This window comes from Deinococcus humi (assembly GCF_014201875.1).
GTDB lineage: Bacteria > Deinococcota > Deinococci > Deinococcales > Deinococcaceae > Deinococcus > Deinococcus humi.
The window spans coordinates 1-54,255 of sequence record NZ_JACHFL010000018.1; the positions used below are offsets into that span (position 1 = coordinate 1).

The following is a 54,255-nucleotide window of genomic DNA, read 5'->3' on the forward strand; positions in this document are numbered from 1 at the left end:
GCCCCGGGCGCCACCACCCGCGGGGGGGGGGGGTGGTGGGGGGGGGTGTTTTTTGGGGGGGGGGGGGGGGGGGGGGGGCGGGGCGGGGGGGGGGGGGGGGGGGGGGGGGGGCCCCCCCCCCCCCCCCCACTCCCCCGCCTGACAGCGCTGTCGTGTAGGTGCCGTCAATACCCCTTTCATTCCGGTGTGCTCTGATAGGACTCGCATGCCTGTTCTCCTTTCTCCTTGCCCGCCTCAAACGTGACGCTGGCCGTTCTCTTTCCCCTGCTGATGGCCGCGGTGTGCGGCCTGCTGGCCCGCCCTCTGGGCCGCCGCAGCGGCTACCTAGCGGCCCTGGGTTTCGTGCCCGCGCTGCTGCTGGCCGTGCCGCTGGCCGGAAACAGCGTGGAAGCTGGCGGCACTCCACTGGCCCAGGTCACGAACTGGGTGCCGGAACTGGGGCTGAATTTTGCGTTCCGGGGGGACGGCTTCTCGCTGCTGTTTGCCGTTCTGATCGGTGTGATCGGGGCGCTGGCCTCGCTGTATTCGGTGGCGTATCTGTCGCCGCACGAACGCTTCGGACGGTTTTACCCTTACCTGCTGCTGTTTGGCGGCTCCATGCTGGGCCTCGTCCTCAGCGATAACCTGATCGCGCTGTTCGGCTTCTGGGAGATGACCAGCGTGACCAGTTTTCTGCTGATCGGGCTGTGGCACACCCGCAGTGAGGCGCGTGACGGGGCCATCAAGGCGTTTCTGGTGAGTGCGCTGGGCGGACTGGGCCTGCTGGCGGCGGTGGCGCTGCTGTCGGTGGCGGGTGGCAGCACCCTGCTCTCGGAACTGGATCTGGAGGCGGTGCGGGCCTCGCCGCTGTTCGTCCCGGCGCTGCTGCTGACGCTGCTGGCGGCGCTGACCAAGAGCGCGCAACTGCCCTTTCACCTGTGGCTGCCCACCGCAATGGAAGCGCCCACCCCGGTTTCGGCCTTCCTGCACTCGGCCACGATGGTCAAGGCCGGAGTGGTGCTGGTGGCGAAGTTCGGCCTGATCTTCGGCAGCAGCCCCCTGTGGTCCGGGATCATCGTGCCCCTGGGAGTGGCAACGATGTTCTGGGGCTCATGGCGGGCGCTCAAGCAGACGGACCTCAAGGCGCTGCTGGCCTTTTCTACCGTGTCGCAACTGGGTCTGCTGATGGCGCTGTACGGGCTGGCCGACGCGGAGGGGCGCTTCGCCGCCACCACCCACCTGCTGAACCACGCGGCCTTCAAGGCGGCGCTGTTCTTCGTGGTGGGCATCATCGACCATGAAACGGGCACGCGGGAGACCTTCCGGTTGTCGGGGCTGCGACGCAAGTTGCCCCTGACGTTCGTGGTGGCCGGGCTGGCAACGCTGAGCATGGCCGGGCTGCCGCCGCTGGGCGGCTTCATCTCCAAGGAGCTGTTCTACGAGGCGATGCTGCACGCCGGCCCCGGCTTTATCGCGGTGGCCGTGATTGGCAGCGCCCTCACGCTGGCCTACTGCGCACGGCTGATCCGCATCTTCTTCGGCGACTTCCGCGCTCCCGAGGATGACGGCGGCCGCCTGCTGAAGTCCGAGATTCACGAGGCTGGTCCTGGCCTGCTGCTGCCGCCCGCACTGCTGGCCGGTGCGGCGCTGCTGTTTGGGGTGCTGCCCGCCAGCGCCGAGTGGCTGGCCCGCCGGGCCGGAACCGCGCTGGGGTTTGCGGGTTACGAGGGCCACCTGGAACTGTGGCACGGCGTCACCCCCGCGCTGCTGCTCACCCTGCTGACCTGGGGACTGGCCGCGCTGCTGGTCTGGCAGACGGCGCGGGTGTACTTCCTGCAGGTGCACCTGGAATTCCCAGTTAGCTCCAACCGGATTTACCGGGGACTGCTGATCGGGCTGGAAACCCTGGCCTCGCGCCTGATCGCCGGAACGCAGGGCCTGGCGTTGCCGGACCAGCTGCGGATCACGTTGGCCGCCGCTGGACTGATGGGCGGCTACGCGGTGTGGCGTGCGCCGCAGGTCTTCCAGCCGCTGGAGGGGGTACCCCTGAGCACGCTGCCGATCGCCGTGCTGCTGGTGGCCGGGGCGCTGGGCGTGCTGCTGTCGCGCAACCGCCTGACCGCCGTGGTGCTGACCGGCCTGACCGGCTTCGGCAGCGCCGTTGCCTTTCTGGCGATGCGCGCCCCGGACCTGGCGCTGACCCAGCTGCTGATTGAGGCCGTCACGGTGATCCTGTTCCTGCTCGTCTTCCGTTCCTTGCCGGGCTTCCGCAGCCTGCCGCGCGGGCGCACGCGACAGATCATCGACGTGGGGCTGGCCGGGGCAGCGGGCATCGGGACCACGCTGCTGATCCTGGCGAGCCTGCGCTTTCTGTCGCCGCCGATCTCGCCGTACTATCTGGAAAACGCCTATAAGGGTGGCGGGGGCAAGAACGTGGTGAACGTCCTGCTGGTGGATTTCCGTGGCTGGGACACGCTGGGCGAGGTGATGGTGGTGGCCATGGTGGCGCTGGCGGTGGGCAGTCTGGTCCGCCTGGGCCGCCGGGGAGAGGCGCGCAGCGAGAACGACACCGCGCCCACTTTGCCAGACCTGCTTGACCTTCAGGAGCGGCGGCCATGAGCCCGAAACGTTCCTCGACCAAAAGGGCGAAGCAGGCGGTCAGGACCGTGCCGGATCGGCCCCGACCGGGCGATCTGCTGATCAACGATCCGATCCTGAAGACCATCAGCCGGGCGGCCTTCGCGCTGGTGCTGCTGTTCGCGCTGCTGCTGCTGTGGCGCGGCCACAATGCTCCGGGCGGCGGCTTCATCGCGGGCCTGATGACCGTGTGCGCCCTGATCCTGCACCGGATCGCCAACGGTGACAGCGCCCTGCGGGTGGACCCTGTGAAATTCATTCCCTGGGGTCTAGCCCTGTCCTTTATCACCGGCCTCGTTCCGTACCTGCTGGGCCGTCCCTTTCTGAAATCCGATTACGGCTACCTCACCACCGCCCTGACGGGCGAATTCGAGTGGGCCACCGCCCTGCTGTTTGATCTGGGCGTGTATCTGGTGGTGGTGGGGGCAGGTCTGGCCCTGGCCTACGCCCTGATTGAGGTCAAGCCGACGGAACTGGTGGAGGGAGACGGATGAGGACTGCTCGGGGTCTGCCGGTCAAGAGGGCCAGCCGTCTGGCTGATCATGCACGTTGCTTCTCAACGCTCTTTCTATGGCCTGATGGGACTGCCGGAACAGTTCAGCAGGCCGCTCCCACCCATTGCCCAGCACTGCCGGAGGCCAGCTCATGGAAACCCTTTTCGCCATTCTGATCGGCCTGCTGGTGGCCGCGGGCGTCTTCCTGATGCTGTCGCGCACGATTGTCCGGGTGGTGCTGGGGCTGACCTTCATCGCGTACGGGGTCAATCTGGCGATCCTGACCGTGGCGGGTCTGCGTCAGGACTCGCCGCCGCTGCTGACGCTGGAGGGGCCGTACGTGGACCCGCTGCCCCAGGCACTAGTGCTGACGGCCATCGTGATCGGCTTCGGCACCACCGCGCTGCTACTGACCGTGGCCCTGCGGGCCTACCAGGTGGCCGGACACGACGACGTGGCGGCGTTCGGCGACAACCTGGCCCGTGACCCCGACGCCCCTGACGGTCAACATGCCGATCCCGAACACCTCAGCCCTGATTTGCCGGAAATGGATCACGCCGCGGAGACCGCCGCCCATCTGGCCGAGCTTGAGCGCCTGCGAAGGATCACGCGATGAATCCTGAATCCACCGCTGTGGTGACCTCTGCCCTTCCTCTTGCCCCGATTCTGACGCCGCTGGGCCTGGGGCTGCTGTTGCTGCTGCCCATGCGGCGCAGGTGGCGGGTGTCGCTGGCCCTGGCCTCGGCCCTTCTGACCCTGATCTTCTCGCTGCTGCTGATGAACAGCACCATGGGAGGCATGCTGGTCAGCGAGCTGGGCGGCTGGAAAGCGCCGTTCGGCATCGTGATGGCCGCTGACCGACTGGGCTCCTTTATGAGCGTCCTGGCGGCCCTCTGCGGCGTCTTCACGGTCTGGCTGATGGCCGCGCAGCCGGACCCGGTGCGGGAGCGCCACCATTCGTTCGCCCTGACCTCCTTCCTGTTCGTGGGGGTGCAGCTGTCGTTCTTGACCGGCGATCTGTTCAACCTGTTCGTGGCCTTCGAGGTGATGCTGGTGGCCAGTTACGCCCTGACGGTGCTGGGATCCACCCGCGAACAACTGCGCGAGGGTTTCCGTTACATCGTGATGAACCTGTCGGCCTCGGCGCTGCTGGTGGTGGCCTGCGGGCTGGCCTACGGCACGCTGGGCACGCTGAATTTCGCTCACCTGGCGCAGCGCAGCGCAGCGCTGGGGCCGAACACCACCGTGACCGCCGTGGGCGTCCTGCTGCTGATCGTGTTCGCGGCCAAGGGGGCGCTGTTTCCGCTGGGCTTCTGGCTGCCCGGCACCTACCCGGCTGTCCCCCACGCCACGGGTGCGTTCTTCGGGGCGGTGCTGACCAAGGTGGGCCTGTACGCCCTGATCCGGGTGTTCACCACGGTCTTCAATCAGGACCCGCAGTTGCCCGACACGCTGCTGCTGCTGCTGGGCGCGGTGACCATGCTGTACGGCGCTCTGGGCGCGGTCAGCCAGCGCGAGTGGCGGCGCATCCTGTCCTTCACGGTGGTGGGCTCGGTGGGTTACCTGGCTTACGGGCTGGGGCTGGGTTCGCCAGACGCACTGCGGGCCAGTCTGGCCTACCTGGCCGTCAGCGTGGTGGTCACCCTGGCGATGTTCCTGATTGCCGCTGTCGCGGAGCGGGCCAGCGGAACACGGCTGGTGCGGGCGCGCGGCTTTATCGAGTTCCTGCCGCTGCTGGCCGCCTGCTTCCTGCTGTGCGCCCTGACGGTGGCCGGCCTGCCCCCCAGCGCGGGCTTCGTCGTCAAGTTTGACCTGATCCGCGCCGGTCTGGAGGGGGGCACCGCACTCGCCTATGTGGCCACTGCCAGCGCCCTGCTGAGCAGTCTGATCACGCTGTACGCCCTGCTGCGGGTCTGGAGCGGCTTCTTCTGGGGCCGCCATCCTCAGGATGAACCGGTGCGCCGCGTCCGCTGGCCCGAGCGGCTGCCCGCCTACCTGGCTTCGGCGCTGGTGGCCGCGCTGACCCTGTTCGCCGGACCATTGCTGGGCCACGCACGCGGCACCGCCGATGAGCTGGGCAGCAACGCGTCCTACATCCTGGGTGTGCTGGGCGAGGGTCCGCTGGACCTTCCCCCTCCGCCCAGGGGGGACGAGGTGCAGGAACCCGAGGACGCGCCGTGAGGGGCATCTCGCTGAATATCCTGCTGGCCATCGTCTGGACGCTGTTCGTCGGCGAGTTCAGCCTGCGTGAGCTGGTCATCGGCATGCTGCTGGGCTTTGCCATTCTGAGTGTCTTCCCGCTGTCGCTGGGCACGGGCGGCTACGTCCGGCGGACCCTGGCCGCCGTGCGCTTCGCGCTGTTCTTTGCCCGCGAGTTAACGGCGGCCAACGTGCAGGTGGCGCTGTGGGCCCTGCGTCCGCACCCGCCGCTGCACCCCATGATCATCGCCTATCCGTTGCGGCTGAGCGGGGACAATGCCCAGACGGTCCTTGCCGCCACCATCACGCTGATGCCGGGCTCGGTGGCGATGGGCTTTAATCCCGAGCGCAACGTGCTGTACGCGCATGTGATCGGTGCCCGCAGTCCACGGGCCGCCCGTGAGAGCCTCGAGAAGGTGGAAAATGCTCTGCTGCCGCTTTACGGCCAGAGCGCCAGCCAGACGGACCCTGTGGAGACAAGCGCATGATCATCAATCTGGCTCTGGGCATCGTCACGCTGTCGGTTCTGCTGGTCACGGTGCGCGTGCTGCGCGGCCCCAGCTGGGGGGACCGGATCATGGCCTTCGACTTCCTGAGCGTCAATCTGGTGGTGCTGATTGCGTTGATCGCCGTCAAGACCCGCCTGATCGTCATGCTGGACGCCGCGCTGGTGCTGAGCCTGCTGGGTTTTCTCAGCACAGTGGCCCTGACGCGCTACCTGCTGCTGGGGCGGGTGATGAAATGAGCACCGAGCCAGGAGGGCAGCCATGAACGACTTCAATGCCGCCCGCGACATCCCCATTCTGCTGGGGGCCTTCTTCGTGCTGACGGCGGCCATCGGGCTGGTGCGCTTCCCCGATCTGTACTCGCGGCTGCACGCCAGCAGCAAGCTGATCACGCTGGGCTCGGCGGGCATCTTTATCGGCGTTGGGCTGGAATTTGCCCAGACCGAAGCGCTCTCCAGACTGGCGGCGGTGCTGCTCTTTCAGTTCCTGACCACGCCCCTGAGCGCTTATCTGATCGCCCAGGCTGCCTACCTCCGCGGGCTGGAGCCGCTGCTGGAGGGGCCGGACGAGTGGAATGCGCTCGGCAAGGCAGCGTTGCTGGACCGGCGGCCAGAGGAACTGAAGGAAGAGGAAGGAGAAGGGCAAATGGAACAGCCCTCTCCGCAGGGAAAGGGCTGAATGACCGGTGGGCACTGGGGCCCGTCTCGTGCCGCTATTCCGTCCCCACCCCGTGTCCGTCCTCGCGCTCTTCGAGCCGGAAGCCGTGCGGCAGGAAGTCGCGGACCAGACCGCTCAGGATGTCACCGTGGGCATTGACGCAGACCACACGGGCGTCGGGGGCAAATTCGTACAGCACCTGACGGCACGCGCCGCAGGGACTGGCGGGCGGGCTGGACTCGGCGTAGACCACGAGGTCCGTGAAGGTCCGTGCCCCGGCCGTTGCCATCGCCTGCACCGCCGACTGCTCGGCGCAGCGGCCCAGGCCGTAGCTGGCATTCTCCACGTTCGCGCCGCTGAAGATCTGCCCGTCCGGGGTTCTCAGGGCCGCGCCGACATGAAATTTGCTGTAGGGCGCGTAGGCCTGGACAAAGGCGGCCTTCGCGGCGGCCAGAAGTGCCGGATCAGGCGTGAGGTTCAGCGGATTCAAGGTGGAGTCAGTCTCGGCCATCATTGTGCTCCTCTATAGAGGTGATCACCAGTGGATTGGGATCGGAGGCCCGCTCGACACGCACGCGGCTGACCCGGCGCTCGTCGGCCTCCTCGACGGTGAAAGCCCAGCCCTCGTGAACGAAGGTGTACCCGACTTCGGGGATGTCACCAAATTGGTTGGTCATGAAGCCGCCCAGGGTGTCGAACTCGCCCTCGCCGTCTTCCAGATTGCTGCCCAGAATCGTCTCGACCTCGTGAACGATCATGCCGCCGTCGATCAGGTACACGCCCTCACCGATCAGCTGGTACAACGGCAACTCCTCTTCATCGGTCTCGTCGTAGATCTCGCCCACGATCTCTTCCAGGGCGTCTTCCAGCGTGACCAGGCCTGCGGTGCCGCCGAATTCGTCCACCACCACGCTCAGGTGCGACTTCTTCTCGCGCATCTTGGTCAGCAGGTCCTTGATCTTCATGCTCTCGGGAACGAAGAAAACCTTGCGCATGATGTCGGCCACGGTCAGGGTGTCCAGATCGTCCAGATGGCGCAGCACGTCACCGCCGTGGACGATGCCCACGATGTTGTCGGGCGTGTCCTGGTACACCGGAACGCGCGAGTAGCTGTGCTCGGCGTTCAGCTCCAGCATGCGGCGCAGGGGCGAGGCCCCGTCAACCACAATCATGTCGACACGTGGCGTCATGATCTCGCGCACGGTGGTGTCCGACAGATCGAAGACGTTGTAGACCAGTTCGCGTTCGCTGTCCTCCAGCACGCCTTCCTGGCTGGAGGCTCCCACGATCATGCGGATCTCCTCTTCCGAGTAGGCGGCGTGGTGTCCCGCCACCCCACGCAGGCCGAAGAGCCGCACCACGCCGTTGCCCATGGCGTTCAGCAGGATGATGGCCCACTTGAAGATCAACGTGAAGACCAGCAGCGGGCGCGTGACCATTAGCGCCACCTGTTCGGTGCGCTGCAAAGCCCAGCTCTTGGGCGCGAGTTCACCGAAGACGATGTGCAAAATGGTGCTGATGGCGAAAGCGAGGCCAAAGGAAATTCCCCTGATCTGCCCCTCGCTTAGCGTCCCGCCAGCCAGCAGTGGCGAGACCAGATGCTCGATGGCCGGTTCAGCCACGAAACCAATCGCCAGACTCGCCATCGTGATGCCGAGTTGCGTGGCGGCGATGTACAGGTCCAGATTCTTGAGCGCGCCCTGGGTGGCCCTGGCCGTCGCAACGCCCTCGTCGGCCAGCTGGTCGATGCGGGTGCGGCGCACGCTCACCAGCGAGAATTCCGCCGCGACAAAGAAACCGTTCATCAGAACCAGAACGAACAGCGCGAGTATTCCGAAAAGGTCATTCATGAATGGGCGCGCTCCGTAACCGCGCCCCGGTCATCCGCGTGGCACATGCTGCCCGTCCGCTCCGCCTGGAGGGATCGTCGTTGACCGGTGATGTGTAAACCTATGCCAGTGCGGCCACAGCAAAAACGCCGCCCTCAGGCGGAGTTCACCGGGCACTAGGAAAGAGCCGAAACTGGGAGGCTCCATAGCAGCGCAAAGTGTAACACACCCGGGCTCCCCGCGCAGGTCTAAACGATTCATGAGCGCCGCCGCGCCCTGACTCAGGCGTTAGCCTGAACGGTAAGCCAGCCACTGCCACCCCCTCGATTCTTTGGAGGTTTCACGCATGACCACAGCCAGCACTCCCGCCACCTACCGCGCCCTGCGGGTAATTCAGGACGGCCAGACCGGGGAACGCCAGGGCAGCCGCGCCGAATTGCAGACCCTGCCCCTCTCCGAGCTGCCCGAAGGCGAGGTGCTGATCGCGGTGTCGCACTCCAGCCTGAACTACAAAGACGGCCTGGCGGTGACCGGAAAGGGCATCCTGCGCCAGTTGCCCATGACCCCCGGGATCGATCTGGCCGGGACGGTGCTGGAAGACGCCAGCGGCACCTACGCCCCGGGCACCCCGGTGATCCTGACCGGGTGGGGCATCGGCGAGCGGCAGGACGGCGGTTACGCCACGCATGCCCGCGCGCGGACCGACTGGCTGGTCCGCCAGCCCGCAGGCACCGACGCCGCGTGGGCCATGAGCGTGGGCACGGCGGGCTTCACGGCCATGCTGGCGGTGATGGCGCTGGAGGACGCGGGCGTGCGTCCCGAACACGGCGACGTGCTGGTCACGGGGGCGGCAGGCGGCGTGGGCAGCACGGCCATCGCCCTGCTGAGCGCCGCCGGGTTCACGGTCACGGCCAGCACCGGTCGCACTGAGGAGGAGGCTTACCTGCGGGAACTGGGGGCTTCCAGCCTGATTCCCCGCGCCGAGTTGCCGGCCTTAAAACGCCCGCTGGAAAAGGAGCGCTGGGCGGGCGTGGTGGATACCGTGGGCGGCGAGACGTTGGCAGGGGCCTACGCGTCCACGCGCACCCATGGCGCGCTGGCCGTCTGCGGCATCGCTGGGGGCAACGGCCTGAACACCACGGTGTTCCCACTGATCCTGCGCGGCGTGTCCCTGCTGGGCATCGACAGCGTGACCTGCCCACAGCCCCGCCGCGAGGCGGCCTGGGCCCGCCTGGCCCGCGATCTGCCCGCCTCCAGGCTGGTGGCCGTGACCCAGACGCGCGGCTTGTCCGAGGTCATGGAACTGGCCCCGCAGATTCTGGCCGGGCAGGTGCGGGGGCGCACGGTCATTGATGTGAACGGCTGATTTAGGGTCTGAGCCTCTGCACGGACAGGCTATTTCGGCAGCAGGTCACCCACGTCTACCTGCGGGGTGGCCGGCCCCAGGGTGACCGAGGTCTGGGCACGCGGTTCGCTCGTCTCGCCGTAGATGCCGTTGCCGTCGCGGTCCCGGCCCCCGATGACGCTGAAGGTGCCGTTGCCCAGGTAGGCGGTGAAACGACCCAGGGCGTCCACGAGGGGCTGGAAAACCAGTCCGCGTGAATCCTGAATCCGCAGCCCCAGCGTGTCGCTGATGGCGGGTGCTCCCAGCGCGGCGACGGCGTTGATCATGCCGAAGCCGAACAGTGGGTCGCGCCCGGCGGCGCCCAGATCGGTGGCGGTGGCGCTCAGGCGGGCCAGGGTGGAGGCCGCGTCTGTTGTGACGCCCTTGCTGAGCAGCAGCGCGGCCAGCGCCGAGACCTGGGGGGCCGCCTGACTCGTGCCCACCTGGGCCTCGTAGTCCGGTTGATTCTTGACGTAGTTCCAGCTGGTGGAGAGCACCAGATCTGGAAAGGGCGCCCCGTTCAGGGTGCCTCCGTTGAAAATGCCGGGGTCCCGTGACGGATCGGTTCCTCCAGGCGCGCTGAACTGCACGGCCGGGTAGGCGTTGCTGTAGACCGCATGTTTGGGGGCGCTGCCGCCGGACAGGGTTACGCTGCCCACCGCCACCGCTGCTGGGCAGGCCGCCGGGTAGTACGGCGTGGTGCCGTAGCCATTGCCCGCCGCGACGATGACCAGCGATCCAGCGGCGCTGGCCTCCTGAACGGCCTCGCACATCGGCTGGGCGGTGTCGGCGCTGATCTCTGCGCCCAGGCTCAGGTTGATCACGGCGGCCTTGTGGGGGTTGGTATAGGTCACGTTTTTCTTCGTCGCCGGGTCAGTCAGAGTGACGGACAGGCCAGCGGCGTAACGCACGGCCAGCGACACGTCGGCGATATCGGCGTCGCCTCCGGCGTCGATCACCCGGATGGGCAGCACCTTCACGTTGGCCCGTCGTACCGCGCCCACCACGCCCGTGGCACTGCAGTCCGCGCAGGCGCCCGTGTTCTGGCCCCAGCGGGCGGCGATCAGGCCGGCCACGTGGGTGCCGTGGCTGCCGGTCTGGCGGGTCCGCTCACCCGGATCGGTGGGATCGCTGTCCACGCCGTCGCCGTCACCGTTCCGGGGATCGGAGAGCAGGTCCAGCGCGCCCTCTCCCGGATTCCACAGCTGCCCTTCCAGGTCCGGGTGGTCGTAGCGCACGCCGCTGTCCACCACCGCCACCGTTACGGGCCGCGAGTACGCGCCGCCCTCCATGTCGCGCCACACGGCGGGATACCCCAGCAGCCGGAAGGGCCATTGCAGCCCCGCATACTGGTCAGTAGGCTCCAGCGGCTGGGCGACGGGAAGGGCCTGGGCTCCGACGGATCGGGGCAGAGTCTGGGCGCGCAGGATGGCATTGGGAACGGCGTACTCCACCCCTGGGTCGGCGCGGAGGATTCGCAGGGCTGCCTCCACATCCTCCACCTGCAACTCGGCGCTACGATCGGACAGCGGGCGGCTGGAGCGAACGCTCAGGTCGGCGGTGCGGAGGACGTTCAGGACGTGCTCAGTCCTGGCATTTGTCCCCTTGACGGTGGCGGCGCCCCCCGCGCTGCGGTATTTGACGATGATGCCGCGCGCCCGGCCTGCCTCTGCCAGGCGCGCTGTGGGGCCAGGGCCCACCCGCAGGTCCTGGCCCTGCGCGCTGGCTTCCTGGCGCAGCCGGCCAGTCAGGACGTACTGATCGGCCCGGACCGTCCAGATGGCGGCCCCTTTGGGGGCATCCACGCCGCCCTGTGCGTCCTGCGAACCCGCCGTCCAGACGATCTTAATTTGGCCCGTCAGCTCGGCCTGATCGGCGGCCAGGGGGGTGTCGAGCCCGCGGTCTGCGCGGATCTGCACGTTGACGTCACCCTGGCCCGAAACTGGCGAGACCTGAAGCCAGTCGGGCACGTCGGTCACGGTCCACCGGCCGCTGAACGGCTGCGTGGCCTGCGTGCCCAGCGTACGGCCCAGGTCCAGCGACTGGTCCTTGAGTGGCAGCGGCGCGGCTGGAGTGCAGGCCGCCAGGGTACAGGCCAGCGCCAGACTCAGGGGCAGGGTAGACAGGGACAGGCGGGGCATTGGCCGTAGCATGCCGCATCCGGGTGGGGACTGCGTGAAAGAAATGCGGACCGCGCCGGGGACAGCGGACGGGTGGAGGGGGGCGGCGGGCTGGCAAAACCCCTTCCAGCACAGCACAATGGGGCGGTGCCCAGCGGACGTGTCCACAACCTGATCAACATTGCAGCCTACAGCGTCCTCGCCGCTGCCACCCTGATCCTCAGCCGCCAGGACCTGCTGACCATCACGCCGGTGCAGGCGCTGAATTTCACCCTTGCCTACGCGGCCGGAACGTTTCTCCTGTCACCGGACCTGGATCTGGCCGATGGCCGGGTGGACAGCAAACGTCACTGGGGGCTGCTGGGCTTTGTCTGGGTGCCCTACGGCAAGCTGTTCCGCCACCGGGGTCTGTCGCACAGCTGGGTGCTGGGGCCGCTGACCCGGCTGGCTTACCTGGCCCTGCTGATTACCCTGGTGGTGGGCGTGCTGCGCTACGTCGTGCCCGGGATGACGCTGCCCACCATCCCGCAGCCGATCAGCCTGAAATTCATCGTGCCGCTGGTGCTGGGCTACTTTCTTAGCCAGTGGCTGCACCTGATCGCCGATGGCATCCGGCCCGATCACGGCCTGCGGCAGGGGGCCAGAAAGCTGAAGCTGCAGCGTTCACGACACCGGCCAGCCCGGTCCAGAAGCCGGCGGGCCTAGGGGGCTGTCAAAGCCCTCTACTCAATCTGCAGCAGTTCCCGGTGCGCCAGCCCCCGCCCGCTGGCCACCTGCCATGCCCCGCGTGCGTCGCCACGTTCCACCCGCGTCATGAAGGCGGAGTCGGCGGCCAGCGTGGTCAGCAACCAGAAATCGCCCCAGACCTCCAGACCCCACGCGGCGCGCATGCTTTTGGACGCCGCCACCCACACCGGCTCCGACAGGTGCTCCAGCGGCGCGATGAAATGCCATTCGCCATCGGTGCCGGGGGTGCGGGCCACCTCACGGCGGTACTCACGTCTCTCGCGGTTGCTCATGGCCTCCCAGGTGCCCTCGGCGCAGTAGTGGGCCGGAAAGGCGCTGAAGGTGTCCCGGCAGCGGGTGGGCCGCGCCTCGTACTGGGTGCAGGCTCCATTCTCGCGGTCCAGCAGTGGGCAGAATCCCACCTCCTGGCGGTGACGCTGCACATACTGGGCGTCGTCCTTTGCGGTCCGCGCGTTCTGGAGGGCGGCGCGGGCGTGCGCCTCCACGGCCACCGCCTGCGCGGAGTCAATGGCGCGGGCGGTGATGATCGCCTCGGCCAGCGACACCCGGATCGGCATGTTGCAGCACTGGAAGCATCCCGCCTCGCAGAAGATCTTGCCGCCGCGCGCCCGGTAGCCCGCCTGCCACCTGTCGGCCTGCCGCCCGTAGCGGTCATAGGCCCGTTGCACGGGAGCCGTGACCGGATCGGTGGGGGAGGGAAGAGCACGCGTCATGAGGCGCAGCCTATCCCGCTGCCGAATGCAGAATGGAGAGGTGGGTGGGATTGGCCCCTAGGCTCTCGCCGCTTCCCGCAGGGCGTCGTCGTAAAACAGCCCCGTCTGATACATGCGAATCTTTCCGGCCGCGTAGAGCGCGTCAAATTCGGTCCGGCCCACGTACCGCGCCTCGGCAATCTCCTGGGTGAAGGCAGGCTGCAGCGTCTGCCTCGGCAGCGGCTCGGCCAGCCAGACGTGCCGCAGGATGAACGCGCCGTCCGGAAAGCGGCCCAGGTACGCGCCCACAAAGCGGGTGAGCGTCACCCGCAGCCCGGTTTCCTCGTACGCCTCGCGCACGGCGGTCTCCTGGGGGTTCTCGCCTTCCTCCACGCTGCCGCTGGGAATGTGCCACAGGCCCGCTTTTTCCGTCTGGCCCGCCGTGCCCCGTTCGCGCACCAGCAGAATGTCACCCGCCGCGTTCAGAATGACGACTCCGGCGGCGCGCAACTCCACGGCAACGTGTGTGGTCTCGTCGTGCTGCACCGGGCCTCCCCCTACCAGCCCTCGCGCCCACGCAGGACGGTGAGCTGCGCGACGTGGTGCCGCCCATGCCAGTCATACATCGCCAGCAGGGTGTCCAGCGTGTAGGTGCGGCCCTGAGCGGGGTGCGTCCACGGGCGACTCCAGTCCATGACTCCCTCCAGCACCGGCAGCAGGCGGGTGTGCAGGGCGTCCAGCAGCGTCAGGCTCACTTCCGGGGGCAGCTGATGGTCCGGCGACTGCGCCCAGCGGTCTTCCTCGTAGGGCTTGATAACCGGATTCTCCTCGGTCAGCGCCAGCTTGACGCGGATAAAGGCGTTCATGTGGCTCTCGGCAACGTGATGGACTACCTGCCGCACGGTCCAGCCGCCCTCGCGGTAGGGGGTGTCCAGTTGCGAGTTGCTCAGTCCGGCAACGGCGGCGCGCAGCTCCTGTGGCAGTCGGCGCAATTGGTCCAGCGCCGTCTCCCGCTCCTGTGCGCTCAGTTCCAGCGGCGTGGGCATCGGCCCCAGCGGGTAGCGGTGATCGGCAGTCATACGCCGCCCCCGGTCTGCGGGTCCTTGCGGGTCCAGCGGTTGGCGTCGCGGCTTTCCACCTTGTCCATCATGCGGGCAAAACCGCGCTCCAGGCTGATGCCGCCCCGGTTGGCCATACACATCATCACGAACAGCAGGTCTGCCAGTTCCAGCTCCAGATCGCCCGCGGGCTCGCCGGGTTTGGGCGTCTTGCCGTGTTCGTGGGCGATGACCCGGGCCACCTCGCCCGCTTCCTCGGTCAGGCGGGCCATCAGCAGCAGCGGCGGAAAATAGCCCTCCTTGAACTGCGAGATGTACGCGTCCACACGGGCGCTGGCGTCGGCGAAGGTCAGGGAGGGGGGGGCGATCTGGGACATGCCGCAGGCTAGCGCGTGGCCGGGCTCGAACCTCGACCGGAACGAAAAAGCCCCCTCCGCTGGGAAAGGGGCTGTCGGATATGGGCGTGCTTACCGGATATACAGGTAGGTTTCCTGCACGTCTCGGTCCCCCAGAGCGTAGGGGGTCAGGTAGGCGGTGGTGGTCGAGTTCCAGCGGTTGCCGTCGTACGTGCCGCTCAGCACGAGGCTCGTGGTGGGGCGCACGCGGGTAAAGATGGCACGCACCCGCTGGATGCCGCGCGGCTCGGCCAGGTTGTACATCACGCCGTCTTCGGGACGCGGGAAGAAAGTGGTCCCGGCATTCACGTAGACGTTCTGGGCCAGGACGCTGGCAAAGCCGTTGCTCTGCAGGGCGATCAGGGTCACGTAGCCGGGCACGCGGGCGCTGAACTGAAAACGCACTGCCTCGCCCACGGCGTAGGTGCTGCCCTCGCCCCGGTCCGGGCGCAGGCCGGTGATCAGGTTGCTGCGCTGCGGCTGAATCTGAACGTTGGCGTTGGGCTGGACAGTCACGGTGCAGGCGCTGAGCCCCAGGGCCAGCGTGCCGAGCAGAAGGAAGGTGCGCATACCCGGCAGCATAGGCGCCCAGGCTGACGGGAAGCTGAGAGAAAGCCGCCTGACAATTCAGGTTCGGGACCAGGAAACGCCCTCTGCGCGGCGTGATCCCATCTTTCCTGACGGTTGCCACGCTGGCCCTGACGTACCATGCGGTATGACCCGCGCCGTGCGTTCCCTGGTGTTGATGTGGCTGTTGTGCGCTGCTCCATGTTCCGCTGCCCTGGCCCAAGGAGAACCGGTTTTTCCCACCGCCACGCAGACGAAGCCGACGGATGAGACGCCCGGCACCCCGGCGGCACCGGGGACATTGCCGGGCGGCGGCTATAGCACCAATCGGTTCTTCGAGGACCTCAAGAATGGGCGGGTGGCCTCAGTCCGGCTGGACAGCGCCGGCAACGCCAGCGTGACCTTCCTGGCTGGGCCAAGTGCCTCGTCGCCGGCGATGCGCTCGCTGGTGGTGCCGCCCGACGGCGCCACGCTGGACAAGATTCGCGCGGCCAACGTGCCGCTGCGGGTGGTGGCGGGTGGCTCGCCCTTCGGCTGGATCACGCAGGCGCTGCCGCTGGTGTTGACCGCGCTGATCCTGCTGGTGTTGTGGCGCAGCATGCGCGGCGCTAGCGGTGGCGGCAATGCCGCCAGCAATTTCGGGAAATCGAAGGCGGCGGTGATTGCCGAGGGGCAGATCAAGCTGAACTTCACCGACGTTGCCGGCTGCGACGAGGCCAAGCAGGACCTGCAGGAAGTCGTGGACTTCCTGCGCCAGCCCGAGAAATACCACCAGCTCGGCGCCCGCATCCCCCACGGCGTCCTCCTCGTCGGCCCGCCTGGTTCCGGCAAGACCCTGCTGGCCAAAGCCGTCGCCGGCGAGGCCAAGGTGCCGTACTTCTCCATCAGCGGCTCGGACTTCGTCGAGATGTTTGTCGGTGTCGGCGCCGCCCGCGTCCGTGACCTGTTCGAACAGGCGCGCAAGAGTGCCCCGTGCATCGTCTTTATCGACGAGATCGACGCCGTGGGCCGCAAGCGCGGCGTCTCGATGCAGGGCGGCAACGACGAGCGCGAGCAGACCCTCAACCAGTTGCTGGTGGAAATGGACGGGTTCGGCAGCGGCCAGGAAGTGATCATCCTGGCCGCCACCAACCGCCCGGATGTGCTCGACGCTGCCTTGCTGCGTCCGGGACGCTTTGACCGCCAGGTGGTGGTGGACGCCCCCGACGTGCGGGGCCGCGAACACATCCTGAGGATTCACGCGCGCAAAAAGCCGCTGGACGTGAGCGTGGACCTGGGCGTGGTGGCCCGGCGCACGGCAGGGATGGTGGGGGCGGATCTGGAGAACCTGCTCAACGAGGCGGCGCTGCAAGCGGCGCGGGAGGGACGCAACCGCATCACCGGGCGGGATGTGGACGAGGCCAGAGACCGGGTGCTGATGGGCCCCGAGCGGCGCAGCATGGTGGTGCGGGAGGCCGATCGTAAGGTCACCGCCTACCACGAAGTCGGTCACGCCCTGGCCGCTCAACTCCTGCCCCATGCCAACCGCGTCAACAAGCTGACTGTGGTGCCGCGTGGCCGGGCGGCGGGCTTCATGATGCCCGATGCCGACGACCGCCTGCACGTCACCCGCCCCGCGCTCGAGGACATGATCGCCGTGGCCCTGGCGGGCCGCGCGGCGGAGGAAGTCATCTACGGCGAGGTCACCACCGGCGCCCAGAACGATTTCCAGCAGGCCACCAACATCGCTCGGCGCATGGTCACCGAATGGGGGATGAGTGACCGCATCGGCAAGGTGGCGCTGGCCTCCGATCAAGCCGGGTATCTGGGCGGCGGTTCGCAGATGCAGCCCATGTCAGAGGCCACCGCCCAGGAAATCGACGAGGAGGTGCGCGCCCTGATCGACGCCGCCTACGGACGCGTGCTGACCCTGGTGCGCGAACACTTGGCCGCCGTCCACGAGATCGTGCGCGTCCTGCTGTCCCGTGAGACCCTGTACGGCGAGGAGTTCTCCACCTTGCTGGCCGGTGGTCAGCTGGCCGAACCATCTCCAGTCAGCCTGAGCAAGACCGCCAGCCTGGCCTGAAATAGGGCGGGTGGCTGCAGGCGGTCAGCTCCCTCTGAGGCCCCTTTTCCTCGGCTGCTCAGTCCTCATCCTCCGGGTCACGGGTCTCGCTGGGTTTGATGGGAGAACGGGTGCGGTTCTGCTCGGGCGGCCTGCGCTCACCGTCGTCGCGCGTCAGTTTGATCTCGATAGGCGAGCCGCCGAAGTTCAGGCTGCGCTGGGGGAACGGAATCTCGATGCCCGCCTGATCCATGGCGATCTTGATGCGGCGATTGAACTCGCGGCCCACCGCGTACTGGCTCTTGGGCAGGACCTTGAACAGGGCGCGCAACGTTACGCCATCGGCGGCCAGCTGGGTGACGCCCTGAATCTCAGGTTCCTCCAGAAAGAAACGCTTCCAGTCCTCGGCGGCGTAAAGCTCGTCACTGACGGCCTTCAGCACGCGCAACGCGTCGTTGATGTTGGCATTGTAGGTCACGTCCACAGTGGCCACCACCCGGCTCCAGTCCTTGCTGCTGACGCTGACGGTATTGATCTGACCGTTGGGGACGATATGCACCGTGCCGTCCAGGGCGCGCAGGGCGGTCACGCGCAGATTCAGCCTCTCCACGTTGCCGCTGAGGGTCCCGCTGTTGACCGTGATCACGTCGCCCACACCGTACTGATCTTCCAGCAGAATGAAAAAGCCGGTGAAAACGTCCTTGATCAGGCTCTGTGCGCCGAAACCCACTGCCAGACCCAGCACCGAGACCCCGGCCAGCAGGCTGGTGGCATTGACCCCCAGCGCCTGCAGGCCCGCGATCAGGCTGATGATGATGATGATGACCTTCAGGGTGCTTTCCACCACGCCCTTGAGGGTCTGTACCCGCACGTTGCGGCGGTTGAATTCCTCGTCGCCCGGCACGATGCTCTCGCTGAAATTGCCCACCATCCGCCACGCGATCAGGGCGAGCGCCACGATCACCACGGCCTGTCCGGCGGTGTTGCGGAAGCCCTCGGCAATGTTCTGACCCAGTGCGAACAGCACGGGGACGTCGGGCAGGTAGATCTTGTAGGTGGCGTAGGCGACGTAACCCACCACCACGGTCACCAGCCACAGCCATTTCAGGGCCTGCAGCATGCGGGCGTCGATCTGGTCTTTCAGGGCCCGCAGCAGCAGGTGGCCAAAACGGTAGATGGCGTAGGAGATGACCAGCGCGATGGCCAGCCAGAGCCACACGCTGGGTTTAGACAGTTGGACAAGCAGAATTTCCAGCATAACGGTCCAGTCTCTCACAAAGGACCTGAAGCCGGAATGACAGCCGGATGGGAAAATGTAGGGTGCCTGCCGCCCTGACCGGCGGTGACCCTGCCCGCAGCCCACTAGACTGCCGGGTATGTCTTCCGAAGCCAGCAAAACAGCAGCCAGCAAGCCAGACAGCAGCAAGCCCATTTCTCCGGATGACCGCGCCCGGCTGGACCCCGTGTTCATGCAGGTGGTGCTGGACGTGCAGGCGCAGGTGCAGCAGACCCAGCCCACGCAGACCGGAAATCTGGCCGCCATGTTCCACAAGGAGACGGTGGGCGACGCCCTGCAAGGGCTGGCCATGCTGATCGCGGGCTGGAACCAGAACCGCATCGACGGCGCGGGGCTGGCCCGGGCCGTTAAATCCCTGCGTGCCCTGGATCTGCCCGAACTGGCCGGGCGGATGGAAAAACTGCGCCAGATCGACGAGGGCTGACCCGGGCGGGGAAACGGCTGGCCCGTCTCCCTGGACCGTCTAGCTCGAGGGGAGCCGCGTGATGATCTCCAGCCCGTGGCCGGTAGGGTCTTTGAAATACACGCCCCGTCCACCGTGATGGGTGTTGACCTGGCCGGGCAGGGTCATCTGCGGATCGGCCCAGTGATCCAGCTGGCTGGTCAGCATGCGGCCGTAAATTTCGTCGAAGGTGCGGTTATCGACCAGAAAGGCGACGTGCTGCATCTGGATGCTTTCCGTTTCCGGCTTTGCAAACTGGATGTGCGTCCCGTCCTCCAGGTACACCGTGGCGAACGGCCCCCAGAAGGTCGGGGCGTTCAGGCCGAACAGCCAGGCCAGGAAGGTGGCCGCCTCGGCTTTATCGTGGGCGGCGAGCAGAACGTGATGGAAGTGGATGGGCATGTGGGCCTCTGTTGGACGCGGCAGGGCCTCTGGCTCAAGCAGCCGGCCAGAGGGGCGCGTGGCAGCATTCTAATCCTTCAGGACTTCTTGCGCCGGGCCCGGAAGGTCAGCAGATCGGCGTACATGCGGGTTCGGGCCCACGCGCCGTTCCAGAACCCACGTTTTTTCTCCTTGAGCACCTGTCCCACCTGTGGTAGTTCCACGTAATCCCACCGCGCTCCGGTGGCCTTGAGGTGCGCGGTGATGGCCGGTTCGGGCCAGCGTTCCTCGCCCAGGTGGGGCACGGCCAGCAGCCAGTCGCGGCGGCAGACCCGCTGCCCACTCAGGTGCGGCGTCAGTTTATTGCCCCAGTCGGTCACGAAACCGCCGCCCTCGAAGACGCCGATGCTCATGTCCAGTTCGCCGCTGATCACCGGGCGCAGCATCCGCCGCAGGTGGTCCAGGGTCAGCCCGGTCAGGTCGGCGTCCAGCATCACAATGAACTCGGCGTTCGTGGCGTCCAGCGCCGCCCTCAGGGCCGCGCCCTTACCGACGTTCTCGGCCAGTTCCACTACCCGCGCTCCCGCCGCGCGGGCCACCGCTGCCGTAGCGTCGTCGCTGCCATCGGAGGCCACCACCACCTGCGGCGCGAGTTGCAGACCCACCCGCACCACGTCCGCCACCGTGTCCGCCTCGTTGTAGGCGGGAATGATCACCGCCACGGACGGGGCTTCGGGGGGGCGCGAGTCCAGCATGATGCCCATGCTACGGGAAGGCGGGTCCGCCGTGGCCGGGCTGGGCTGAACGGGACTGCGCCATCTGCCCTAAACTTCCATGTTATGGACCTCAAGGCACAACTCAAAACGGCGGTGGAAGACGCGGCCCAGCAGATGGGCGCGGCGGTGGACGCCGCCATTCAGGAAACCCCGGCAGGCAAGGCGGGCGACTATGGCACCCCCGCCGCCTTTCTGATCGCCAAGGCCGTGGGCGGCAACCCCGCGCAGATCGCCGCGCAACTGGCCCAGACAGTCAGACTCCCTGAGGGCATCAGGAAAGTCGAGGCCGCGGGACCATTCCTGAACTTCTTCGTGGACGTGGGTGCGTTCGTGCGCGGCGTCGTCGAACAGCCCTTCGAGATGCCCCGGCTGAGCGGCAAGGTGGTGATCGAGCACACCTCGGTCAACCCCAACAAGGAACTGCATGTGGGTCACCTGCGAAATGTGGTGCTGGGAGACAGCATGGCCCGTATCTTTCGCGCCGCCGGGCAGACGGTAGAGGTTCAGAACTACATCGACGATACCGGGCGTCAGGCCGCCGAATCCATCTTTGCGGTGAACCACTACGGCCTGGAGTGGGACGGCGTGCAGAAGTACGACCACTGGCTGGGGGAGGGGTACGTGCGCCTGAACGCCGACCCGGCAAAGGCTGAACTGGAGCCGGGCATCCGCGAGATCATGCACCGCCTGGAAGCCGGGGAACTGAGGTCAGAGGTGGAAAAGGTCGTCCACGCCCACCTGCAGACCTGCTTTCGCCTGGGCGCACGCTATGACCTATTGAACTGGGAATCCGACGTGGTGGGCAGCGGTTTTCTGAGCAAGGCCATGACCATCCTGAAAGACAGCAAGTACACCTCCTCCCCCAACGAGGGCAAGTACGCCGGGGCCTTCGTGATGGACGTGGCCGAGTTCATGCCCGGTCTGGAGGAACCGCAGGTGGTGCTGATCCGCACCGACGGCACGGCCATGTACGCCGCCAAGGACATCGGGTACCAGTTCTGGAAGTTCGGGCTGTTCGAGGGCATGAAATTCAAGCCGTTCGCCACCGATCCCGAGGGCCGCACGGTCTGGACGAGTGCGCCGGACGGCCAGCCGGACACCGAAGCGCGCTTCGGTCACGCCGACGAGGTCATCAACGTCATCGACTCGCGCCAGGACCACCCGCAGACCGTGGTCAGGAGTTCACTGGGCGTCGCCGGACACACCGAGATGAAAGAGCGCAGCATTCACCTGTCGTACGCCTTCGTGACCCTGGAGGGCCAGACCATCAGTGGGCGCAAGGGCGTGACCGTGAGTGCCGACGCGGCGATGGACGAGGCGCAGAACAGAGCGCTGGGCGAGTTGTCGAAGGTCAACCCCGAACTTGCCGCGCAGGCCGGGGCCGACGAGATTGCCCGCCGCATCGGCCTGGGCGCGATCCGCTTTGCCATGCTCAAGGCCGAGCCGACGCGCAAGATCGACTTCCGCTGGGAGCAGGCGCTGGCCCTCAACGGCGATACCGCACCATATATCCAGTACGCCGCCGTCCGTGCCGCCAATATTCTCCGCAGGGGTCAGGAGGCTGGCTTTGCGGTGGACGGCACGGGGGCCGACTGGGATACGGTGCCGGACATTGACCTGGCCCTGGCCAAGCAGGTTGCCAAGCTGCCTCAAATTGTCGCCCAGAGCGTGCGCGTCCACTCGCCGCATGTGGTGGCCCAGTACGCCCTGGACCTCGCCACCTCGTTCAACGCGTGGTACAACGCCAAAGACAGGAAGGGCAAGCCCGCCACCAACGTCTTGCAGTCGGAAGAGGGCCTGCGCGAGGCCCGGCTGGCACTGGTGTCTCGCCTGCGTCAGGCCTTCGAGGAAACGCTGGACCTGATCGGCATCGAGGTTCCTGCGGCGATGTGAGGGGAACAGGGGGTGGGAACAGCAAATTCATCTGCTTGTTCCCACGCTCCCTGTTTTGCCCTACTTGGCTGCCTTCACGGTGGCGCGTTCTTCGAGCCGTTTGTAGAAGTTCACCAGCTTTTGCGCCATCTCTGGCGTAAAGCGGTTGCCGCCCAGGTGGGGGCCGCTCAGGGAGACGAACTCGCTGTTTCCCAGAGCGGCGTGCGGATACAGGCGTTCGCCGTTGGTCAGGGCCGGGACAGTGCCGTCGCTGACGCTGGCGGCCACGAACAGTGGCAGGTACGGCGCTTTGAAGGTCTGCATCAGCGGGTCCATGCTGGGCGGCGGCTCGCTCTGGGTGCCGTAGGCCACGCTGATCTCCTTGCGGCGGGTGGACGAGGCCCCCCAGGCCACCCGTAGGTCCGTCCAGGCATCAATCAGCGCCACGCCGCCCACCCGGTAGGGACTACCGGGCAGGGCGCTCCGCAGGGCCATCAGGCCGCCCATGCTCAGGCCTAGGGCGTAGGTGCGGCCATTCCAGCCAAAGCGCTTGAGGGCGGCGGCGTGGATCTGCCCCACTTCCTTCATGGCGCTGGGGCTGCCCCAGGTGGCGGGGCCGCCGTCGCCGCTAAGGAGAACAGCAAAATGTGAATCCAGCAGGGCTTCGATCAGCACCCGGAAGGTGGCGCTGTCACGCAAACGGGGCGCGCTCTGATTGCGGGGGTGAGAGACCACCACCAGCGGGCAGGGCAGGTAGGTGCAACTGTCGGGAATTCGCAGCAGGGATTCACGCCCGGTCTGGCCCAGCGGCAGCCAGTCGACCGGCTGGGGCGACGTGCCGGACTGGGGGATGTTGGGAACGGGGGTGCGCGGCGGCGTGGCGGCTCCCGCAACAGAGGGAACAGTCACGGCCAGCACCGCAATCAGGGAAAGGAACCGACTCACAACGTCCCAGACTGTAGCGCGCCGGACCTCACGGCGCACTGACATGGCGGCGCCACCGTCCTTGGGCCGCCCCCATCTGCTTTAGCGTCCGAAGATGAGCTTGCTCAGCCGGGTGTCTACCAGCAGCAGCGCCAGCAGTGCGGGCAGGATCAGGGCGGCCAGGAAGTAGCCCAGAATGGTCAGGGCGAAGCCCTGCGGGTCTCCTCCAGGGGAATGCAGGAGTTCGAGCGTCTGCAAGATGGCCGGGTGGATCAGGTAGATCTGCAGGCTGAACATCCCAATGGTCCCCAGGCCCACGCGCCACGGCCGTCTCAGGCGTTGCAGGCTGTAGGCCACCCCCAGCACGGTCAGCGCCATCAGGGTGGTGTAGGTCCAGCTTAAGGTGGAATACACCGTGGGGTTCAGGGCCTCGCCGCGCACGTAGGCAAGCGCCTGCGGGAGGTACAGCGCGTAGGCCGTCGCTGCCGCCGCGACCAGGAAAAGGCGGTACTTGCGCCACCACGCCGGGAACTCGTCGAGCCGCGCGCCCACCGCCACGCCCACCGTGATCGGCAGGATGTACCACAAGACGGTACTGGCCGGATAGGGCAGCCGCAGAAAGGAGCGGTTCAGCAGGTAGATGCCCAGCTGCAGCGCTGCACCGATCAAGATGGCCAGCACGATCGGCGGCCTGCGGCGGGCCAGCGGCAGCAGCAGCGGAATCACCAGGTAAACCTCCAGCGCCACCAGCAGGAAATACAGGTGGTAGCTGGCCTTGCCGTACTGCAGGTAGAACAGCCACTTGTCGGGATCGGTCAGGGTGTCGGGGGGGCGCTGCCCGGTCCATACGTACCACGCGATGTACAGCGCGCTCCACAGCAGGTACGGCCACGCCCCACGGGTGAGCCGCCGCCAGAAGTACCGCCCCGGCCTGAAATTCCTCAGCAGGCTGCGGGTCAGCACCACCGCCGACAGGAATACAAAGGCGGGCACGGCGAAGTGCAGCGTGCGGTTGATCAGTTGCAGCAGCAGGAAACTCAGGGTGTCGGGCACCGCGTAGCGCAGCGCCAGCCCGGAGGTGTGGTGGGCCACCACCTCCAGAATGGTGATGCCCCGGAACAGATCGATGGCGGTCAGCTTGTGCAGCGTCGGCCCCCGGCCTCCCGGCTCGGCCTCCGACGGAGGGATCAGTCCCTCGGCATCGGCGGTGGCATCAGGGTCTTCCGGCGGGCGCGGCAGGGACGGCGGCTCGGGCTCGGCGGAGGGGGGAAAACGGGTCTGGGTCATGGGACATCACGGGTCAGCTGAGCGCAGTCTAGAGGATTTGCCGGGAGCGTCGGCGTTTCCGCGGTCTCCTCCACAGCATCGGTGCCCAAAGGCTGCTCCTGGGCTGGGTGGGATCGGCCCTCAGCCGCGCCCGCGAACCTCGAAACCCGCGCCGCGCAGAATGCCGGTCGCCTGCGTCACGGCGTCGGCGGATTCCAGGCCCAGCCGCAGGGCTCCGCCTTCCTCGCGGATCGCCAGCACCTCGATGTCTTTGATATTCACCCCCGCTGCGCCCAGCGTCTGGGTCACGATGCCGATCTGGTTGGGCCTGTCCGGCACGGCCACCACCAGATCGTATTTCTGTGGCAGCAGGCTGCGGCGCACCACCGGCAGGCTGTCGCGGGTGCGTTTGCCCTCGTGCGCGGCGGCCAGCAGTTCCTCGGGTTCTTCAAGGTCCGCTTCCAGGCGGTCCAGCTGATACCTGAAGCGCCTCAGGGCCTCACGCAGCGCCGCCTTGTTCTCCACCACCATGTCGCGGCTCATGCGCGGATCGCCGCTGGCCACGCGGGTCAGGTCGCGGAAGCCCCCGGCAGCCAGCAGGCTCAGGCGCTCGTCGCGGGCCACCATGTGCGTCAGGGCCAGACTGGCCAGATACGGCAGGTGGCTGACCGTCGCCACCAGGGCGTCGTGTGCGTCGGGTGGCATGACCACCGGGGCCGCCCCCAGCCCTTCCACCAGTGTGCGGGCGCGGCTGAGGGCGGTCAGTGGGGTCTGGTCGGTGGGGGTCAGGACCCACACGGCGTTTTCCAGCAGCGCGGCGTTGGCGTGCGTAACTCCGCCGCGCTCGCTGCCCGCCATCGGATGGCCGGCCACGAAGTTGCGGACCATGAGCCGCTCCATCTCGGCGGCGATGCCGCCCTTGACACTGCCCACGTCGGTCACGAGCGCTGCCGGATTCAGAAAGGGGGCCAGTTCGTTCGCCAGCGGAAGCAGGGCGCGCATCGGGGCGGCCAGAACCACCAGATCGGCGTCGCGCAGCCACTCGCCCGCCGTGGGGCGCACCTCGTCCACCAGCCCCAGGGCCTCGGCCTCACGCAGCACGTCCACGCTGGCGTCCAGGCCGATCACGCGTCGGGCCAGGAAGCGCTGGCGCAGGCCACCGGCCACGCTGCCGCCAATCAGGCCCACCCCGGCCACCACCGCCGTCCCGAACAGCGGTGTGGGGGTCACGGGCAGGGGGGACAGGTCCGTCTCAGACATGACCGGGAGGCTAGCACGATGGGGGAGAGCCGGAATTGAAACGTGCAGCCGTCTTTCCTGGGGGTTGTGGGGTGAAGGGCCAGGCTTTTTTCTGAATGGGGATTACGTGTCACGAGAATCGCCTGAACTCTCCAAGGCCCAATCTCAACTGCAACTTTCAGCGCACGCGCCGCGCAGGGTCTGCCTCTATGCTTCCCACATGAGTGCCGCGCCTTCTCCCCCCATTATCGAAACGCACGAACTCCGCAAGGTCTACAAGAAGCGCGCGGTGGTGGACGGCCTGAACCTGCGCGTGCTGCCCGGCGAGGTCTTTGGGTTCCTGGGGCCGAACGGCGCGGGCAAGAGCACCACCGTCAAGATGCTGCTGGGGCTGGTGCTGCCCACCGGCGGCACCGTGCGCGTGCTGGGGGGCTCTCCGGCCGATCCCGCCGTGCGCGCCCGTCTGGGCTTCCTGCCCGAGCAGTTCCGTTTTCAGACGTGGATGACCGGGGAGGAGTTTCTGCATTTTCACGGACGGCTGGCGGGAATCAGGGCCGGCGAACTGCGTGCCCGCATCCCGCAGGTGCTGAAGACCGTGGGCCTGGCCGGGCGCGGTGGCGAGTCGCTGGGCGGCTACAGCAAGGGCATGCTGCAGCGTTGTGGGCTGGCGGGAGCGATCCTGGCGCGGCCCGAACTGGTCTTTCTGGACGAGCCGACGAGCGCCCTCGATCCGATTGGCCGGGTGGAAGTCCGCGAGATCATCGAGGGTTTGCGGGCCCAGGGCGTGGCGGTGTTCCTCAACTCCCACCTGCTTTCAGAAGTCGAACAGGTCTGTGACCGGGTGGCCTTCGTCAAGGAGGGGCGCGTCCTGCAGCAGGGCAGCATGCAGGAACTGATGGGCGGCGTGATTCCAGTAGGGATCCGGGTGGACGCGCTGCGCCCCGGTCTTCTTGACGCGCTGGCCCGGCTGGGCGAGGTCCGGCACACCGACACCCAGACCCCCGGACGCACCGAGATCGAGTTGTGGCTGCCGGACGCGGACGCGGTGCCTGCCGTCGCCGACGCCATCCACGCCAGCGGCGCCCGGCTGCACGCCCTGACCCCACGCCGCCCGGATCTGGAAACGATGTTCCTGGAACTGATCGAGGACCGTCCCGCTGGCACGTCTGCTCCATCGGAGGCCGTCCGTGCATAACGCTCTCCTGATCGCCGAACTGTCCCTGCGCGAGGCGATTCGCAAACGCCTGGTCAGCGTGCTGATTGTCCTGAGCCTTCTCTTTCTCGGATTCTACCTGTACGGCATCTACCGCCTGGAGCTCAACCTGAACGAGCGGGCCGTGGACGCCGGGCTGGACGGACGCAGCGCGACGGGCCTGTCGAACGTTCCGGTGATGTATGCGGCGATGTTCGGCATGTATCTGGTGTATTTCCTGGGCGCGCTGATGTCGGTGCTGTCCACCGTGGGCGCGGTCAGCGGCGACATTGAGAACGGCGTGATGCAGAGCGTGATCGCCCGCCCGATCAGCCGGGCGCAGCTGGTGCTGGGACGCTGGATGGGCTTCACGGTGGTCAATGTAGTGTACGTGGCCTTGCTGGGGCTCGCGCTGCTCGCGGGCGTGTACGCCATCACCGGCTACCTGCCTCCTTCGCCCGCCCCCGCACTGGGCCTGATTCTGCTGGCCGTCACCCTGCTGACCGCCCTGACCGTGCTGGGGAGCACGCTGTTTACCACTCTGGCCAACGGCATCGGCGTGTTTGTGCTGTACGGCGCGGGCTTCACGGGGGGCATCCTGAACGCCATCGGCACCTTTGCCGACAGTCCCACGCTGGCCACGCTGGGCCGTGCCGCCAATATCGTGATGCCCACCAACGCACTGTGGCTGGGGTCCAGCTACCTGCTGCAACCCCCCGTGCTGCTGGAGATCAGCAAGGCTGCGCGCGGGGCCAACCCGTTCTTCGGCTCGGACCCGATCCCGGTGGCGCTGGTCCTGTGGGCCGCCGCGCTGGCTGCCCTGGCGGTGAGTGCGGCAATGTGGCGCTTCAGTCGGCGGGATCTGTAGCGGTACAGGGCTTCTATTCCCGTTTCTTTCCGGTCCAGACCGTAGCAGGAAAAAGCCCCCTTCACTGGAAAGGGGACTGGAGGGTTCTGCAGGTCAGTCTGAGGCTTCCGGTTTGCCCGAAGCCTGGACCCGCTCCAACGTAAGCCCTGAGGTGGGGACGCCCTCGCTCAGTTCGTCGGCACGCTCGGCCAGTTGCTGGCGGCGGCGGGCCAACTGCCCGTGCTTGGGCGCGAAGACGAAGGCCAACAGGAAGAGGAGGCTCTGCACCAGCACGATGCACGCGCCCGTCGCGCCGTCCAGGAAGTAGCTGCCGTAGGTGCCGATGACGGCGGAGCCGACACCGCAAGCCACGGCGATCCACATCATCCTGGAGAACCGGTCGGTCAGCAGGTAGGCGGTGGCCCCCGGCGTAATCAGCATGGCGACCACCAGAATCACCCCCACGGTTTGCAGCGCGGTCACGATGGTCAGGGCCAGCATGGTCAGCAGCACGTAGTTCAGCACGCCGGTGTTCAGGCCAATCGAGCGGGCGTGGGTGGGGTCGAAGACGTACAGCAGCAGATCTTTGCGCAGAAGCAAGGTCACGATCAGCGCGATTGCCCCGGCGATCACCGTCTGCCACAGTTCCGAGTCGCCTATGCCCAGTACGTCCCCGAAGAGGATGTGACTCAAATGGACGTCGCTGGAAATCTTGGAGATCATCACCAGACCCAGCGAGAACAGCGCCGTGAAGACCACCCCGATCACGGTGTCCTCCTTGACCCGGGAGCGCGACTGGATAAAACCGATGGCACTCACGGTCAGCAGCCCGAAGACGAACGCCCCGATCACGAAGGGCAGCCCCAGGAGGTACGAAATGATGACGCCGGGCAGCACCGCATGTGATACAGCGTCGCCCATCAGTGACCAGCCCTTGAGGATCACGAAGCACGACAGCACCGCGCAGACCGTGCCCACTAGGGCGCTGACCAGCAGGGCACGGGTCATGAAGTCGTATTGCAGCGGGGCCAGCAAGAATTCCAGGGTCATGGGCGGTCCTCCTGATGGGTGGTGCGGGGAGCGTGCAGCGGTGAGCGCCCGCCGAAGGTATGGGCCAGATTCTCGGCGGTCAGCACCTGCCCGGTGGGGCCGTAGAGCAACACGGTGCGCTCAGCGATCAGAGCCACCTCGTCGCAGAACGTTTCCAGTGTCCCCAGATCGTGCGTACTGACCAACATGGAGCGGCCCTCGCGGCGCAACTCGCCCATCAGCGCGATGATCGCCTCGCTGGTGCCCACGTCCACGCCGCCAAAGGGTTCGTCCAGCAGCAGCAGCCGGCCCTCCTGCGCCAATGCGCGGGCCAGGAAGGCACGTTTGCGCTGCCCACCGCTGAGTTCCCCGATCTGCCGTCCGGCGAGCGCACGCATGCCCACGCGCTCCAGGCTCTCATCCACCAGCGTCTCGTCGGCGGCGCTCGGGCGACGCAGCCAACCCATCTTGCCCTGGCGGCCCATCATGACCACCTCGCGCACGCTGACCGGGAAGTTCCAGTCCACGTCCTCGCTCTGGGGGACGTAGGCGATCAGACCAGCCTTCTGGGCCCGGATCACGGGTTGCCCGAAGACCTGAACGCTCCCGCGCAGGGGCGGCAGAAAACCCATCACGGTCTTGAACAGCGTGCTCTTGCCCGCGCCGTTCATGCCCACCAGGCCACAGACACTGCCACTCCCCACCTTCAGGCTGGCCTGCCGCAGGGAGAGCCGTCCGCCGCCGTAGGCCACGCTGACATTGTCGACGTCCAGTGCAATCATTTCTGGCCTCCCAGTCCCTTCAGGATGGTGTCGGTGTCCTTCTGCAGCAGGGTCAGGTAGGTCGGAACCGGTCCCCTGGCGTCGGTCAGTGAGTCCACGTACAGCACGCCGCCAAATTTGGCCCCGGCCTCCTTCGCCACCTGCTCCATGCCGCGCGTCGGCACGGTGCTCTCGCAGAACACGGCGGGAATTTTCTCGGCGCGCACCACGTCGATGACGGCCTTGATCTGCCTGGGTGTGCCCTGGCCCTCCTCGGCGTTGACGGGCCACAGGTAATGCTCGGACAGGCCATAGTCGCGCGTCAGGTAGGAAAAGGCCCCCTCGCAGGTCACCAGCGCCCGCTGATTCCTGGGCAGGCTGGCCAGCTGCTTGCTGAGCTTGGCATCTAGAGCGCGAATCTGATCGCTGTATTGCCTGGCGTTGGCGTTGAAGATCTTGGCGCCGGCAGGATCGAGCTTCACGAACGCCTTGCGGATATTTTCCACGTAGACCAGGGCGTTTTTCGGCGACATCCACGCGTGTGGGTTGGCCTTGCCCTTGTAGGCATCCGAACGGATGCTGACTGGCTTGATGCCGTCGGTCAGGGTCACGCTGGGCACCTTGCCGAGCTGACGGGTGAATTTCTCGAACCACAGTTCCAGGCCCAGCCCATTGTTCAGGATCAGGCTGGCCCCGCGCGCGTTCACCAGATCGCTTGGAGTGAACTGGTAGCCGTGGATTTCCGCGCCGGGCTTGGTGATGGAAACAACGTTCAGACGGTCGCCCGCCACGTTTTGCGCCATGTCGGCCAGGATGGTAAAGGTGGTCAGAACGGTTTTCTTCTCGCCGCTCTGGGCTGCCTGAGCAACATCTCCAACTGCAAACAGACAAGCCATCAACAGGATTCTAGGAGAGGAGATCATGTGTTTTAGGTTAGGCTAAAAATATTAGCGCGTCAAGGGATTGAATGGACGCTGGCAGGCAGAGTCCAGTACGTGGTTGTCTGGGTCGCAGATTTAGTTTCGCTGTTTCAGGCGGCGGCCCAGGTGGTGCAGGTCTTCCAATCCCCCGGCGGGCAGCAGAGCGTCCAGGTGCGGGAGGGCTGCCTGGATGGCCCGCTGCACCGGCTGATACCCCGGCAGCGCGGCCAGCGGGGAGAGCCACACCATGCGGCCTGCCCGTGCCTTCAGGTCACGCAGCGCGCGTTCGAGCACCGCAGGCTCACCGGTGTCCAGGCCGTCGCTTAGAATGATCACCACCGTGTCGCGGGTCACCCGTTCACGCTCCTGACGGGCCAGTTGTAGGAGATTCTCGCCGATACGGGTGCCGCCACCCCAGGCCTCTCCAAGATCCGGGAGGGCCAGCGCCTGACCGGGATGGGCCTGACGCAGATACGGGGTCAGGCGGCGCAGTCCGGTAGAGAAGACGTAGACCTCCACCCGGCGCGTTCGCAGCGACAGGGCCTGGGCGAAACGCAGCAGCAAGGTGGCGTCGCGGCCCATGCTGCGGCTGCCATCCAGCACCAGCAGAAAATGCGGCGCGCGGCGCGGGCGGCCCAGCCAGCGCAGCAGCGCCGGATCGCCTGCGGTGCGGGCGGCGGCCCGCAGGGTGCGGCGGGCGTCCAGCTTCGGCCCCCGCGCCAGCGACTTCAGGCGTCTAGACCGTCCCAGCTCCACCGCCCGGATCAGTGCGGCAGCGGCCCGCAGCAGCTCGCGCAGCTCGCCGTTCTCAGAGCGGACCTCGCCCCCCACCCCCGCGTTCGGGCTCAGGCGCGTCTGCAGGGTTTGAAAGTCGTCCCCTAGGTCATCCGGGTCCTCTTTCGCCTCACCCTGGGGCTGGGCCTGCACCGTCGTGAGTTCCGGTTCCTCACCGGGTCCGGGTGGAGTCGAGGCCGGAGCCTGTTCCTCACCCTCCTGCGGCTTGCTGGGCGCGGTTTCGGTTTCCTGTTCCGTACCAGGGGCGTCGGTTTCGGGCAGCAGGGGCGGCAGCTCGGGCGGGGTTGGACGGTCCTCGGCGCGGAAGAAGGTGTTGAACTCGTGGTCGAAGATGCGTGCCTGTTCCGGGCGGGCGATCAGCACGGCGCGCAGGGCGTCGCGGAGTTGCCTCTTGCTGAGCACGTCCACCACCGCGGCGGCCCGCAGCGCGTCACTCGCCTCGCCCGCTCCCACCAGAAAGCCGTGGCGGGTTCGCAGTCGCGCCACGAAAGCGGTGATCTGCGCTGAGAGTTCGGCCGGGATGCTGCCCGTCACCCCGCTTCCGCCCGGCCCGCCACCCCCCGCAGCGTCGGCGCGGCCAGCAACTGGTCCTCGCGCAGCTTCAGCACCGCCCCCAGCGTGGCCTCGATGCTGGCGGCGTCCAGATGGTCCCGGTGCAGGGTGAGCAGCGCCGCCGCCCAGTCCAGCGTCTCGGCCACGCCCGGCGGTTTGCCCAGTGGCAGTTGACGCAGGGCGTGAACGGCGTCGGTGACCTGCCGGGCCAGCACTGCGTCGATGCCGGGCAGCCGCGCCTGCACGATCTCCAGTTCCTGCCGCGCGGTGGGGTATTCCACCCAGTGGTACAGGCAGCGGCGGCGCAGCGCGTCGCTCAGCTCGCGTGAGCGGTTGCTGGTCAGGATCGTGTGCGGACGCGTGCGGGCCGTGATGGTCCCCAGTTCCGGCACCGTGATCTGCCACTCGGCCAGCAGTTCCAGCAAGAAGGCCTCGAAGGCGTCGTCGGCGCGGTCAATCTCGTCGATCAGCAGCACCGGGGCCACGTCCTGCTGAATGGCCTGCAGGAGCGGGCGGGCCATTAAAAACCGTTCGCCGTACAGTTCGGCGTCGTCCACCCGGCCCCCACTGATCTCTGCTGAGCGCAGGTACAGCAACTGGCGGGCATAGTTCCACTCGTACAGCGCGGCCTGTGCGTCCAGCCCCTCGTAGCACTGCAGGCGGATCAGGCGGGTCCCCAGGGCCGAAGCCAGCGTCTTGGCCGCCTCAGTCTTGCCCACGCCTGCCGGGCCTTCGAGCAGCAGCGGCTTTTGCAGCGCCGGAACAAGGCGCAGCGCCGTGGCTAGCGCTTCCCCGGCCACGTAGCCCTGCGCCCGGAAGGCGGTCTGAAGGGCGGCGGGGTCCGTCAGATCGGCGGCGGACGTCACGCGTTGCCGCCGGGCAGGGGAGGCACGGGCCGAACATGGATGAACATGGCCCAGTATCGCCCATACCGCCCGTTCCGTTCTGTTTGAAAAGCGGTCCTTAAGGTGGGCCGGGTCAGGGCTGACGCCTGCCATCCAAAGCCCCAAAGCGCCGCCCATGACCAGAGTCGGGCGGCGCTTTGGGGGCGGGGACTTGAAGGTCTGGTGCCTACTTCACCAGTTCGATGCCGGCCAGTTCATCCACGGGCAGGCCCCACTTGTTCATCGCGTCGATAAACGGATCGGGATCGAATTCCTCGACGTTGTACACGCCCGCCTTCTTCCACACGCCCTGCAACATCAGCATCGCGCCGATCATGGCCGGGACGCCGGTGGTGTAGCTCACGCCCTGCGCCTGCACCTCCCGGTACGTCTGGGCATGATCGGTAACGTTGTAGACGAAGTGCACCCGCTCCTCGCCGTCCTTGCCGATCCCCTTGGCCTGCACGCCGATGCAGGTCTGCCCGGTGTAGTTGGCGGCCAGCGATTCGGGGGCGGGCAGCACGGCCTTCAGGAACTCGATGGGGGCGATCTGCTGGCCCTTGAAGTCAATCGGCTCGATGGACGTCATGCCGATGCCTTCCAGGACGTTCAGGTGCTTGATGTACGCCTCGCCAAAGGTCATCCAGAAGCGGGCGCGCTTGATGGTGGGGAAGTTGATCACCAGGGATTCGAGTTCTTCGTGGTACAGCACGAAGCTCTTGCGGGTGGCGACCTTGGGGTAGTAGATGTCCTGACTGATCTCCAGCGGGCTGGTTTCGATCCACTGCCCGTCTTCCCAGTAGCGCCCGTTGGCCGTGATCTCGCGGATGTTGATTTCCGGGTTGAAGTTGGTGGCGAAGGCCTTGCCGTGGTTGCCGTTGTTGCAGTCGATGATGTCCAGGTAGTGGATTTCTTGGAAGTGGTGCTTGGCGTGGTGCGCCGTGAACACCTGCGTCGCGCCGGGATCGAAGCCGCAGCCCAGCAGCGCCATCAGGCCCGCCTGCTCGAAGCGCTCGCGGTAGGCCCATTGCCACGAATACTCGAACTTCGCCACATCCTTGGGCTCGTAGTTGGCGGTGTCCAGGTAATGCACGCCGGTCTCCAGGCAGGCGTCCATGATGGTCAGGTCCTGGTACGGCAGCGCCACGTTGATGACCATCTCCGGGCCAAAATCGCGGATGACCTTCACCAGTTCCGGCACATTGTCAGCGTCCACGGTGGCCGTGCTGAACTTCGTCTTGCTGTTCGGCAGGTGCTCGTGAATCTCAGCCACGATAGCGTCGGCCTTGCGGACCGTGCGGGTGGCGATCAGCACCTCCGTGAAAACGGTGTCGTTCTGCGCGCACTTCTTGGCGACGACGTTCGCCACGCCGCCCGCTCCGATGATGATGACCTTGCTCATGGCGCAGAGTGTAGCGCGGCGGCAGTTTGGAGGGCTGAGCGGGATAGGCTGGACACCAGATGAGCAAGCGTGCCCGCCCCAAAAAACAACCTGCTGCACCAACCGTCGCTCGCCCCGAACTGCGTGAGGTCACCCCCGCACAGCGCAGCCGCTCTCTGCGGACCTTCTTCTGGATTCTGCTGGCCTTCGTGGTGGGCATCGGTGTGATCGTCGCCACGCTGGCGGTGCAGGGTCGCGCCGCTCGCGATTACGGCACTCAGGTCCTGCAGGCGGTGCGGGCCACCAACCCCGCCGAGAACGCCTCTTACAGCCTGAAATGCATCACGGCGTTGCCGCAGCCCCTGCCGCGCGGCATTCTGGACTGCGACGTGACGGTGGACCGAGGCAAGGTGAGCGTGGTCCTGCAGGCCGAGGGCGACAGGCAGTACCGACTGGGCCAGTAAATCAGACCTCGGCGGCGCAAGCGGCTCAGGTCTTCCCCCGGCGCACTTGGCCTTCCCGCCACAGTTGAACGCCCGTCAACACCAGCGCCTGCACGGGCAGCGAGCGGGTGTACAGGCGGGGCTGATTTGCCAGCAGGCACAGGCCCAGAAAGGCCAGTTGTGTGGTCAGGCCCAGATTGGCCGCCACAGCCGTGATGGGCAGCGGCGTGTATGCGCGGCGTTCTTCAGGGGTCGGCGCGTCCCCTGTGCTGGCGCCGAGTCGGGTCTCGAACCAGCCGCCCAGCAGCTGTTCCTGGGGCGAGAAGTAGGCGGCATACACCGCCTTCAGGGTCGCCAGTACCTGCGGATGGTCATTCGACTGCGCCGCCGTGTCCCGGAACACCTCGCCCCGTGCCGTTCGGTGGTCCCGTTCCCACAGAAAATCGGTGGTCAGGATCAGGCTCTGAAGCACCGTCAGGGGGATTCCGGCCCAGCCGGCCAGGGCCACGTTCAGCGACAGATCGACCACCAGGTCCATCTCGGTGTCCAGATAGCGGCCCGTCTCGGTGGTCCGTCCGGTGGCGCGGGCCAGCTGGCCGTCCAGATTGTCCAGCACGGTCTTGACCTGCAACAGCAGCGCGGGCGTCAGCCGGGACCGCCACCATGGACCGCCGCGCCGGATCAGCCAGGCTGCGTAGACGCCCAGAACCGTGTGGAACAGCACCACATGGGCCGGATTCACGTCAAGGCGGGCCAGCGGGTCCACCAGCGTTTGCGCCAGAGGGCGGTAGACGTGCTCATTCAGCAGTTCGTCGGCCGGACGCTTCTTGCGCGTCTGGGCGAGGCTGAAGTGCGGTCTGTTCTCGTCTATCGCCGCCCCCCGTACTTGGGCGGTCCCTTCTTGACCCCGGCGTATCGATTCCGTTCCTTGCGGCGCTGGGCGCTGCTCAGGCTTGATCCGCCTTTCCCCGGCGCGCTGGGCGCAGTTGCCCGACGCGGCGCGAAGGAGTCCACTAGCAGGAAGCGGGCCATCGGCACGTACAGGATCAGGATGAAGATCAGGCTGCCCCACCAAGTGTTCAGGTACGGGCGTAGCGGCGTCAGCGCCAGCAGGCTGCTGATCAGCGTGGCCACGGTGGCGAACAGCACCACCCGGATGACCAGCTTGAGCATCTTGTTCCAGGTGAAGCCTGGATCGGGATCGGGGGTGGTCAGCCAGCGCCAGAGGTTCATGGGGTCTCCTGGGTCGGAAGCGCGCCGGGATTGACCCGGGCCGCGAACGCTTCCAGGCCGCCGAACTGGGTCTGCTGGGCTTGCAAGTCCAGCCGCAGCGTGGGCAGGTGCATCTTCGCGGCAATACGGTCGAGCGCCGCCGCCGTCGCGCCGTCACCTGCGGGGGCGGCCAGCACAACGCCGCGCACCGCGCTCTTGCCCGACAGCAGCGAGGCCGCACCGAACAGCTCGCGCTCACCCGCCGGAACCTTCGCGGCGTTCTCCATGCGTTCGGCCCGCCGCATGACGTCTCCCTGCGGTAGGTCGGGCGAGAGGACGCCGTACAGGCCCGCTGCCTCCAGCGCAGGGCGCAGGCCGCCCGACAGTACGTCTTCGGCCAGCAGGGCGCGTGGGCCGACCACTGCCACCGTGGCCAGTCCGGCACGCCCCAGCGCAGGCAGGCTGACGCGGGGTTCGGCGGCCAGGGGCCGCACTTTCGCCAGTGCCCCGCGCACTGCGCCCCCATTGTGCGAGACGCGCAGCCCCACCTCCGCCGCGACAGCCTCCAGATCGGGGCCGCCACTGCCGGGACTGTGCTGATCCGGTACGGCAATCAGCGTGGGCAGGCCGCTGATGCGCCGGGGCAGCAACTCGGTCAGCGCCTCGCTCCAGGCGTCGCCGGACACGGCGGGCCACTGCGGGATCAGCACGGCGTCCACTGCGTCCAGCGTCAGGATGCGGCCCAGGGCCAGCTGCACCGTGGTCGGCTCGTCCGGCAGGCTCTGCTGGCCCAGCGCCAGCGCCTCCCTATCGCTTAGCGCAGGTGACACCGTCTGCACGTCCAGTTCTTTCAGGTACGCCGCCCAGTACGCCCGGAGGCGTGAGGCGGGTGAATTTAACAGGCCAACTCTCATTGCCCGCAGTCTACGCGGCGCGGGCGGTGGGGGCGCCGCACGCCCCACTCTTGGCCGCCGCCTGTGGCCCGGGAGGCTGGGGTTGCAACCACTGGCGCTTCAGCTCTCCGCTCCGGCATCCGGCTCGATCTTGCCCTCTGCCTTGGCCCCGGTCACTTCCTCGGCGCGCTTGACGTCCTCTTCCTCAATGTGGCGCTGCTCGTCGTCGTGCTCGAAGAGTTCGCGGCGGGCACGCAATTTCGCCTCGGGTTGTTGCAGATCACTTCCCTGACCGTGATGTACCCGCTGGAAGAAGACCAGCGCCCCGCCCGCCAGCGCGAAGGCCCCGGCGAAGTACAGCGTTTCTTCCGGCTTTTCCCAGCGCACGAAATGTTCCAGAAAGGTAACGCCCAGAATCACCACGATCACCGAGATGATCTTCTGTTCCAGATCTGCCAGGCTTTCGACCCCCAGCGCACTGGTCAGGTTCAGCGGTGAGATGAACAGCGAGTACAGCCCCACTCCGATCAGGTAGAACACCACTGCCTTGAGCATGGTCGACACGATCTCCAGGAATTCCACCGCTAGGCTGCCGCGCTGGCTCTGGATGCCGTTGGTAAAGGTGTCCTGCCACGAGCCGTACAGCGTGGAGAGCGCCAGGACGGTCCCCTGCAGAAAGAGGCTGAACGAGACCAGCAACACCGCTACAACGGCGATCAACACCACGAAGCGCGTGCGTCCGATGGCGGCGGAAAACCAGTCGGCGTGACGCTGGGAGCGCTGCTGTCTGGTGTTGCGTGTGGCCGCGCGCGGCTCTTTTTGTCGGGTGGTCACCCTTTAATGATGCCCCGTGCGGCACGCCGCAACTGCATGATCTATCCTGCGCCCCGTGCCCGCCGATGCTCACGAAACCTTGATCCTGCCACCCCCGCTGCGCCGGGTGCTGCCGGCCGCCCGCTGGGAGCGCGTCACGAGGGGCGAAAGTGGGGCTGGCGTATGGAGATCGCAGCGCTTCGTGGTCAAGGTACAGGGGCGCGGCAACCTGCAGTTTCCCAGCAGTCTGCAACAGGAACGCGAACGCCTGCGCTATTTCACCGGACGCGTTCCCGTGCCGCGCGTGGTGGCCTACGAGGTAGAGGGGGGGCTCGAGTACCTCGCCATGACCCGCGTGCCCGGCCTGGACGCCGCACACCCCGACGTGCTGTTTCACCCCGACCGGCTGGTGAGCCTGCTGGCCCGCGCCCTGCGCGAGTTGCATGCGCTACCGCTGCGCGAATGCCCCTTCAACATGTCGCTCCCCGTGGCCCTGGCCCGCGCCCGCGAGCGGGTGGCGGCGGGCGTGGTGGACGAGTCGGATTTCGACGATGAGCGTCAGGGCCGCACGGCAGTCAGTGTGTTCAATGAGCTGGCCCGCACCCGCCCCGCACAGGAGGATCTGGTGGTGGCGCACGGCGACGCCTGCCTGCCCAACTTCATCGTGAACGGCGAATTCATCGACGGCCTGATCGACGTGGGCCGCGCCGGAATCGCGGACAGACACGCCGACTTGGCCCTGACCCACCGCAGCCTGGGCCGCAACCTGAATCCCGAGTACGCTGAGCAGTTCCTCGACCTGTACGGGCGCGACGTCGTCGATCCGCAGAAGCTGGCGTATTACCGTCTGCTGGACGAACTGTTCTAGAACCGCGGCCGTGGCGTTTTCTGCGCCGCCTGACCCTGCCTTCACGTTAAACTCCCCCATGCGACTCCAGAGTTTCGGCGCGGCCTGTACGGTGACGGGCAGCATGCACCTGCTGACGCTGGACGGTGGGCGGCGCCTGCTGATCGACTGCGGGCTGTTCCAGGGCGGCGAGGCGCTGGAAGCCCGCAACCATGAACCGTATGGTTTTGACCCGGCGGATCTGGACGCAGTGATCCTGACCCACGCCCATCTGGACCACGTGGGCCGCCTGCCCCTGCTGGTGAACCGGGGCTACCGGGGACCGGTGTACTGCACGCCGCCCACCGCCGCGCTGGCCGAGACCGTGCTGCTGGACTCGGCCCGCCTGCAGGTGGAGGGGTACCGCCAGGAACTGCGCCGCGCCCGCCGTCAGGCCCGCGAACACGAGGTGCTGCCTCCCCTGTACGACGAGGAGGACGTTCACCGCACCCTGGCCCTGCTGCGCCCGGTGCTGGCCTTCGGGCAGAGATCAGAAGTGGCGGGCCTGCGCGTGACCCCCGGGCGGGCCGGGCACATTCTGGGGAGCGCCTACCTTCTGCTGGAGTGCAGTGACGGACGCCTGATCATGAGCGGCGATCTGGGCAACCGCGAGAGTGGGCTGCAACCCGACTTCACGGCCCCGCCGCAGGCCGACGCGGTGGTTCTCGAGACCACCTACGCCAACCGCCGTCACCGCGCCTGGCCCGAGACGCTGGCCGAGTTTCGCGACGCTCTGCGCCAGAGCGTGCGGGCCAACGGCAAGATTCTGATTCCCAGCTTCGCCATCGAGCGCTCGCAGACCATCCTCCATACCCTCAAGAACCTGATGGATTCAGGGGAAGTGCCGCGCATTCCGGTGTTTCTGGACTCCCCGATGGCGGCCCGCGCCACCCGCGCGTATTTCGAGTTCGGCGGCGAACTGATCCCCGAAGTGCGGGACGCCCTGCACTCCGGCGGGGATCCCTTCGCCCCCAGCACGCTGCACGAGGTCCTGACCGGCGACGAGTCGCAGCGTCTGAACAGGTACGACGGGCCAGCGATCATTCTGGCGGGGAACGGCATGATGACCGGCGGACGCATCCAGCATCACCTGCGCCACCACCTGTGGAAGCCCGGGACCAGCCTGATCATCGTGTCCTATCAGTCGCCGCTGAGCTTGGGCGGGCAGATCGTCGCCGGAGCGGAGACCGTGGAAATCATGGGCGAGGACATCGCTGTGCGGGCGCAGATTCACACCATCGGCGGCTTCTCGGCCCACGCCGATCAGGACGATCTGCTGGCCTTTCTGGAAACCACCGGAAGCCCCCACGTCTGGCTGGTTCACGGTGAGGTACCAGTAATGGACGCCTTCGTCCCTGAACTCGCCTCCCGTGGCCTGAAGGGTGACATCGTGCCGGACCGGCAGGAGGTGAACCTGCTGGGCGGCGGCTTCGGCAGGGGGGCACGTCCGGGCCTGGCCTTGGAAGTGCCCCACGCCGGGGTGCGGGAAGAGGCCGGCGAGTAAAAAAGTTTCATGTGGCCCCGCTATGCTGGGCAGCGATGAAGCGCGCCCTCCTTCCCCTCCTTCTGCTGACCCTGACTGCCTGCAACAAGAGCAACGATCTTGAGGGCCTCCAGACCTTTACCTACGCGGGCGGGGATCACCGCAGCGGCTCGCTGGTCTACGCCGAGAACCCGCCGGCCGGTGGAGCGCACAACCCGCTGTGGCAGAACTGCGGCGTCTACGATCAGCCCCTGTACAAGGAGTACGCCGTTCACAGCCTGGAACACGGCGCGGTCTGGATCACCTATCGCCCGGATCTGGATGCGGCGGGGGTGGCGCAGCTCAAAACGTTGGTGGAGGGCCGCCCCTACACGCTGCTCAGTCCCTACGAGGGGATGGATACCCCGGTTGCTGCAAGTGCCTGGGGCGCGCAGATCAAGGTGGAGAATCCGGACGACGCCCGCCTGAAGGCCTTTCTGGACAAGTACGAGCAGGGGCCCACCGCTCCCGAACGCGGCGCGGCGTGCACGGGCGGCTACAGCGGCGTCCGGTAGAGGAGGGCCAGTCTTCTCCAGTGGGACGGGCCTTCTCCTGGCCCCACTTTTTCTTCGCGCTCTGCCGTATACTCCCCGCTGACGGGCGTGGGGGAAGCCGGTGACTGTCCGCCTGAGATCGGTTCTCAGGCGACACATTCCGGCACTGTCGCGCAACGGTAATTCCGCCTCCTGTTTCCTTGGGGGTGCCGAAGAGTCCGAACACCTGCCCCGTCCGCGTTCTCACCATAGGGAGCGCGTGGCTGACCTCCCGCGGAAAGGAGGGAACGCCCGTGCCGGGCCCTACTCAACTGGCCCACGGTACCGGACGATTCTCTTTTCCGCCCCAGATTCTGGGGCGGTTTTTCTGTGCGTGGGGCCGGCGAGGAGACACCATGAAAGCATTCCTGACCCTCTCTTTGGCGCTTGCCAGTCTGGCCGGGGCCACCACTTACCCGCTGACCCTCACCGACGACCTGAACCGCAAGGTGACCCTCAAGGCCGAGCCACAGCGCATCGTGAGCATGCTGCCCAGCGACAGTGAGACGCTGTGCGCGATTGGTGCGTGCGACAAGCTGGTGGGTGTCGACGATTACAGCGACTACCCACAGAAAGTGACCACCCTGCCGAAAATGGGCGGTCTGTACGACCCCAAGATCGAGGCCATTGTGGCGCAGAAACCTGATCTGGTGCTGGTCAGCAAGTACGGCAAGATCGTGGAACCGCTGACCCAGGCTGGCATCACCGTGATCGTGGTGAACCCTGAAACCTACGAGGAAGTCTTTTCCAAGACGCTGGTGCTGGGCAAGATCGTCAACCGCGAGGCGCAGGCCAGGACTCTGGTGACGGGGATGCGCCGCGACATCGCCAGAATCGAGATTCTGACCAAGAATGCCGTCAGGAAGCCCACCGCCTACTTCGAGGTGGACCCCACGCCCTACAGCATCGGCCCCAATTCCTTCATGGGTGTGCTGTTGACCAAGGCGGGCGCGCGCAACATCATTCCCGCCAGCATGGGCGACTTTCCCAAGGTGGACCCGGAATTCATCGTGGGGGCCAACCCGCAGATCATTCTGGGCGTGGACGCCAAGACGGCGGCGGCCCGCCCCGGCTGGAGCAGCATGACGGCCCTCAAGTCCGGCAAGGTTATGGCGCTGCCCAAGGGGCTGGACACCATCTTTTCCCGTCCTGGCCCACGCATGCCGCAGGCCCTGGCGCAGCTGGCCAGGATCATCCACCCGGAACTGTTCAAGTAGGGGGTGGCTTGACCGTCTGTCCTGCTGAAGATGGAGCGCGGGGAGGTGCCGCCAGATGAACAGCGATCCGCCGCAGGAAGCGCCGCTCCCGGAGAGGCTGCGGTCCACCGGCCCAGTATCGGTCCCGATTTCCAGACCGCGCCAGGTCTGGCCGCGCACCCTGCTGCTGTTGGCACTGCTTCTCTCGGCCATCGTGCTGGGGACCGGATTGGGCAGCGTAAATATCCCGCCGGGCGAGGTCCTGGGGGCGCTGTGGCGCGGCCTTGCCAGCCAGTTCAATGGGGCGGAACTGGTCAGCAACGACGTGATCGTGTGGCAGATCCGCTTGCCGCGCGTGATGATGGGCGTGCTGGTGGGGGCCAGCCTGTCGGTGTGCGGGGGCGCGTTCCAGGGCGTGTTCCGCAACCCGCTGGCCGACCCGTACCTGCTGGGCGTGGCGAGCGGCTCGGCGCTGGGGGCAACCCTGGCCATCGTGCTGGAGTGGCCGCGCGCCCTGATTCCAGTGTCGGCGCTCGTTGTGGCGCTGCTTGCCGTGGCCGCCACGCTCTCGCTGGCGCGTGAGGGCCGCCGCTTTCCGCCCACCCGTTTGATCCTGGCCGGGGTGGTGGTGGGCAGCGTCCTGAGTGCGGGCACCACTGCCCTGATCCTGCGCGGTGAGGACCGCGCCCGGCAGGTGCTGGCCTACACCCTGGGAGATCTGGGCTTCAGCGGCTGGCGTGACGTGCTGACCGTGTTGCCCTACGCGGCGCTGGGCTGCGGCGCGTTGCTGCTGCTGGCCCGCGCGCTGGACACCCTGCAACTGGGCGACCTGACCGCCCGCTCGCTGGGCGTGCCAGTGGAGCGCCTGCGCCTTATTGTGGTGATCGCTGCCAGCGTTGCCACGGCGGGGGCTGTGGCGTACGTGGGCGTGATCGGTTTCGTGGGCCTGATCGTGCCGCACATGGTCCGGCTGGCCTTCGGCGCGAGCCACCGCGTCCTGCTGCCGCTCTCGGCGCTGCTGGGCGGCGCGCTGCTGGTCTACGCCGATCTGCTGGCGCGCACCTCGCCGCTGTCGCAGGTGGGGATCGTTACCACGCTGCTGGGCGGTCCCTTCTTCCTGTGGCTGCTCCGCCGTGAGAAGGAACTATGAGGAGAGAAGAACTAAATTTTCCCGTGCCCGCCACCGCGCCCCCCGACACGCTGGCCGCCATCAACCTCCATGTTCAGGCCGGAACCTTTCCCGCCGTGCGCGGCGTGGACGCTGTGTTTGGGGTGGGCCGATTTTCGGCGGTCATCGGGCCCAACGGCGCGGGCAAGTCCACGCTGCTACGGGCGCTGCTGGGCCTGAACAGCCCCGAATCCGGCGCGGTCTACCTGTTCGGGCGTCCACTGGGGTCCTGGAGCCGTCCGGAGCGCTCGCAGGCGCTGGCTTACCTTGCGCAGGGCGAAGGCTTGCCAGACGCGACCAGGGTCCGCGACGTAGTGGCGCTGGGACGCGGCGCGGGCGACTGGCGTTTCGGCCTGCTGCCCACCCGTCCCTGGACCGAGGACGACGAGGCGGCGGTGGACAGCGCCCTGAACCGCACCGACACCCGCCGTTTCGAAGCCCGTAAGGTGTCCGAACTGTCTGGCGGCGAGCGGCAGCGGGTGGCCCTGGCCCGTGCCCTGGCGGGACAGCCGCGCTTTCTGTTGCTGGACGAACCCACCAACCACCTGGACCTGGCCTACGCCCTGGAAGTCATGCGTTACCTGCGCTGCGAGGTGGCCGGCGGCTTGGGCGTGGTGGCGGTGCTGCATGACCTGAATCTGGCCGCGCGGGCCGACTGGCTGCTGCTGCTGCATGCCGGGCAGGTCTTGGCGGCGGGACCGCCCGACGAGGTGCTGACCCCCCGCAACCTGCTGGCCGCGTACGGCGTGCACGCAAGAGTGGTGCGGGATGCAGACCGCCTGCTGGTCATCCCGGAGGATTGAGCGCTATGGCCCCCAGATACTTCAAAACCTCCGGTCACCTGCTGGTCTGTCAGGGACCGAACTGCCAGGCCCGTGGATCGGCGTTGCTGTACAAGGCGCTGTGGAACCACCTGGAACGCGCCTCGCTCGCGTACTACAAGACCGGCGGCAGCGTGCGCCTGACCGAGAGCGGCTGCCTGGGTTCGTGCAGCTACGGCCCCAGCCTGTGCGTGTACCGCCAGACGCCACAGGGATTGGAGGAGGGCTGGTACGCGGCGGTGGATTTTCCGCAGGCCGCCCGGGTTGCCCAGGCCGTGCACGCGGGGAGCGCCCTGCCGGACGAGGGGAAGTATGGGCCTGGATAACGGTCAGGCTGTCGTCCATCCGATCTGAAAATTAGATTTGCCTTCCCGGCAGAGCGCGTGAGCTGCTCCTCTAGGACGCTGTGGCGTGAGGAGGGCATTCCTTCCTTGTGTCGCCCGGACCCCTGATGCGCGAGTCAGACCTCTGGCCGACTGGCAGGGTCCGGAATACTGGACCGGGAGCGAGGGCTACTGGCAGGGCCGTCTGATTGATGCGTGACTTTCAGGAGCCACAGCCCATTACACTCGCGTCAGATCCTTGGGGAGCGGCAGGAATTCAATCTCCGGGTGCTGCTCGGCGGTGTATTCCAGATCGTATTTGCTGCGGAACAGCATCACCGGGCGGCCCTGGTCGTCCTCAACGTGGCGGGCAAAACGCGCCACGCTGCCTGCGTCCCCGGCCAGCCAGCGCACGAGCTGATAGCCCGTGATGTTCAGCTCCACGTCCACACCGTATTCCTCCTGCAAGCGGGCCTGGAAGACCTCGAACTGCAGGGGGCCGACGGCGCCCAAGTACGGGTCACGCGCGCCGTCGGTGGGGAAGAAGACCTGCACCACGCCTTCCTCTGCCAGCTGGGTCAGCCCCTTCATGAACGCCTTGCGCTTGCCCACGTCCTTGAGGGCTAGCGTCGCGAAGGTCTCAGGCGTGAAGCGCGGGAAGCTGGGCAGCGCCACCTTGGCGTCCAGGCTGATCACGTCGCCGATCTGGAACACGCCGGGATTGACCAGTCCCACGATGTCGCCTGGGTAGGCCTCTTCCACCTTCTCGCGGTCCTGGGCAAACAGGGTATGTGCCTGACTGAGCCGCAATTTGCGTCCGCTGCGGGTGTGCGTGACGTCCATGCCACGCGTGAAATGCCCGCTCATCACGCGCATGAAGGCCGTGCGGTCGCGGTGGTGCTTGCTCATGTTGGCCTGCAACTTGAAGATGAACCCGGCGAAGGGCGCCTCCGGATTGCGTTCGCCCAGCGTCGTCTCGGTGGGGCCGGGCGGCGGCGCAAGTTCCACGAAGTTGCTCAGGAAATGCTCGACGCCGAAGTTGTTCATGGCGCTGCCGAAGAACACCGGGGTCAGTTCGCCGGACAGAAAGCCTGCCGCGTCGAATTCAGGCATGGCGGCCTCAATCAGCTCCACATCTTCTTTCAACTTGGCGGCCAGGTCGGCCCCCACCAGCTGCAGCAAGCGTGGATCGTCCAGGCCCGCGGTCTGCATCGGGGCGCGGTGCTTGCCGCCGGAGGTACGCTCGAAGGCCAGCACCTGCCCGGTCTGCAGGTCGTACACGCCCTTGAAATCCGGGCCGTCGCCGATCGGCCAGGTCAGCGGCACCGCCGTGATCTGGAGGACATTTTCCAGTTGCTGCAGCAGATCGAAGGGGTCCAGTGCCGGACGGTCCATCTTGTTCACAAAGGTCAGGATGGGCACATGGCGGTTGCGGCACACCGCGAACAGCTTCTCGGTCTGGGTCTGCACGCCTCTGGCCGCGTCCAGCACCATCAGCGCGCTGTCGGCGGCGGTCAGGGTGCGGTAGGTATCCTCGGAGAAGTCCTGGTGACCGGGGGTGTCGAGCAGATTGATGTGCCGCCCGCTGTACTCGAATGTCAGCGCGCTGCTGGAAATGGAAATGCCACGCTGCTGCTCGATGCTCATCCAGTCGGATTTGGTATGGGCGCGGCCTTCCTTGGCCGTCACGGACCCAGCCTCCAGAATCGCGCCGCCGTACAGCAGCAATTTCTCGGTGATCGTGGTCTTGCCCGCGTCCGGGTGCGAGATGATGGCGAAAGTGCGGCGGCGGGTGATCTCGGCCTCCAGCGCGGCGTTGGGCTGTTCGGCAGCCTGCGGTGCGGTGGCCCGTGTTTCGGTCGGGTTGGGTTCGGTGGTGGTCATGGATGGCTCCTGCGACAGCTCCGCAAAGAGCGTCGCGTCGTCGAGAGGGAGGATAGAGATGGGCGTCCTCAACTTTCGCTAGGGCGGCGTCAGGAGAACGGTCATGGGGATATTCTAGCGCGTCATGAACCCGTCTGGAGGCCGTATCCAGATTCGTCCCCTGACGGGGGCCTCCGTTGGTGCCCGTATCGCTTGTGGTCCGGCTGGGGTATTCTGAAAGCACGTCTCGGGGTTCCTCTATTCCCCAACGGTTCAAGGCCCCGGCCACTCGCGCGTCCGCGCCAGGAGAGTGCCAGCCACATGTCCCTTCCCGAACAGTGTTCAACCGCAACCGACACCAGGGCCCGCAGTACCGCACGCGGTGAAGTCGAGCGCGCCCGACTGATGAGCGACGTGCGCGATCTGGTGGCCATTCTGCGCCGTCAGCCCAACGAACTGCTGCCCTTCGAGTGGATCAGGCATCTGGCGCCACTGGGCGAGCACAGCCTGGGGGTGGTGCCCATCGAGGTGGCCCACATCATCGGCTCAGTGGACCGCTACCGCGAGTTTGACCGCCACTACCTGCCCAAGGAAAAACACCTGGACGAGCGCTGGATCGGCGTCCGCAGCGCTCAGCTGCAGGGCAAGGAACTGCCGCCCATCCAGGTGTACAAGGTGGGCGAGCTGTACTTCGTCAAGGACGGCAACCACCGCGTCTCAGTGGCCCGTCGCCAGGGCCAGGCGTACATCGACGCCCATGTGATCGAGCTGAACGTGACTGTGCCCCCGGAAGAAAGTGACACCCTCGTGGACCTGATCATCAAGGGCGAGTACGCGCAGTTTCTGCGGGCCACCAGCCTGGACCTGTTGATGCCGGGCCACCGCGAGATCCTGTTCACCACGCCGGGCCGCTACGACAAGCTGCTCGAACACATCCGCACCCGTCAGTACTTTCTGGACCGCAAACCAGAGCGTGCTGGCCTGCCGCCCGTCACCTGGGAGGAGGCCGTGGTCAGCTGGTACACCCGTCTCTACGTGCGAATCGTGGAGAATCTGGAACTGCACCACGTCATGTTCCGTTTTCCAGGCCGCACCGAGGCCGACCTGTATCTGTGGATCATGGACCATCGCTACTTCTTGACCCAGAAATACGGCCACGACGTGGGCAGTGAGGAGGCCACCCGCGATTTCCGCAAGCATTACGCCCCGCCCGCCTACAAACGCTTGGGCCAGCGCGTGCAACTGCTGCTGCGGGGCAAGCTCGATCCGGCGATGTAGGGCGGGGGGGACTTTAGTCGGCTTGGCCGGCCAGCACGTATTCCACCAGCGTGCCCACGCCCCAGCCTGTCGCCACGTCCTCCTTCGCGGCGTTCCCGGCGATATCCAGATGTGCCCACGGACGGGTCACAAACTGCTGGAGGAACAGCGCCGCCTTGATGCTGCCCCCGGCCGGCACCATGTCGCTGTTCTTCAGGTCCGCGATGGTGTTCTTACGGTAGGACTTCAGGTACGGCTGGTGCAGGGGCATTTCCCACAGCAGTTCCCCGGCAGCCTCTGCGCCCGTCTTGAGCCGCGCGGCCAGATCGGCGTCCGAGCAGAACAGGGCGGCGATGTCGTTGCCCAGGGCGGCCACCTTCACGCCGGTCAGTGTTGCCAGATCGACCAGTTCAGTGGCCCCCTCGTCGCAGGCCACGGCCAGGGCGTCGGCCAGCACCAGCCGGCCCTCGGCGTCGGTGTTGGTGACCTCCACGGTTTTGCCGTTGGCGGCGCGGTACACGTCACCGGGGCGCATGGCGTGCGGGCCAACCATGTTCTCGGCGGCGGCCACGTAGGCGCGGACCTCGGTGCCTTCAGGAATACTGGCGCGCAGTTCGGCTAGGGCGCGCATGGTCCCCAGCACCGCCCCCGCGCCGCCCATGTCGTTCTTCATGCCGTACATGCCCGCGCCCGTCTTGAGGCTGTAGCCCCCGGTGTCGAAGGTGATGCCCTTGCCCACCAGCGCCACGATCCGCGTCGCCTCACCCCTGGCCGGCAGGGTCAAGCGAATCAGCCTGGGTCCGGTCGCGCTGCCCGCCGCCACCGCCGCCAGCAGGCCCATGCCGCGCGCCTCGATGGCCCCGCCGTCCCAGACCTCCACCTCGACGCCGTGGGCCGAGAGCCCCTGGGCCTCACGCGCCATAGTGGCCGGGTTGAGGTGGTTGGCGGGCGCGCTGACCAGTTCGCGGGCGAAGGTCCGGCCCGCCGCCACGCCCCGCAGGCGTGCGGATGCGGCGGCGTCCAGCCCCTCGGCCAGAAGCTGCGTTTGTGCGGTGGCGCTGTCCCCGCCCTTGTACCGGCGGTCCTGCCAGCCGGCGGTCAGCGCCGCCGCTGCCAGGGCGCCGGAATGGTCACTGGCCGCCACCTTCACCGTTTCGGCTTTCAGTTCGCGGGCCAGCTTCGCCAGCGCCTCGCCCAGTTCGCGGGCTTCCTGCGCGGTGTCCGGCGCCAGCGCCAGCGCCACGTCGCCATCCTCGCCGCGCGAGATCAGTTGCACCTCGCCCGCGTCCAGACCGCGGGTCAGGCGTTCGGGATGGGCAGCGCCAGTTCCGGCAAAGGTCAGCGAGAGGTCGGTGCGCTCCAGCGAATCCACAAGTTGCATCCTGGAAGTAAAGCACGTGTCAGGGGTCAGGTCTGAGGAAACGGGCCTTCCCCTTCTGCGGCCCGCTCCCTGGGCTGCGGCCTTCCGCTGTCCTGGTCGCGCCGTAATGCCCTCGTAATCCCCCTCCTGCACCCTCTGTGGCATGGAGGAAAAGCATGCTGGTCCATGAGTTAATGAGTGCTCCGGCGGTCGTCGCGCCGCCCTCGCTGTCGCTGCCAGACGCGGCGCATCTGATGAAATCGCGCGGGATTCGCCGTCTGCCGGTGGTGGACGGCCCCCGGCTGGTGGGAATCGTGACCGACCGTGACCTTCGTGAGGCGCTGCCCAGCAAGGTCAGCAGCCTCTCGCCGTGGGAAGCCACCACGCGGCTGGCCGCCGTGAACGTGCAGGACGTGATGCGCCGCAATGTCCTGACCACCACCGCAGAAGCCGACGCGCGCGACGCGGCCCACACCCTGCTGCACCACCGCGTGGGTGCCCTGCCCGTGATCGACGACGCGGGCACGGTGATCGGCGTGCTGACGGTCAGCGACGTGCTGCGCGATTACGCCCACCCGACGCTGGTCCCGGACGCTGGGGAGGCCCTGCCATGACGCGCAAGGCGCCTGAAGTGCACAAGATCAGCGCCCACGAGGAAAGCCTGCCCCACCAGCCCGAAGCGCGCGGTCCGGCCCCCATCGGCACGCTGGTGGTCGTGGCGGTGGTGGTCCTGTCGATCATCTGGCTGTGGATGCTGGTGCTGGGCATTCAGCAGGGGAGAGTCTAGGTGTCGGCCCCACGTTCTGCCGGGCACCGTCCGGCCGCGCCGCGCCTGGACCACCACACGCTCGAAAAATACGAGAACGTCTGGTTTGGCATCGCGGTCATCATGTCCGTGCTGCTGTTCGTGACGGTGCTGGCGAGTTTTCTGAGTGGCACCGCTCCCTCGCTGAGCGGTGAGGGGGGCCATCACATCACGGGCGTGAAAAACGGACGGCTCGATCCCGGCAACTTCGCCGCCACGCCGTTCGCCACCCCTGGCCTGCGGCACAACGCCGATGGCAGCTACGAGGCCTTCGTGATCGCCAGGGCCTTCCAGTTCGAGCCGGCGGTGCTGAAAGTGCCGGTTGGCCAGCCGGTCACCATCCACGTGACCTCGGCGGACGTGTTGCACGGCTATTTCATCGAGGGCACCAACATCAACGCCACCGCCATTCCAGGGCAGGTGTCGAGTTTCACCACCACCTTCCGCCGCCCCGGCACCCTCAACCTGGTCTGCAACGAGTACTGCGGGACCGGCCACCACAACATGGTGAGCAGCGTGAAGGTGGACGTTCAGGAGCCGTAGAGGGCTGAACCTCTACCTGTCTGAGCGCCGCCTGCCCACCCCCACTGTCCTCCAAAGGAGCCCCACCTGTGATCACCTCACCCCTCTATTCCCCCCATGCCGCGCGGGAGACGCCCGTCATCTCGGACGCGGCGTATCTGGCGAGCCTCAAGAAAGTCACGCAGTACTACATTGTCACCGCGTTTCTGGCGCTGCTGATCGGCGTGTTAATCGGGCCGCTCCAGGCGCTGAACTACGGTGGGATCAACGTCTACGACACCCCTATTCTCAAGGCACTGCTCAAATCGTATTACCAGGGCCTGAGCCTGCACGGCGTGCTGAACGCGCTGGTGTTCACGCAGTTCTTCATCAGCGGTTGGATGCTGTACCTGCCGGCACGTGACCTGGGGATGCGAATCAACATGAAGTTCGCGTGGTTCACGTATCTGCTGATGACCGCCGGACTGCTGCTGGCTGCCGTGCCGCTGCTGACCAACAATGCCACGCTGCTGTATACCTTTTACCCCCCGATGGAAGGCAGCCCGCTGTTCTACATCGGTGCGGCCGTCATGGTGGGCTCGAGCCTGCTGGTCGTGGGACAGGTCGTCGCCATGTGGGTGGCCTGGAAACGCGCCAATCCAGGGCGCGTGACCCCGCTGGTGGCCTTCATGTGCGTCGCCACCTGGATGATGTGGGCGGTGGCCGCGCTGGGCATCGTCATCGAAGTGGTGTTCCTGCTGATTCCCTGGTCACTGGGCTGGGTGGGCGGCGTGGACCCGCTGATCTCCAAGACGCTGTTCTGGTGGACGGGGCACGCCATCGTGTACTTCTGGGTGTTGCCCGCCTACATCGCGTGGTACGCCTTCCTGCCCCATCACGCTGGGGGCCGGATCGTCTCCGAGCCGCTCGTTCGCCTGACCTTCGTGATGTTCCTGCTGAACTCCACGCCGGTCGGACTGCACCACCAGTATGCGGATCCCAACATCTCGGTCGCCTGGAAAACCATGCACATGTTCCTGACCTTCCTGGTGGCCATTCCCAGCCTGCTGACCGCCTTCAGCGTGGGGGCCGCGCTGGAAGACGCGGCGCGGGCGCGGGGAGGCCGGGGGCTGTTCGGCTGGATGTTGCGACTGCCCTGGGGCAAGCCCACCTTCAGCGCGCCGGTTCTGGCGATGGTCTCCTTCATTCTGGGTGGGGCAGGCGGCATCGTGAACGCCAGCTCAGCCTTCGCGCCGGTGGTTCACAACACCGCCTGGATTCCCGGCCACTTTCACATCACGGTGGGCACCGCCACCACGCTGACCTTCATGGGCATCTCCCTGTGGCTGATCCCGCACCTGACCGGCAAGAGGATGCCCAGCGTGCGCCTTGCCTCGGCAGCGGTCTGGACGTGGTTTGTGGGCATGATGGTCTTCGCGCTGGGCATGCACTGGCAGGGTCTGGTCGGCGTGCCGCGCCGCGCGCTGGTGAGCGCCACCGCCCAGAGCGTGTACCGCGACATGCCCATTCAAATTCCACAGATGCTGACGGCCATCAGCGGCATGATTCTGCTGGTCAGCGCCCTGCTGTACTTCTACGTGCTGTTCCGCATGCTGCTCTCCAGGCGCCTGGATGACGGCGAGGCCGCCTCGCCCCTTCCCTACAGCGAGGTCATCAGCCCTGCCGGACAGCATCTCGCGGGTGCCAGCGCGCTGGTGCGTTTCACCGAGCCGCTGCTGGCGCTGTGGGGCGTGGCCCTGCTGCTGGTGCTGCTGATGTACGGTCCGGTGCTGGCCCGATTGGCCGCCAACGCCGAACTTGTGCCCGGCTGGAGGCTGTACTGATGGGTGAAATCAGTGAAGAGCGCGGGTTTTCGGCCCGCGAGATCGGAGCCGCCGTGGGTTTCGTGGTGCTGGCCGTGGGGATCGCCTACACGTCGTACTACACCGGCATCGGTATGTCCGGCGGCGCGGGCGCGGGCGAGATGACCGCAGCAGTCGCCAGCGCTCCAGTCAACGGCGAAGCGCTGTATGCCAGCACCTGTGCAGGCTGCCACGGTGCTGGGGCGGTGGGCGGGATCGGCCCGTCCCTCCTGGGAACCGCTGCATGGAAACCCGCCGACTTTCAACAGGCGGTGCTGCACGGTCAGGCTCCGGGGGGCCGCACTCTGGCCCCGGTGATGCCGCGCTTCGCCGAGGCGGGCATTGGCGGCGAGACGGCCACCGACGAGCAGATAGAGGCCATCCACAGCTACGTGCAAAGCCTGCCATAGGGCGGTTCGGCGTCTCGCAGGGGCAGGGTCCATTCGGGCTCTGCCCCGCATCCTGGCTGAATCTAGTCCAGCACAACGACACACAACCGGCGCGGCCCATGCACACCCTCCACCCGCACCAGTTCGATGTCGCTGGTGGCGCTGCCGCCGCTGATCCAGGTGAGCGGGCGTCCTGCCCCAACGCTCCCCTCCATCCGTTGCACGCCGTCCAGCACGCTCTGGACGATCTGCTCGGCGCGAATGACGCAGATGTGCAGGTCTGGAATCAGCGTCAGCGCCCGCCGGCCCTGATCGACCCCGTGATCCAGAATGATGGTCCCCGTTTCACTGATGGCCACCGCGCACCCGGTCACCACTGCTTCCGCGCGGTCCAGTCCGGCGTGACTCAGCGGCGGATCGTCGTGTAGTTCGTGTAAACCGGTCGGCAGAAAAGCAGGATTCAGTCCGGCGGGGACCACGACGCGTTCTGCTCCAGCCAGGGCGAGCGCCACGGCCCCTGCAACTTCTGTCTGGGCGACACGCTGAAATGAGGCGCGGTAATCCTCGATGCGGTCCTGAAATTGACGCAACATGGCCTCGCGTTCCAGCCGTTCGCACTGCGGGTAGGCGGGCAACGCTGGCGCCTGCACCCCCGCAACCGCGCGGTTGATGCGGGTCAGCACTTCCAGACGGGCCTCGGCGTTACCCATCGGCGCCCTCCCGTTGCCGCCACCACTCGCGGAAGCTCTGCGGCGGCACGGCTTTCAGATCCCGGCTCTGCGTCCACCCGCCCAGCAGACCGGGCAGGGCGGTGATCTCGCCGCCCCTGACCAGCGGCCCCTGTCCGGCGCGGGCCAGCTTGAGGGCGCCCTCGAAGCGCCAGCCGGAACTCATGGCGTAGCCCACCGCCCCCATCGCCAGGGCTTCGGCGGTGACGCCCTTTTCTTCATTGGCCTCGCCGCGCAGGTAGATCAGAACCTGGGGAATGTTGATCCGCACCGGGCAGGCGTCGAAGCACGCGCCGCACAGGCTGGACGCGCCGGGCAGGGTGTTGGCGTTCTTGTCCGCCATGCCCAGCAGTTGCGGGGTCAGGATCGCGCCGATAGGGCCAGGGTACACGCTGCCGTAGGCGTGGCCGCCGGTACGCTCGTAGACCGGACAGACGTTCAGGCACGCCGAACAGCGGATGCAGCGCAGCGTCTGCCGCCCGGTGGCGTCGGCCAGCACGTCGGTGCGTCCGTTGTCCAGCAGGATCAGGTGGAATTCCTGCGGGCCGTCCCCCGGCGTCACACCGCTCCAGAACGAGGTGTAGGGATTCATGCGCTCGGCGGTGCTGGACCGGGGCAGCAGCTCCATGAACACCGCCAGATCCTCCCACCGCTCCAGCACCTTCTCTATCCCCATGACGCTGACCAGCACCTCCGGCAGCGTGAGACACATGCGCCCGTTGCCCTCGGATTCCACCACGCACACCGTTCCGGTCTCGGCCACCGCGAAATTGACGCCCGAGACCGCCATCTTGGTGGTCAGGAATTTGTGGCGCAGGTAACGCCGCGCCGCCCCGGCCAGCTCGGCGGGCGCGTCGCTCAGGTTGCCCTCGCCGGGCAGTTCACGGTTAAACAGCGCTTGAATCTCGGCGCGGTTGCGGTGGATGGCGGGCACCAAGATGTGGCTGGGCGTGTCGTGCGACAGTTGCACGATCAGCTCGGCCAGATCGGTCTCGATGGCGTGGATGCCGCGCTCGGCCAGCCCCGCGTTCAACTCGATCTCGTCGGAGGTGATGCTCTTGACCTTGATCAGTTCGTCGACCCCGTGCGACTCGGCAATCCGGGCCACGAGCTCACGTGCCTCCGCCGCGTCCCTGGCCCAGTGAACCTGCCCGCCGCGCGCCTTGACACTGGCTTCAAGTTGCAACAGGCGGTCACTCAGGTTGGCCAGCGTGGCGTCCTTGGTCGCCTCGCCCAGCACCCGCAATTCTTCCCAGTGCGGCACTTCGCCCACCGCGCGCAGCCGCTTCTCGCGGATGGTGTGCGTCACCTTGCGGAGATTGGCCCGCAGTTGCGGCTGACTGACCTTGTCGCGGGCGGCTTCGGGAAAGGGTTTTGGGGGGTGCAGCCCGCTCACGCGAAGACCTCCTCTTCGGTACTCGCCAGAATCTCGGCCAGATGCACCGTGCCTGCGCCACTTCTGAGGCGGTGCAGGCCTCCGCCGATGTGCAACAGGCAGGAGTTGTCCCCGGCGGTGCACACCTCTGCGCCGGTGTCCAGAACGTGGCGGGTCTTGTCGGCCAGCATGGCGGCACTCACGTCCGGGTTCTTGACGCTGAAGGTGCCGCCGAAACCGCAGCATTCCTCGGCGCCTTCCAACTCTAGCAGGGTCATGCCGCGCACGTTCCTGAGCAGCCTGAGGGGCGCGTCCCCCACCCGCAGCACGCGCATGGCATGGCAGGTGGGGTGGTAGGTCACGCGGTGCGGATAGTACGCGCCCACGTCCTCCACCCCCAGCCGGTTCACCAGAAATTCGCTGAGTTCGTAGACCCGGG

57 protein-coding genes and 1 riboswitch (1 of these 58 only partly in view) are annotated in these 54,255 nt (G+C 67.0%); of the genes, 28 read left to right on the forward strand and 29 right to left on the reverse strand.

Annotation, left to right across the window (positions count from 1 at the left end; all coding sequences use genetic code 11):
* The first annotated feature begins 240 nt into the window (after window positions 1-240).
* From mbhE to mnhG, 7 genes are all read left to right on the forward strand, one after another.
* The gene (mbhE, locus tag HNQ08_RS21890) at window positions 241-2,598 is read left to right on the forward strand and encodes a hydrogen gas-evolving membrane-bound hydrogenase subunit E (protein ID WP_184137052.1); all 2,358 of its coding nucleotides are present in this window, start codon (window positions 241-243) and stop codon (window positions 2,596-2,598) included.
* Window positions 2,595-3,110 (forward strand): Na(+)/H(+) antiporter subunit B, encoded by a 516-nt coding sequence (locus tag HNQ08_RS21895; protein ID WP_184136870.1) that lies wholly within the window; start codon window positions 2,595-2,597, stop codon window positions 3,108-3,110. Before mbhE ends, HNQ08_RS21895 begins: the two co-directional genes overlap by 4 nt.
* Window positions 3,111-3,261: 151 nt before the next feature.
* On the forward strand, window positions 3,262-3,726 hold the full coding sequence (locus tag HNQ08_RS21900; RefSeq protein ID WP_184136872.1) for a Na+/H+ antiporter subunit C: 465 nt from the start codon (window positions 3,262-3,264) through the stop codon (window positions 3,724-3,726).
* Entirely contained in the window at window positions 3,723-5,291 is a 1,569-nt protein-coding gene (locus HNQ08_RS21905; protein WP_184136874.1) for a proton-conducting transporter transmembrane domain-containing protein, read from the forward strand. Before HNQ08_RS21900 ends, HNQ08_RS21905 begins: the two co-directional genes overlap by 4 nt.
* On the forward strand, window positions 5,288-5,797 hold the full coding sequence (locus tag HNQ08_RS21910; RefSeq protein WP_184136875.1) for a Na+/H+ antiporter subunit E: 510 nt from the start codon (window positions 5,288-5,290) through the stop codon (window positions 5,795-5,797). Before HNQ08_RS21905 ends, HNQ08_RS21910 begins: the two co-directional genes overlap by 4 nt.
* Window positions 5,794-6,054 (forward strand): MrpF/PhaF family protein, encoded by a 261-nt coding sequence (locus HNQ08_RS21915; RefSeq protein WP_039682283.1) that lies wholly within the window; start codon window positions 5,794-5,796, stop codon window positions 6,052-6,054. Before HNQ08_RS21910 ends, HNQ08_RS21915 begins: the two co-directional genes overlap by 4 nt.
* Before the next feature lie 22 nt (window positions 6,055-6,076).
* The gene (gene mnhG, locus HNQ08_RS21920; RefSeq protein WP_184136877.1) at window positions 6,077-6,493 is read left to right on the forward strand and encodes a monovalent cation/H(+) antiporter subunit G; all 417 of its coding nucleotides are present in this window, start codon (window positions 6,077-6,079) and stop codon (window positions 6,491-6,493) included.
* A 34-nt stretch (window positions 6,494-6,527) separates the two neighbouring features.
* On the opposite strand, the gene cdd is transcribed toward mnhG, so the two are convergent.
* Both cdd and HNQ08_RS21930 read right to left on the reverse strand, forming a co-directional pair.
* On the reverse strand, window positions 6,528-6,983 hold the full coding sequence (gene cdd, locus HNQ08_RS21925) for a cytidine deaminase (RefSeq protein WP_184136879.1): 456 nt from the start codon (window positions 6,981-6,983) through the stop codon (window positions 6,528-6,530).
* Window positions 6,970-8,322, reverse strand: a complete 1,353-nt coding sequence (locus HNQ08_RS21930) for a hemolysin family protein (protein ID WP_184136881.1) — start codon at window positions 8,320-8,322, stop codon at window positions 6,970-6,972. The genes cdd and HNQ08_RS21930 overlap by 14 nt, the downstream gene beginning before the upstream one ends.
* 325 nt (window positions 8,323-8,647) lie before the next feature.
* On the opposite strand from HNQ08_RS21930, the gene HNQ08_RS21935 reads away from it, so the two are divergent.
* The gene (locus HNQ08_RS21935; RefSeq protein WP_184136883.1) at window positions 8,648-9,667 is read left to right on the forward strand and encodes an MDR family oxidoreductase; all 1,020 of its coding nucleotides are present in this window, start codon (window positions 8,648-8,650) and stop codon (window positions 9,665-9,667) included.
* A gap of 29 nt (window positions 9,668-9,696) precedes the next feature.
* On the opposite strand, the gene HNQ08_RS21940 is transcribed toward HNQ08_RS21935, so the two are convergent.
* Complete coding sequence (locus HNQ08_RS21940) at window positions 9,697-11,826, reverse strand: S8 family serine peptidase (RefSeq protein WP_184136885.1); 2,130 nt, start codon at window positions 11,824-11,826, stop codon at window positions 9,697-9,699.
* Window positions 11,827-11,952: 126 nt separating this feature from the next.
* Between HNQ08_RS21940 and HNQ08_RS21945 the strand changes: the two genes are divergently transcribed.
* Window positions 11,953-12,510 carry a DUF2227 family putative metal-binding protein gene (locus tag HNQ08_RS21945; protein ID WP_184136887.1) on the forward strand — a complete coding sequence of 186 codons (558 nt, stop codon included), beginning with the start codon at window positions 11,953-11,955 and terminating at the stop codon, window positions 12,508-12,510.
* 17 nt (window positions 12,511-12,527) lie between these two features.
* Here the strand turns inward: HNQ08_RS21945 and HNQ08_RS21950 are convergent, their stop codons facing one another.
* The 5 genes from HNQ08_RS21950 to HNQ08_RS21970 all read right to left on the reverse strand — a co-directional run bounded on the left by HNQ08_RS21950 (window position 12,528) and on the right by HNQ08_RS21970 (window position 15,267).
* Window positions 12,528-13,265 carry a YkgJ family cysteine cluster protein gene (locus HNQ08_RS21950; protein WP_184136889.1) on the reverse strand — a complete coding sequence of 246 codons (738 nt, stop codon included), beginning with the start codon at window positions 13,263-13,265 and terminating at the stop codon, window positions 12,528-12,530.
* A gap of 57 nt (window positions 13,266-13,322) precedes the next feature.
* A complete protein-coding gene (locus HNQ08_RS21955; RefSeq protein ID WP_184136891.1) occupies window positions 13,323-13,790 on the reverse strand; it encodes a Nudix hydrolase in 468 nt (155 codons plus the stop codon).
* Between the two features lie 11 nt (window positions 13,791-13,801).
* The gene (locus HNQ08_RS21960; protein ID WP_184136893.1) at window positions 13,802-14,323 is read right to left on the reverse strand and encodes a YfiT family bacillithiol transferase; all 522 of its coding nucleotides are present in this window, start codon (window positions 14,321-14,323) and stop codon (window positions 13,802-13,804) included.
* Window positions 14,320-14,679, reverse strand: a complete 360-nt coding sequence (locus HNQ08_RS21965) for a nucleotide pyrophosphohydrolase (RefSeq protein WP_184136895.1) — start codon at window positions 14,677-14,679, stop codon at window positions 14,320-14,322. Before HNQ08_RS21965 ends, HNQ08_RS21960 begins: the two co-directional genes overlap by 4 nt.
* Window positions 14,680-14,769: 90 nt before the next feature.
* Window positions 14,770-15,267: a DUF4384 domain-containing protein gene (locus HNQ08_RS21970; RefSeq protein WP_184136897.1), complete on the reverse strand. Its 498-nt coding sequence runs from the start codon at window positions 15,265-15,267 to the stop codon at window positions 14,770-14,772.
* A gap of 145 nt (window positions 15,268-15,412) precedes the next feature.
* On the opposite strand from HNQ08_RS21970, the gene ftsH reads away from it, so the two are divergent.
* The gene (gene ftsH, locus HNQ08_RS21975; RefSeq protein WP_184136899.1) at window positions 15,413-17,329 is read left to right on the forward strand and encodes an ATP-dependent zinc metalloprotease FtsH; all 1,917 of its coding nucleotides are present in this window, start codon (window positions 15,413-15,415) and stop codon (window positions 17,327-17,329) included.
* A gap of 58 nt (window positions 17,330-17,387) precedes the next feature.
* On the opposite strand, the gene HNQ08_RS21980 is transcribed toward ftsH, so the two are convergent.
* Window positions 17,388-18,566: a mechanosensitive ion channel family protein gene (locus HNQ08_RS21980; protein ID WP_184136901.1), complete on the reverse strand. Its 1,179-nt coding sequence runs from the start codon at window positions 18,564-18,566 to the stop codon at window positions 17,388-17,390.
* Between the two features lie 118 nt (window positions 18,567-18,684).
* Between HNQ08_RS21980 and HNQ08_RS21985 the strand changes: the two genes are divergently transcribed.
* On the forward strand, window positions 18,685-19,029 hold the full coding sequence (locus HNQ08_RS21985) for a hypothetical protein (protein ID WP_184136903.1): 345 nt from the start codon (window positions 18,685-18,687) through the stop codon (window positions 19,027-19,029).
* Between the two features lie 39 nt (window positions 19,030-19,068).
* On the opposite strand, the gene HNQ08_RS21990 is transcribed toward HNQ08_RS21985, so the two are convergent.
* On the reverse strand, window positions 19,069-19,449 hold the full coding sequence (locus tag HNQ08_RS21990) for a VOC family protein (protein WP_184136905.1): 381 nt from the start codon (window positions 19,447-19,449) through the stop codon (window positions 19,069-19,071).
* A gap of 77 nt (window positions 19,450-19,526) precedes the next feature.
* On the reverse strand, window positions 19,527-20,183 hold the full coding sequence (locus tag HNQ08_RS21995) for a glycosyltransferase family 2 protein (protein ID WP_184136907.1): 657 nt from the start codon (window positions 20,181-20,183) through the stop codon (window positions 19,527-19,529).
* A gap of 84 nt (window positions 20,184-20,267) precedes the next feature.
* On the opposite strand from HNQ08_RS21995, the gene HNQ08_RS22000 reads away from it, so the two are divergent.
* Entirely contained in the window at window positions 20,268-22,097 is a 1,830-nt protein-coding gene (locus tag HNQ08_RS22000) for an arginine--tRNA ligase (RefSeq protein WP_184136909.1), read from the forward strand.
* 60 nt (window positions 22,098-22,157) lie between these two features.
* Here the strand turns inward: HNQ08_RS22000 and HNQ08_RS22005 are convergent, their stop codons facing one another.
* From HNQ08_RS22005 to HNQ08_RS22015, 3 genes are all read right to left on the reverse strand, one after another.
* The gene (locus HNQ08_RS22005; RefSeq protein ID WP_184136911.1) at window positions 22,158-23,021 is read right to left on the reverse strand and encodes an alpha/beta hydrolase; all 864 of its coding nucleotides are present in this window, start codon (window positions 23,019-23,021) and stop codon (window positions 22,158-22,160) included.
* 81 nt (window positions 23,022-23,102) lie between these two features.
* Window positions 23,103-24,287 carry an acyltransferase gene (locus HNQ08_RS22010; protein WP_184136913.1) on the reverse strand — a complete coding sequence of 395 codons (1,185 nt, stop codon included), beginning with the start codon at window positions 24,285-24,287 and terminating at the stop codon, window positions 23,103-23,105.
* Between the two features lie 120 nt (window positions 24,288-24,407).
* Window positions 24,408-25,526 (reverse strand): prephenate dehydrogenase, encoded by a 1,119-nt coding sequence (locus HNQ08_RS22015; protein WP_184136915.1) that lies wholly within the window; start codon window positions 25,524-25,526, stop codon window positions 24,408-24,410.
* Between the two features lie 199 nt (window positions 25,527-25,725).
* On the opposite strand from HNQ08_RS22015, the gene HNQ08_RS22020 reads away from it, so the two are divergent.
* Window positions 25,726-26,700, forward strand: coding sequence for an ABC transporter ATP-binding protein (locus HNQ08_RS22020; protein WP_184136917.1), 975 nt, complete (start codon window positions 25,726-25,728; stop codon window positions 26,698-26,700).
* A complete protein-coding gene (locus HNQ08_RS22025) occupies window positions 26,693-27,565 on the forward strand; it encodes an ABC transporter permease (protein ID WP_184136919.1) in 873 nt (290 codons plus the stop codon). Before HNQ08_RS22020 ends, HNQ08_RS22025 begins: the two co-directional genes overlap by 8 nt.
* A 93-nt stretch (window positions 27,566-27,658) precedes the next feature.
* Here the strand turns inward: HNQ08_RS22025 and HNQ08_RS22030 are convergent, their stop codons facing one another.
* The 6 genes from HNQ08_RS22030 to HNQ08_RS22055 form a co-directional block, all read right to left on the reverse strand.
* Window positions 27,659-28,594 carry a metal ABC transporter permease gene (locus HNQ08_RS22030; RefSeq protein ID WP_184136921.1) on the reverse strand — a complete coding sequence of 312 codons (936 nt, stop codon included), beginning with the start codon at window positions 28,592-28,594 and terminating at the stop codon, window positions 27,659-27,661.
* Window positions 28,591-29,355: a metal ABC transporter ATP-binding protein gene (locus HNQ08_RS22035; protein ID WP_184136923.1), complete on the reverse strand. Its 765-nt coding sequence runs from the start codon at window positions 29,353-29,355 to the stop codon at window positions 28,591-28,593. Before HNQ08_RS22035 ends, HNQ08_RS22030 begins: the two co-directional genes overlap by 4 nt.
* Window positions 29,352-30,257: a metal ABC transporter substrate-binding protein gene (locus HNQ08_RS22040; protein WP_184136925.1), complete on the reverse strand. Its 906-nt coding sequence runs from the start codon at window positions 30,255-30,257 to the stop codon at window positions 29,352-29,354. The genes HNQ08_RS22035 and HNQ08_RS22040 overlap by 4 nt, the downstream gene beginning before the upstream one ends.
* Window positions 30,258-30,350: 93 nt before the next feature.
* Window positions 30,351-31,583 carry a vWA domain-containing protein gene (locus tag HNQ08_RS22045; protein ID WP_184136927.1) on the reverse strand — a complete coding sequence of 411 codons (1,233 nt, stop codon included), beginning with the start codon at window positions 31,581-31,583 and terminating at the stop codon, window positions 30,351-30,353.
* Entirely contained in the window at window positions 31,580-32,467 is an 888-nt protein-coding gene (locus HNQ08_RS22050) for an AAA family ATPase (protein WP_229790198.1), read from the reverse strand. The genes HNQ08_RS22045 and HNQ08_RS22050 overlap by 4 nt, the downstream gene beginning before the upstream one ends.
* 205 nt (window positions 32,468-32,672) lie before the next feature.
* Window positions 32,673-33,887 (reverse strand): saccharopine dehydrogenase family protein, encoded by a 1,215-nt coding sequence (locus HNQ08_RS22055; protein WP_184136931.1) that lies wholly within the window; start codon window positions 33,885-33,887, stop codon window positions 32,673-32,675.
* 59 nt (window positions 33,888-33,946) lie between these two features.
* Here HNQ08_RS22055 and HNQ08_RS22060 point away from each other — a divergent pair, with 59 nt between their 5' ends.
* Window positions 33,947-34,330, forward strand: coding sequence for a hypothetical protein (locus tag HNQ08_RS22060; protein ID WP_184136933.1), 384 nt, complete (start codon window positions 33,947-33,949; stop codon window positions 34,328-34,330).
* 25 nt (window positions 34,331-34,355) lie between these two features.
* On the opposite strand, the gene HNQ08_RS22065 is transcribed toward HNQ08_RS22060, so the two are convergent.
* The 4 genes from HNQ08_RS22065 to HNQ08_RS22080 form a co-directional block, all read right to left on the reverse strand.
* Window positions 34,356-35,075 carry a CDP-alcohol phosphatidyltransferase family protein gene (locus HNQ08_RS22065; RefSeq protein WP_229790199.1) on the reverse strand — a complete coding sequence of 240 codons (720 nt, stop codon included), beginning with the start codon at window positions 35,073-35,075 and terminating at the stop codon, window positions 34,356-34,358.
* Window positions 35,076-35,176: 101 nt separating this feature from the next.
* Window positions 35,177-35,542 carry a hypothetical protein gene (locus tag HNQ08_RS22070; RefSeq protein ID WP_184136935.1) on the reverse strand — a complete coding sequence of 122 codons (366 nt, stop codon included), beginning with the start codon at window positions 35,540-35,542 and terminating at the stop codon, window positions 35,177-35,179.
* A complete protein-coding gene (locus tag HNQ08_RS22075; RefSeq protein WP_184136937.1) occupies window positions 35,539-36,435 on the reverse strand; it encodes a hypothetical protein in 897 nt (298 codons plus the stop codon). Before HNQ08_RS22075 ends, HNQ08_RS22070 begins: the two co-directional genes overlap by 4 nt.
* Window positions 36,436-36,534: 99 nt before the next feature.
* Window positions 36,535-37,248 (reverse strand): YqhA family protein, encoded by a 714-nt coding sequence (locus HNQ08_RS22080; protein WP_184136939.1) that lies wholly within the window; start codon window positions 37,246-37,248, stop codon window positions 36,535-36,537.
* Window positions 37,249-37,303: 55 nt separating this feature from the next.
* Here HNQ08_RS22080 and HNQ08_RS22085 point away from each other — a divergent pair, with 55 nt between their 5' ends.
* The 7 genes from HNQ08_RS22085 (at window position 37,304) to HNQ08_RS22115 (ending at window position 43,679) form a co-directional block, all read left to right on the forward strand.
* On the forward strand, window positions 37,304-38,095 hold the full coding sequence (locus HNQ08_RS22085) for an APH(3') family aminoglycoside O-phosphotransferase (RefSeq protein WP_184136941.1): 792 nt from the start codon (window positions 37,304-37,306) through the stop codon (window positions 38,093-38,095).
* A 58-nt stretch (window positions 38,096-38,153) separates the two neighbouring features.
* On the forward strand, window positions 38,154-39,617 hold the full coding sequence (locus HNQ08_RS22090; RefSeq protein WP_184136943.1) for an MBL fold metallo-hydrolase RNA specificity domain-containing protein: 1,464 nt from the start codon (window positions 38,154-38,156) through the stop codon (window positions 39,615-39,617).
* A gap of 35 nt (window positions 39,618-39,652) precedes the next feature.
* Complete coding sequence (locus HNQ08_RS22095) at window positions 39,653-40,150, forward strand: thioredoxin-like domain-containing protein (protein WP_184136945.1); 498 nt, start codon at window positions 39,653-39,655, stop codon at window positions 40,148-40,150.
* 67 nt (window positions 40,151-40,217) lie between these two features.
* Window positions 40,218-40,377, forward strand: a riboswitch (cobalamin riboswitch).
* A 147-nt stretch (window positions 40,378-40,524) separates the two neighbouring features.
* Window positions 40,525-41,385, forward strand: a complete 861-nt coding sequence (locus tag HNQ08_RS22100; RefSeq protein WP_184136947.1) for an ABC transporter substrate-binding protein — start codon at window positions 40,525-40,527, stop codon at window positions 41,383-41,385.
* A gap of 55 nt (window positions 41,386-41,440) precedes the next feature.
* A complete protein-coding gene (locus HNQ08_RS22105; protein WP_184136949.1) occupies window positions 41,441-42,514 on the forward strand; it encodes a FecCD family ABC transporter permease in 1,074 nt (357 codons plus the stop codon).
* Window positions 42,511-43,335: an ABC transporter ATP-binding protein gene (locus tag HNQ08_RS22110; RefSeq protein WP_184136950.1), complete on the forward strand. Its 825-nt coding sequence runs from the start codon at window positions 42,511-42,513 to the stop codon at window positions 43,333-43,335. Before HNQ08_RS22105 ends, HNQ08_RS22110 begins: the two co-directional genes overlap by 4 nt.
* A gap of 5 nt (window positions 43,336-43,340) precedes the next feature.
* Window positions 43,341-43,679: a (2Fe-2S) ferredoxin domain-containing protein gene (locus HNQ08_RS22115; RefSeq protein WP_184136952.1), complete on the forward strand. Its 339-nt coding sequence runs from the start codon at window positions 43,341-43,343 to the stop codon at window positions 43,677-43,679.
* A gap of 237 nt (window positions 43,680-43,916) precedes the next feature.
* Here the strand turns inward: HNQ08_RS22115 and HNQ08_RS22120 are convergent, their stop codons facing one another.
* On the reverse strand, window positions 43,917-45,560 hold the full coding sequence (locus tag HNQ08_RS22120) for a peptide chain release factor 3 (protein ID WP_229790200.1): 1,644 nt from the start codon (window positions 45,558-45,560) through the stop codon (window positions 43,917-43,919).
* Between the two features lie 300 nt (window positions 45,561-45,860).
* On the opposite strand from HNQ08_RS22120, the gene HNQ08_RS22125 reads away from it, so the two are divergent.
* Window positions 45,861-46,817, forward strand: a complete 957-nt coding sequence (locus tag HNQ08_RS22125; protein WP_184136954.1) for a DUF4032 domain-containing protein — start codon at window positions 45,861-45,863, stop codon at window positions 46,815-46,817.
* A gap of 13 nt (window positions 46,818-46,830) precedes the next feature.
* Here HNQ08_RS22125 and HNQ08_RS22130 read toward each other — a convergent pair whose 3' ends face one another.
* Complete coding sequence (locus HNQ08_RS22130) at window positions 46,831-48,177, reverse strand: M17 family metallopeptidase (RefSeq protein WP_184136956.1); 1,347 nt, start codon at window positions 48,175-48,177, stop codon at window positions 46,831-46,833.
* A 155-nt stretch (window positions 48,178-48,332) separates the two neighbouring features.
* Between HNQ08_RS22130 and HNQ08_RS22135 the strand changes: the two genes are divergently transcribed.
* From HNQ08_RS22135 to HNQ08_RS22155, 5 genes are all read left to right on the forward strand, one after another.
* On the forward strand, window positions 48,333-48,770 hold the full coding sequence (locus tag HNQ08_RS22135; RefSeq protein WP_184136958.1) for a CBS domain-containing protein: 438 nt from the start codon (window positions 48,333-48,335) through the stop codon (window positions 48,768-48,770).
* Complete coding sequence (locus tag HNQ08_RS22140) at window positions 48,767-48,943, forward strand: hypothetical protein (RefSeq protein ID WP_184136960.1); 177 nt, start codon at window positions 48,767-48,769, stop codon at window positions 48,941-48,943. The genes HNQ08_RS22135 and HNQ08_RS22140 overlap by 4 nt, the downstream gene beginning before the upstream one ends.
* Window positions 48,944-49,504: a cytochrome c oxidase subunit II gene (locus HNQ08_RS22145; RefSeq protein WP_229790201.1), complete on the forward strand. Its 561-nt coding sequence runs from the start codon at window positions 48,944-48,946 to the stop codon at window positions 49,502-49,504.
* A gap of 68 nt (window positions 49,505-49,572) precedes the next feature.
* On the forward strand, window positions 49,573-51,306 hold the full coding sequence (locus tag HNQ08_RS22150) for a b(o/a)3-type cytochrome-c oxidase subunit 1 (RefSeq protein WP_229790202.1): 1,734 nt from the start codon (window positions 49,573-49,575) through the stop codon (window positions 51,304-51,306).
* Window positions 51,306-51,734 (forward strand): c-type cytochrome, encoded by a 429-nt coding sequence (locus HNQ08_RS22155; protein ID WP_221284376.1) that lies wholly within the window; start codon window positions 51,306-51,308, stop codon window positions 51,732-51,734. The genes HNQ08_RS22150 and HNQ08_RS22155 overlap by 1 nt, the downstream gene beginning before the upstream one ends.
* A gap of 62 nt (window positions 51,735-51,796) precedes the next feature.
* Here the strand turns inward: HNQ08_RS22155 and HNQ08_RS22160 are convergent, their stop codons facing one another.
* The 3 genes in view from HNQ08_RS22160 to HNQ08_RS22170 are tightly spaced (each overlapping or abutting the next) and all read right to left on the reverse strand, a layout consistent with a single transcriptional unit that may run on beyond the window.
* Window positions 51,797-52,423, reverse strand: a complete 627-nt coding sequence (locus HNQ08_RS22160; RefSeq protein WP_184136962.1) for a LutC/YkgG family protein — start codon at window positions 52,421-52,423, stop codon at window positions 51,797-51,799.
* Entirely contained in the window at window positions 52,416-53,837 is a 1,422-nt protein-coding gene (locus HNQ08_RS22165) for a lactate utilization protein B (RefSeq protein ID WP_184136964.1), read from the reverse strand. Before HNQ08_RS22165 ends, HNQ08_RS22160 begins: the two co-directional genes overlap by 8 nt.
* Window positions 53,834-54,255, reverse strand: partial view of a (Fe-S)-binding protein gene (locus HNQ08_RS22170; protein ID WP_184136966.1) — the 3' portion only. The gene runs 322 nt beyond the window's last position; 422 of the gene's 744 nt are visible here — the last part of the coding sequence; its start codon lies beyond the right edge, outside the window; its stop codon occupies window positions 53,834-53,836. The genes HNQ08_RS22165 and HNQ08_RS22170 overlap by 4 nt, the downstream gene beginning before the upstream one ends.

What these genes read in the sequence shown, in the direction of transcription:
- HNQ08_RS21965 (WP_184136895.1), bottom strand. Translation starts at nt 14,679, where the DNA reads ATGTCCCAGATCGCCCCCCCCTCCCTGACCTTCGCCGACGCCAGCGCC.
- HNQ08_RS21970 (WP_184136897.1), bottom strand. Translation starts at nt 15,267, where the DNA reads ATGCGCACCTTCCTTCTGCTCGGCACGCTGGCCCTGGGGCTCAGCGCC.
- HNQ08_RS22105 (WP_184136949.1), top strand. Translation starts at nt 41,441, where the DNA reads ATGAACAGCGATCCGCCGCAGGAAGCGCCGCTCCCGGAGAGGCTGCGG.
- HNQ08_RS22090 (WP_184136943.1), top strand. Translation starts at nt 38,154, where the DNA reads ATGCGACTCCAGAGTTTCGGCGCGGCCTGTACGGTGACGGGCAGCATG.
- HNQ08_RS22015 (WP_184136915.1), bottom strand. Translation starts at nt 25,526, where the DNA reads ATGTCTGAGACGGACCTGTCCCCCCTGCCCGTGACCCCCACACCGCTG.
- HNQ08_RS21905 (WP_184136874.1), top strand. Translation starts at nt 3,723, where the DNA reads ATGAATCCTGAATCCACCGCTGTGGTGACCTCTGCCCTTCCTCTTGCC.
- HNQ08_RS22020 (WP_184136917.1), top strand. Translation starts at nt 25,726, where the DNA reads ATGAGTGCCGCGCCTTCTCCCCCCATTATCGAAACGCACGAACTCCGC.
- HNQ08_RS22095 (WP_184136945.1), top strand. Translation starts at nt 39,653, where the DNA reads ATGAAGCGCGCCCTCCTTCCCCTCCTTCTGCTGACCCTGACTGCCTGC.
- HNQ08_RS22035 (WP_184136923.1), bottom strand. Translation starts at nt 29,355, where the DNA reads ATGATTGCACTGGACGTCGACAATGTCAGCGTGGCCTACGGCGGCGGA.
- HNQ08_RS21935 (WP_184136883.1), top strand. Translation starts at nt 8,648, where the DNA reads ATGACCACAGCCAGCACTCCCGCCACCTACCGCGCCCTGCGGGTAATT.
- HNQ08_RS21995 (WP_184136907.1), bottom strand. Translation starts at nt 20,183, where the DNA reads ATGCTGGACTCGCGCCCCCCCGAAGCCCCGTCCGTGGCGGTGATCATT.
- HNQ08_RS22060 (WP_184136933.1), top strand. Translation starts at nt 33,947, where the DNA reads ATGAGCAAGCGTGCCCGCCCCAAAAAACAACCTGCTGCACCAACCGTC.
- HNQ08_RS22110 (WP_184136950.1), top strand. Translation starts at nt 42,511, where the DNA reads ATGAGGAGAGAAGAACTAAATTTTCCCGTGCCCGCCACCGCGCCCCCC.
- HNQ08_RS21930 (WP_184136881.1), bottom strand. Translation starts at nt 8,322, where the DNA reads ATGAATGACCTTTTCGGAATACTCGCGCTGTTCGTTCTGGTTCTGATG.
- ftsH (WP_184136899.1), top strand. Translation starts at nt 15,413, where the DNA reads ATGACCCGCGCCGTGCGTTCCCTGGTGTTGATGTGGCTGTTGTGCGCT.
- HNQ08_RS21960 (WP_184136893.1), bottom strand. Translation starts at nt 14,323, where the DNA reads ATGACTGCCGATCACCGCTACCCGCTGGGGCCGATGCCCACGCCGCTG.
- HNQ08_RS22135 (WP_184136958.1), top strand. Translation starts at nt 48,333, where the DNA reads ATGCTGGTCCATGAGTTAATGAGTGCTCCGGCGGTCGTCGCGCCGCCC.
- HNQ08_RS22040 (WP_184136925.1), bottom strand. Translation starts at nt 30,257, where the DNA reads ATGATCTCCTCTCCTAGAATCCTGTTGATGGCTTGTCTGTTTGCAGTT.
- HNQ08_RS22155 (WP_221284376.1), top strand. Translation starts at nt 51,306, where the DNA reads ATGGGTGAAATCAGTGAAGAGCGCGGGTTTTCGGCCCGCGAGATCGGA.
- HNQ08_RS21895 (WP_184136870.1), top strand. Translation starts at nt 2,595, where the DNA reads ATGAGCCCGAAACGTTCCTCGACCAAAAGGGCGAAGCAGGCGGTCAGG.
- HNQ08_RS22120 (WP_229790200.1), bottom strand. Translation starts at nt 45,560, where the DNA reads ATGACCACCACCGAACCCAACCCGACCGAAACACGGGCCACCGCACCG.
- HNQ08_RS21940 (WP_184136885.1), bottom strand. Translation starts at nt 11,826, where the DNA reads ATGCCCCGCCTGTCCCTGTCTACCCTGCCCCTGAGTCTGGCGCTGGCC.
- HNQ08_RS22125 (WP_184136954.1), top strand. Translation starts at nt 45,861, where the DNA reads ATGTCCCTTCCCGAACAGTGTTCAACCGCAACCGACACCAGGGCCCGC.
- mnhG (WP_184136877.1), top strand. Translation starts at nt 6,077, where the DNA reads ATGAACGACTTCAATGCCGCCCGCGACATCCCCATTCTGCTGGGGGCC.
- HNQ08_RS21980 (WP_184136901.1), bottom strand. Translation starts at nt 18,566, where the DNA reads ATGCTGGAAATTCTGCTTGTCCAACTGTCTAAACCCAGCGTGTGGCTC.
- HNQ08_RS21915 (WP_039682283.1), top strand. Translation starts at nt 5,794, where the DNA reads ATGATCATCAATCTGGCTCTGGGCATCGTCACGCTGTCGGTTCTGCTG.
- HNQ08_RS21900 (WP_184136872.1), top strand. Translation starts at nt 3,262, where the DNA reads ATGGAAACCCTTTTCGCCATTCTGATCGGCCTGCTGGTGGCCGCGGGC.
- HNQ08_RS22140 (WP_184136960.1), top strand. Translation starts at nt 48,767, where the DNA reads ATGACGCGCAAGGCGCCTGAAGTGCACAAGATCAGCGCCCACGAGGAA.
- HNQ08_RS22130 (WP_184136956.1), bottom strand. Translation starts at nt 48,177, where the DNA reads ATGCAACTTGTGGATTCGCTGGAGCGCACCGACCTCTCGCTGACCTTT.
- HNQ08_RS22010 (WP_184136913.1), bottom strand. Translation starts at nt 24,287, where the DNA reads ATGACCCAGACCCGTTTTCCCCCCTCCGCCGAGCCCGAGCCGCCGTCC.
- HNQ08_RS21990 (WP_184136905.1), bottom strand. Translation starts at nt 19,449, where the DNA reads ATGCCCATCCACTTCCATCACGTTCTGCTCGCCGCCCACGATAAAGCC.
- HNQ08_RS22055 (WP_184136931.1), bottom strand. Translation starts at nt 33,887, where the DNA reads ATGAGCAAGGTCATCATCATCGGAGCGGGCGGCGTGGCGAACGTCGTC.
- cdd (WP_184136879.1), bottom strand. Translation starts at nt 6,983, where the DNA reads ATGGCCGAGACTGACTCCACCTTGAATCCGCTGAACCTCACGCCTGAT.
- HNQ08_RS22070 (WP_184136935.1), bottom strand. Translation starts at nt 35,542, where the DNA reads ATGAACCTCTGGCGCTGGCTGACCACCCCCGATCCCGATCCAGGCTTC.
- HNQ08_RS22160 (WP_184136962.1), bottom strand. Translation starts at nt 52,423, where the DNA reads ATGGGTAACGCCGAGGCCCGTCTGGAAGTGCTGACCCGCATCAACCGC.
- HNQ08_RS21950 (WP_184136889.1), bottom strand. Translation starts at nt 13,265, where the DNA reads ATGACGCGTGCTCTTCCCTCCCCCACCGATCCGGTCACGGCTCCCGTG.
- HNQ08_RS22075 (WP_184136937.1), bottom strand. Translation starts at nt 36,435, where the DNA reads ATGAGAGTTGGCCTGTTAAATTCACCCGCCTCACGCCTCCGGGCGTAC.
- HNQ08_RS22115 (WP_184136952.1), top strand. Translation starts at nt 43,341, where the DNA reads ATGGCCCCCAGATACTTCAAAACCTCCGGTCACCTGCTGGTCTGTCAG.
- HNQ08_RS22030 (WP_184136921.1), bottom strand. Translation starts at nt 28,594, where the DNA reads ATGACCCTGGAATTCTTGCTGGCCCCGCTGCAATACGACTTCATGACC.
- HNQ08_RS22000 (WP_184136909.1), top strand. Translation starts at nt 20,268, where the DNA reads ATGGACCTCAAGGCACAACTCAAAACGGCGGTGGAAGACGCGGCCCAG.
- HNQ08_RS22100 (WP_184136947.1), top strand. Translation starts at nt 40,525, where the DNA reads ATGAAAGCATTCCTGACCCTCTCTTTGGCGCTTGCCAGTCTGGCCGGG.
- HNQ08_RS21985 (WP_184136903.1), top strand. Translation starts at nt 18,685, where the DNA reads ATGTCTTCCGAAGCCAGCAAAACAGCAGCCAGCAAGCCAGACAGCAGC.